Origin of the sequence: Rhizobium sp. BR 315 (genome assembly GCF_050577975.1) — a bacterium.
Taxonomy (GTDB): Bacteria; Pseudomonadota; Alphaproteobacteria; order Rhizobiales; family Rhizobiaceae; genus Rhizobium; species Rhizobium miluonense.
Genome location: NZ_JARWKZ010000029.1, coordinates 1 through 56933, shown reverse-complemented (window position 1 = coordinate 56933; position 56933 = coordinate 1). Strand labels below are relative to the sequence as shown.

The window sequence follows — 56933 nt, the reverse complement described above, 5'->3', positions numbered from 1 at the left end:
CCATCGCGCCAGCCGCAGACCGTTACGAAGACAACGACGACGTCCTGCATGGTGGCGGGCAGTGCATTTTCGAACAGATCCTTCAGCACATCGCGGCGGTTCTTGAGGTTCAGGTCGTTGAGCAGCGCCTTGATGATCGCCTGATGGCCGGGATAGCGGATCGTGCGATAGTTCATCGTGCGGACACGGCCGGAGAGTGTCTTGGCGAGCGTGCCGAGGCCACCGGAGGTGTTGAAAGCCTCATAAGTAACGCCGTCGAGGGAGAACTCCTCGCGCTCTTCCATAGCCGGCACGGTGACGAGTTTGCCTTCAACGATGGCTTCGCACGGCTCGATATATTCGTTGATCAGGCCGTCCGTGCTCCAGGTCAGATTGTAGTTGAGCGCATTGGACGGATACTGCGGCAGCGCGCCGACGCGCATGCGAACGCTGTCGAGGCTGTCGAAACGCTTGGCGAGATCATTGGCAACGATGGAAATGAAGCCCGGTGCCAGACCGCACTGCGGAATGAATGCAGTCTTCGCGTTCTGAGCCAGTTCTTCCACCTTCTTCGTCGTCGCGACGTCTTCGGTGAGATCGAGGTAGTGAACGCCTGCTTCGAGCGCCGCTTCGGCGACAAGGCCGGTGAGATGGAAGGGAGCTGCCGACAGAACGGCGAACTTTCCGCTCAAAACATCCACCAGTGCCGCGCGGTCGGTAATATCGACAGCTGCGGTCGAAATCGCGGCGTGGCGGTCGATCTTGGCAAGCTGCTCGGGGCTGCGATCGGTGACGACGACCTTGTAATCGCCGGTTTCGGCAAGCATCAAAGCAATCGCGCCGCCGATTTTGCCTGCGCCAATGACCACTATGTCTTTCATATTATTCCCCTGCGTTTCATGAATAAGATTTTTATAAGTGTAGGCAGCGGCTGAACGATTCATAGCGACAAAAAACGCATTTCGTTGTATAAAATTGCGCAATATGACGATCATGTTTTGCAAAATGCAGGAACTATCATGCAGGTAACAGGCAAGGACCGCGAGCTGCTGGCGTTGCTGGGCCAGAATGCCCGCATGCCGGTGGCGACGCTGGCCAAAAAGCTCTCGCTATCACGAACGACGGTCCAGGCCCGGCTCGAGCGACTGGAACGGGAAGGCGTGATTGCGGGCTATGGCGTGCGGCTCTCGGAAGCCTATCTTTCCGGCCTTATCCGTGCGCATGTTCTGATCACTATTGCGCCGAAGGCGCTGTCTGCCGTGACGGCTTCGCTGGACGCGATCCATGCCGTGACGACGCTTCACTCCGTCAGCGGCTCCTTCGACCTGATCGCCATCGTCGCAGCGCCATCAATTTCCGAACTGGATCAGCTGATCGATGAAATCGGCAAGATCGACGGGGTCGAACGAACGTTGTCGTCCATTATCCTCTCGACGCGAATCGCCCGCTGAAAGCAATTTCGTTCAGGGCGGAATTGACCCTCCCTCGATGTCGAAAACGAGCAGGTCGCTGACCGCGGATGATCGGAATTGTGCGTCGCCAGCGCTTAATTTGTCACCGACGCGGCTCCTCACCCTCGAGCTGAGGTTTCGACCCAAAAATGGGCCGACACTGCGCGCAATATATATGGCTCCCGCCTATCGAAAGTCTTAGAAGAATTACGTCACAGCTTTTTCATAAGGGCATAATTCCATGACGAGATTTCGCTTCGCCTTGGCGGGGTCGGCAGTGTTCTTTTGCCTTACGGGCGTAGCAAATGCCGAAGACCTGGTCTTCACGCTCAAGAATGGCACCAAGTCCGTTCTCACCAACTTCTACACCTCACCGGTCGGCGTCAACAATTGGGAAGACGATGTCTTCGGCAAGCAAGTACTAAGCCCCGGCGAGAGTGTTGAAATCATGATCGGCGACGGCCGGGCCGTCTGCAAATACGACATGAAGTTCGAGTTCGAGCAGGGATCCAATCTCGACACGACGACCGACACCCAGAACCTGTGCGAGCTGGGCAACTACACCATCCACGAATAGGGCGGGCCGGAAGATGCAGACACCGCGGCGTAAGACGTCGTGGCGTCTCCTCTTCCTTACAGCGTCTCCTTCATCAACAACCTGCTGTATGGATCAAAGAGTATCATGCGACGAGCCCTTGGACTGATACTCGCAGCTTCCCTTGCAACCGCAGCACATGCCGATCCGCTGGCAGATCTCGCTGCGGCGCAAAAGGCCACGGTCGAGGCCTGGAGCAAGGTTCCCTTTTCGCAACAGAACGTGGTGTTCGTCTCCCAGACATCCGATGGCTATGGCGTCTACAAGGAGCGCGACTCGAAGGTTTTCAAGCCCGGCGAACCGATCATCACTTATGGCGAACCGATCGGTTATGGCTGGAAGCAGCTGCCCGGCAATCTCTATGAAATGCACCTGATTGCCGATCTCGACATTGTCGATGCCGGCGGCGAGGTCCTTTGGGGCAAGCAGGGCTATATGGATACACGCCTGCAGAGCCACAAGCAGAATATGGAGTTCAAGTTCGACATGACCTTGACCGTGGATGGTCTATCCGCCGGAAAATACAAGCTTCATTACACGCTGCATGACATGACCTCGGGCAAGACCTCGTCCTTCGATGAGGATTTCGAGATCGCCTCGGGCAGCTGAAATCGGCGACACCCTTTCGGCCGCCATGACAGCGGCCGGCAACCACGTCAGGCCCTGCACCCAAGGGGATTGACTTGAAACCATAGCTCACGGACGAATTGAGGCCCCCATGAAAAAGATAGTACTTCTCGCCGCTGCACTCGTGGCATTCCCGATGCTTGCAAATGCCAAGACGCTCGCCTTCCCGAGCGACGCGCCGGTTGCCAGCGTCACCGTTCCCGATAGCTGGAAGCCGAAGGAAACCGAATCCGGTATCGACGCGAACTCACCGGACTCGGCCATCTATTTTGCACTCGATGTTGCAAGCGGTGACAACGTCGAGAAAGTCGTCGGCGATGCCATCAGCTTTCTCGACAAGAACGGTGTCAAGGTCGATGACAGCACCCGCAAGGACGACGACAGCAACGAAGTCAACGGGATGAAGCTCTCGATCCTGAACTGGCAGGGCACCGACGAAAACGGGGCAGTCAACATCAATCTTGGCGTGCTTTCTCCGGCGCCGAACAAGATCCTCGTGCTAACCTATTGGGGCTCCAAGGAGGACCAGGACAAGCATAAGCAGGAAGTGCTCGACATCATCGGCTCCATCAAGCCCGCGAAATAACGACCTTCAGCCGGAGGCTGCGGTGCAGCGGCCTCCAAGGCTACAATATTCTAGGCCCGCTCAATTGCGGGCTCTTTTTGTTTGGAGGTAGGCTGGAGGCGCAGGCGAGATACCTTCACCGCGCTTGTATCCCCGGTCGAAATCATGCGATGAGATAGGCTTGAGCGAACCAAGCACTATGGAGTGGGCCTATGAAGAAGATCGGTTTCCTTTCATTCGGCCACTGGACACCCTCACCCCAATCGCAAACGCGCTCTGCCTCCGACACACTTCTGCAGTCAATCGATCTCGCAGTCGCCGCCGAAGAACTCGGCGCGGATGGCGCCTATTTTCGTGTGCATCACTTCGCGCGCCAGCTTGCTTCGCCATTTCCGCTGCTGGCGGCGGTCGGCGCCAAGACCAGCCGCATCGAAATCGGCACCGCCGTCATCGACATGCGCTACGAGAACCCGCTCTACATGGCGGAAGATGCCGGCTCGGCCGATCTGATCGCCAGAGGCCGCTTGCAGCTCGGCATCAGCCGCGGCTCTCCCGAACAGGTGATCGACGGCTGGCGGCATTTTGGTTACGAGCCGACCGAAGGCGAGAGCGACGCCGACATGGGCCGGCGGCATGCGGAGGTGCTGCTCGACATCCTGCGCGGCGAAGGTTTTGCCCAACCCAACCCCCGGCCGATGTTTCCCAATCCGCCCGGTTTGCTGCGTCTAGAACCGCATTCCGAGGGTCTGCGCGACCGAATCTGGTGGGGCGCAAGCTCCAACGCAACAGCCGCATGGGCGGCGAGGCTCGGCATGAACCTGCAGAGCTCGACGCTCAAGGACGACGAGACCGGCCTGCCGTTCCATGTCCAGCAAGCCGATCAGATCAGGGTCTTTCGCGAGGCATGGAAAGAGGCCGGCCACAAGCGTGAACCGCGTGTCTCGGTGAGCCGCAGTATCTTCGCGCTGGTCAACGATCTCGACCGCGCTTATTTCGGCAGCAGCGGCAAGGATGCCGACAAAGTCGGCTTCATCGATGAAAAGACGCGGGCCATCTTTGGCCGTAGCTATGCCGCCGAGCCGGATGTGCTGATCGAGGAATTGGCGAAGGACGAGGCCATCGCGGCAGCCGACACGCTGCTTTTGACGGTCCCCAACCAGCTCGGTGTCGAATACAACGCGCATGTGATCGAGGCCATCCTCACCCACGTCGCTCCCGCGCTCGGATGGCGCTGAGCAATCGAAGCGAAACAAGCTTGTCAGGCGATCATTGTAACTGCCCGCAAAATTTACATTTGCGGGCAGCGTCTGACCACGCTCTCGGTTTGGATGGGATCGACAACACGCCGCAACGACAATGGGAGCTGTTGCGCTTTATCCATCTGCCGACTCTAAGCTTCCCATGCCAAACGCTCCACGGCGAAATAAGTGGTGATGTGAATCAGCCTTCGGCAGATCGAGTCAAGCCGGACAACGATGCACCGAGCCGCCTAAGCGCCGACGGGTGCGCGGAAATGCGCAGGGTCGAGACGCRAAAACAACCGCCGATCTAATAAATTTTTAACCATGACTGTGCCCTAACTGCTTGTAATTTCTTCATTGGAGCAGATCATGGTGCGTGCATCGAAAATGAACGAGTTGGACGACCGGCTCGACTTCGTGGGACTGGGGCAAGATGCCCGGCAGGCCCTTACGGAGTTGCAACCGATTATCGAACTTGCCGTCAAAGGTTCTCTCGACGTCTTCTACGAGAAGATCGTCAAGCATCCGGCAATGTCGAAGTTCTTTTCGTCGCAGCAGCATGTGGCACATGCGAAATCCAAGCAGCAAGAGCATTGGAAGACGATCGCATCAGGCAAATATGGCCCGGACTATGTCGAAGCGGTCTCGGCCGTCGGCCGCACTCATGCGCGCCTCGGGCTTGAGCCGCGTTGGTACATCGGCGGCTATGCCGTGATCCTTGAGGGCATGGTGCGCGCAATCGTCGCACAGCAGCTCAAGGGCATGCTGCAGCGCAAGCATGAACAGGCACTGTCGCGTCGCCTGTCGGCTATCATCAAGGCAGCCCTCGTCGACATGGATTACGGCATCTCCGTCTATCTTCAGGTGCTGGCCGACGAACGAGACCGGGCGGAAAGCGAGCGGGCGGCAGCACAACAGGAACAGGAGCGCGCGCTCAACGCGCTCGGCGTCGCGCTGAACGGCTTGGCAAACGGCGATCTGACGGCTGATATCACAGAAGCGCTCTCCGCTGAGTTCGAAATTCTCAAGAGCAATTACAACGCATCGCTCGGCTCTCTCGGGACAGCAATGCAGCGCATCGAGGATTCGGTGACCCGCGTCCGCGACGAAGCCGGATCGATCTCTTCGGCCGCCGACAACATGGCGCGGCGTACGGAACAGCAAGCGTCCGCGCTGGAGGAAAGCGCGGCGGCCATCGAACAGATCACCACGATCTCCGAACAGACGGCCGAGCGGACGCGCGAAGTGCAGGCGATCGTCAAGGAATCGGCGTCCGAGGCCGAGCGCTCCCGGCAGGTCGTCCAGGAGGCCGTCTCGGCCATGGACGATATCGAAACCTCTTCGCGCAAGATGACCGATATCATCTCCGTCATCGACGACATCGCCTTCCAGACCAATCTTCTGGCATTGAATGCCGGCGTCGAGGCTGCCAGAGCGGGCGAACAGGGCAAGGGCTTTGCCGTCGTCGCCCAGGAAGTGCGTGAACTGGCCCAGCGTTCGGCCAGCGCCGCAAAGCAGATCAAGGACCTGATCGACCGGTCGTCGAATGACGTCCGCCGCGGCGTCGAGCTGGTCAATCGCACCGGCGAGGCACTGGCGCTCATCGGCGACCAGGTTGCCTCCATCGACAGAAATGTCGGCGCCATCGCCCGCTCGGCACAGGAACAGGCCGTCGGCATCAGCGAGATCAACTCCGCCGTCCGCAACATGGATCAGATGACTCAACAGAATGTGGCGCTGATGGAAGAGACGAACGCCTCGACCCGCCACCTTGCCGATATCAGCAACGAACTTGCCGGTCTGGTCGGCCGTTTCAAGACGGTGCGCTCGGGCGCACGGACCGGCGCCGTGAGGCTCAAGCTCGCCAGCTGAGGCGGCTGCTACGCACCAACGCCGGTCGTTTGAAGGCTAACCACACTTCAAGGGCTTCGGATCGAACGGCTCCAGACGCAAGTCTGGGGTCGTTTTCGGCTGCGTGCCCTATCCCGGCATTTCCTCGATTTCCGCAAGCAGCCACTGGCGAAACGCCTTCATCGATGCTGTTTCCGCCCGCGATTTCAGCCGCGTCAACCAGTAGCTTCCGGTCATAGCTGTGATCCGGAACGGCTGCATGATCCTTCCGGCTTCGATGTCATGCGAAAACATGGCAACGGGGACGAGCGCGACGCCAACGCCGCGTGCCGCGGCCTCGACCAGCGTCAGCGACGAATCGAACATCCAACCCCGGAGATGAGGAGGCGGCAAGCCCGCGGCCCTGAACCACAGCGACCATTCATCGATCCGGTAGGATCGCAACAGTTCAACATCGGCAAGATCGGCAGGCGTGCGCAATCGCTCGCCAATAGCAGGCGTGCAAACAGGCGACAGCGGCGCATCCATCAAATGGATCGCCTCGGTCCCATGCCAAGCGCCGTCGCCGAAACGCAGGAAGAAATCCAGCCCGTCGAGCACCATGTCGGCGCGGTTGTTGTTGGTCTTCAAGCGCAGGTCGACATGCGGATGCTGCGCCTTGAAGCTGCCGAGGCGCGGCAAGAGCCAGCCAATGGCGAAAGTGCCGACGACACCGACCGTGAGGATCTCGGCAAAATTCCCCTCCTCCAGCTGGCTGAGCGTGGCGCTCATGCGGCGAAACGCATCGGTCAGCACCGGCAGCAGCGCATGTCCCTCGTCGGTCAAAGCAAGGCCGCGAGGCAGGCGTTTGAAGAGCGTCACCCCCAGCACGTCCTCCAGCGCCTTGGCCTGATGGCTGACTGCGGTCTGAGTTACCCGAAGCTCCAACCCCGCCCGTGTGAAACTGCAATGTCGCGCCGAGGCCTCGAAGACGCGCAGGGCGTTCAGCGGAAGCTGTGAGATGTCCATTGTGTCCTAAGCCCAAGTTTTTCTCATGCCTAAGCCCAAAATTGATCGTTTGTCTAGGGCACGAAGCAGCGGCATAGTCCGCCTCGCAAGCTGATTTGCAAGGTCCCAATGACATCCGCGGGACCTGATATGCAGGCTTCTGCTCAGCATGAATCGAAATGGAAACAAGATGACGATCTTATTGTCACGCCGGCAAAGCCTTGCCGGCAGTTTGCTTGCGCTCCCTGTTTTGGCGGGGATAAGCGGGATTGGGCGCGCCTCGGACGATAATTCGGGTGAAGCGCAGCTTGCGGCACTCGAAAGCAAGCATCCAGGACGCATTTGCGTCAGCATTCTCGACATGGGAAGCGGCAAGCGCATCGAGCACCGCGCCGGCGAGCGCATCCTGATGTGCAGCACTTTCAAGGCGCTGGTGGCAGCTCTGGTGCTTTCACGCGTCGACAAGGGCGAGGAAAAGCTCGATCGGCGCATTCACTACACGAAAAGCGACCTCCTCGGTAACTCGCCAGCGACCGAAGCGAATGTGGGCGAGACAGGAATGACCGTCGCGGAACTCTGTGCGGCGGCCGTGACGCTCAGCGACAATGCGGCAGCGAACCTGTTGCTTGCCAGCTTTGGCGGCCCGAAGGAATTGACCGCCTTCTGTCGGAGCCTCGGCGACGAGATCACGCATCTCGACCGTATAGAGCCCGAATTGAACTACCACGACACGCCGGACGACCAGCGCGATACGACGACAGCCGCCGCCATGCTGGAGAACCTGCGGCGGCTCTTGTTTACCGATGTGCTTTCGCCGGCATCGCGATCGCAGCTGGCTGCATGGCTGATCATGACCAAGACGGGAGATGCCCGCCTGCGCGCCGGCCTTCCGAAAAACTGGCTGGTGGGCGACAAGACCGGAACAAGCGACGACAAGGTCGGCAATGCCAACGACATCGCAGTGCTGTGGCCTTCAAACCGCGCCCCCATCATCGTTACGGCCTATTGCGAGATACCTGGAATTGCCGCGGACGAACGCAATGCCGTCATCGCCGAGATCGGCCGCATTGCCGCCTCGATCTGAAACTCACGCATTCGACGACCGCATTCTCCTTTGAACATTACCAACAGCGCCATGCCTGCCAGGCCATGTCATACGGCAAGGCCTGTTATCACAATGAGGATATCATCTTGAACACGCATTTCATTCCACTGCGAAAGCTCGGTATCGTCGCCGGCTGCCTCGCCTATGGCGCTACTGCCAATGCTGCTGATGGCGGTGACCAGGGCCGCTTGGAGCGGGCGGTCGACGCAGCTATCCGCCCGCTCATGACAGAAAATGACGTCCCGGGACTTGCGGTTGCGATTAGCATCAAGGGCAAGCGCTACGTCTTCAACTACGGTGTTGCTTCGAAAGAAACCGGCCAAAAGATCATGAACGACACGATCTTCGAGGTCGGCTCCGTCAGCAAGACCTTCACGGCCGCGCTCGCCTCCTATGCTCAGGTCAGTGGAAAGCTGTCCTTCTCCGACAAGGCGACGAAATATATGCCTGAACTCGCGGGGGGCAGCTTCGACAAGATCAGTCTCCTCGATCTCGGCACCTACACCGCCGGCGGCCTGCCCTTGCAATTCCCGAAAGACGTGACCGATCAGGACAAGATGGTCGCCTACTATCGCAGCTGGCACCCCTCCTATGCTCCCGGCACCTATCGGCTCTACTCCAACGCCAGCATCGGCCTGTTCGGCTATCTGGCGGCGCGGGCCATGGGCCAGCCGTTCGATACGCTGATGCAGGACAAGATCCTCGCCGGTCTCGGGCTCAAGCACACCTATATTCACGTCCCGGCAGGCGAGATGCGCAATTATGCCTATGGCTATTCGAAGCAGGGCAAGCCGCTGCGGGTAGGCCCCGGCGTTTTCGACGCGCAGGCCTACGGCATCAAGACGACGGCCTCTGATATGCTCAGCGTCCTCGAAGCCAATATGGATAGTTCGGGGCTGACAGACGGCACCTTGCAGCGCGCGATCGCTGCAACCCATGTCGGCTACTACACCGTTGGGAACACGACCCAGGCCCTGGGCTGGGAGACCTACGCCTATCCGACGACGCTTGCCCGGCTGCTTGCCGGTAATTCGTCCGATATGGCGCTTGACCCGCATAAGATCGAGCCGCTGAACCCGCCACAACAGTCGAAAAAGGACGTCTTGCTCAACAAGACCGGTTCGACCAACGGCTTCGGCGCCTATGCGGTCTTCATTCCCGGGCGGCAGATCGGTATCGTGCTGCTGGCGAACAAGAACTACCCGAACGCAGAACGCATCAAGACCGCATACAAGATCCTGACGGTGATCGAGAGCCTTCCAGGCTCTGGCGGCGCGCAATAGCAGGCCAAATTCCGGCTCTTGCTTGATCCGCTAAGCGGCCGACCTTCGAGAAAATTCGAGGGCCGGCCGTCATTCTACCTGTTGGATTTCTATCGGCTGTTGGGCGCCTGGCGCAGGGCAGCATCGGCTTGGGAGGCTTCTGTCCCGTTGAGGAACTCCTGCAGGAGCCGGCTAATCCGCTCAGGCGGAGTACCCTTGGCATATTCTTCCTGCATCCGGCGTCTGACTAACATTTCCAAGACTGACATGTCTTTCACCTCATCATTCCGGCGCAAGACAAATGTCGCTCTCATTGGAACGCGGGGCAAGTTACAGTTTTTTCATGGTCTTGGCTGCCATGCCTGAAAATATCGCGCTCGCTTGGAGGCCGCAGGAAGATCTTAGCATCTAACTCAAGCGTGATCATCTTCCCGCTTGCAAATGCGGACACATTGTAGAATTGAAAGCGGCCGGTCGGTCGGTTGTTTGCACTTCGTTAACCTCCGTGCTTTAGCGGGCCACACCCCGGCCTTTGGATAAGGTCGCATGCAAGGAATGAATAATGCCCGTAAAGAAAAATTCTGCCTCCGATGTTTTCCAGCGCAAGATTTCTGATTTCTGTGATCTGAGGCTCGCGCCGCTGCTGCAACCCCGCAGCTTTGAAAATCTCAAGGGCTTCATGATCGGGCTCATCGTCTTCCAGTCGCGTCCCCCGCTGAGGGCCGGACGCGTGGATTTTCAGGAAATCGCAACGCTCTGCGGAATGGATGCTGAAATGAGCCCTGAGGTCAAACGGGCGGCCCAACCCGGCTTTGACGCGATTCTTCGCTGGCTGGGAGTGACCAAAGGCAAAAAGGCAACCATCTCCCCCGCCGTTTCCAAAAGCCCGCTGCGCGTCGTCGGCAAGACAGGCATAGCCGTGCGGCCGGAGCGCCGGGCAGCCGCCTCGTAAGAACCTCCTGCCACCTCCTTCTGCTCCAGCATCGATACCGCTATCTCAACGACCAGCCAGGAAAATGCCTACCGAAGTGTTCATGGTGCATTCAATCGTGCCGTTCCCACGACCGTCGGAGCCTCCTTTTTCTTCGCTGCCAGCAGCGGCGGCGTGAAATGGGGCTGGCGTCAGCCGTCATGATCATCGGCGCTCTGCCGCCAGCGCTCCTCGGCCTCGTGATGTACCTGCAGCTTTCCGGCCCGATGACCGCAGGAGCGGTCAAAGGCTAGCGTCCGCGGATCTCGCAATCCGACACATGGTCCGAACCGGGATGCGCAGAAGGGCGCAAACAATATTCAGCTCTCCGTAACGCCGCCCTACGAGGCGGCGTTACTCTCATCCGCGACCGGTTTCGGTTGCAGCTCGACTGCCGATCGTCGCCGAGGCATGTCACCGAAAATGCCGCCCGGACGCACCAGCAGGATAATGCAGAGCATGACGCCGATTGCCACGATTTGCAGGGAAGCGGCGCGCGCTTGTTGTTCGGGCGAAAAGAGGACACTCGTCAGCGCGCCGGACCCGGCCCAAATCGCCCAGACCAGAACACTACCGGCGATGGCGCCCTTGTTGCTGCCCGAGCCACCGACAATCAGCATGACCCAGATCTGGAAGGTCAGGATCGGGACATAATTGTCCGGCGCGATGAAGCCGATGAAATGTGCCTGGATGGCACCTGCAAGCCCCATGATCGCACCGCCGACGGCGAAGGCCTGAACACGATAGAAGCGGGCGCTCTTGCCGAGCGAGACGGCGGCGCGCTCATCCTCGCGCAAAGCCTTCAAGACGCGGCCCCAGGGACTTCGCGCCAGATGCTCCAGCGCGAGGTAGACGATCAGCAACACGACGACCACGACGCCGAGATTAGCGAAGTTGAAAAGCAACGGCGTCTCGGCAAGACTTGCGAAAGGACGCGGAATGAAACCGATGCCGAAGGGACCGCCGGTCAGCTTTTGCGCGTTCAGAGCGACAAGCTGAACGACGACGGCCACACCGAAGGTAGTGATCGCCAAATAATCGGATTTCAATCGAAGCGTCGCCACGCCGATAATGGCGGCGGCAAGACCGGCCACGACCATGGCACCCAGCCAGCCGACAAGGATCGGCAGATCGAATCCACCAAAGCGCCCTGTCGTATCAGGCGTCGTCAGCAAAGCCGACGTATAGGCTCCGATGGCGACGAAGCCGGCAAGACCGACATTGAAGAGGCCCGTCAGCCCCCATTGCAGGTTCAGACCCAAAGTTATGAAGGAGAAGACCAATGCCGTAGTCAGGAAGAAAGCGCCGTAGCCAATAATATCCATCATCGCTCTCTCACTCCGAAAAGGCCGATCGGCCGGATGAACAGCACCGCCATCAGGATTATGAAGGAGATGGCGGCGCGCCATTCCGCACCGACAAGCTGAACCGCAACCGCTTCGGCAAGGCCGATGATCAGGCCGCCGAGAACCGCGCCCGGCACGCTGCCGATACCGCCGAGAATGGCGGCGGCAAACATCGGCAGCAGCATGTCGAAGCCCATCAGCGGGCGGATCTGCACGAGAATTCCGATCATGACGCCGGCGACGCAGGCCAGCCCTCCGCCGATCAGCCAGGTGACGCGCACGACCTTGGCGACATCGATGCCGACGACGCGGGCAAGCGCCGGATTTTGACTCAGCGCCTGCATGGAACGGCCCGTCTGCGTCCTCGTCATCAGCATATGCACGCCGAAGACAAGCAGCGCCGTGACGATCAGAAGCGCGATCTGATCGGGCGTGATGCGAATGCCGAAACCAACGGGCATGGCGATCTGGATGGCGCGGCTGAAATAGGCCGGGCGCGACGTGAAGAGGAATTCGAGCAGGCTGCGCAGAGCCATGGAAGCGCCGAAGCTCGCCATGACGACGATGATCGACTGGCCCTTGGCTCTCAGCCTGGAAAACAGGACTTTATCGAGCGCAAGAGCAAGAACGCCGGTAAAACCCATTGCGGCGATAACCGCGACAATCAGCGGCCAGCCGAACGAAAGCGGACCGATCGGCGCAACCTTGCCGAAGATCGCCCCGATGGCGCTGACGACGGCAAGCGTCGCATAGGTGCCCCAAGCCATGAAATCGCCATGAGCGAAGTTCGAAAAGCGCAGGATCGAATAGGTCAGCGTCACGCCGATGGCGCCAAGTCCGATCATAGACCCCGTCAGCAACCCGTCGACGATGAATTGCAGGTTCATGCCGTACCTCCTGTTCTAGGGGTCGCAGGTCGCTGGCCGAGATAGAGCTCGGCGACGACAGGGTCGTTCCAGAGCTCGGAGGCCACGCCTTCATGCCTGTCCTTGCCTTCAACGAGCACATAGGCGCGGTCGCCGATGGCAAGCGCCGCTTTGGCATTCTGTTCGACAAGCAGAATGGTGACGCCAGATTTGCGAATATCAGTCAGCATCTCGAAGACCATTGAGACGAATTTCGGGGAAAGACCCGCCGAGGGTTCATCGAGGACAAGAAGCTTCGGGTGAACGATGAGGGCACGCGCAACGGCGAGCATCTGCCGCTGTCCGCCGGAAAGATTGCCCGCCGCAATGCGGCGATGACGGGCGAGATCCGGAAAGGTCGCATACATTTCCTCAATGCGAGCGGGAACCTCCTTCGGCTTCAGAATGCCGCCTGCCACCTTCAGATTGTCCTCGACGGACATCAGCGGGAAGACATTCTCCGTCTGCGGCACGAAGGCGAGGCCGAGCCGCACCATGTTGTGCGCCGGCGCGCGGGTGATATCCTTGCCGGCCAGCTCCACCTTGCCGCTTTCGACCGGAACGAGACCGGCAATCGCCTTGATGAAGCTCGATTTGCCGGCGCCGTTGGGGCCGAGGACGACGACGATCTCCTTTTCTGCCACGTCGATCGAGGCACCGCGCACGATCGGGACGCCGGGCTCGTAACCGGCGACGAGATTGCGAACGCTCAAGACCGGTTCGCTCATGCCGCGCCTCCAAGATAGGCTTCGATGACACGCGGATCGCGGGCAACCTCTTCCGGCGTACCCTCGCAGAGAATCTGGCCACTCGCCATAACAAGCACGCGGTGACAAAGACGCGTCACCATATCGATATTGTGCTCGATGAGCAGAAAGGTGACGCCGCGCTGATTGATATCGCGGATACGGTCGATGATCGTCTCGAGAAGCGTGGCGTTGACGCCGGCCGCCGGTTCGTCGAGCAGGATGAGGGCCGGGTCGGCCATCATGACGCGGGCAAGCTCAAGAAGCTTGCGCTGGCCGCCTGACAATATTCTTGCAGGCTCATGCGTCAGGTGCGTCAGATGGACAAGCTCGAGCAGTTCCATCGCCTTTGCTTGAGCGACCCTTTCTTCAGCAGCCACTCTCCACGGACGCAGGAAATTCGACAATAGCCGCTCGCCGGCCTGGTTCTGCGCCGCAAGCATCACATTGTCGAGGAGCGACAAGTTAGGGAAAGGCCGCGGGATCTGAAACGTCCGGCCGAGACCACGACCGATACGGCGATGCGCCGCCTCGCCCGCCACCGGCATGCCATTCAACGTGATTTCGCCGCTGCTGGGCGCAACGCTACCAGCCAGCAGATCGAACATCGTCGTCTTGCCGGCGCCATTGGGGCCAATGAGCCCGAGAATCTCGCCTCGCCGTACGTCGAACGAAACGTCGCCGACGGCGGTGATGCCGCCGAAACGGCGCACCACGTTCTTTGCGGTCAGAACCGGCCGGGCTTCCTCCCCATGCCGTTCAGTGGTCGTACTCATGAGATCCCTCTGGCCGGAAAGCGATCGTTGCCGCTTTCCTGATTATTTGATTTGTGATCACACTTGCATTGATCACGCTAATCAGCTTTAATCCACTCTGCAAGCCGAAAAAAGGGATTTCGAATGCAAAAGGCCACCGCCGAGAAGAGCGATCCGATTGCCGCACAGCTTGCGCCCGTGGGCCGCGAAACGGTTCAGGACCGGGTCTATTCCGAGCTGCGCCGCGCGCTGATCGGCGGCCTGTTCGAGCCCAGCCAAGTGCTGACGATCCGCGGCCTGGCTGATGCGCTAATGACCAGCACCATGCCGGTCCGCGAAGCACTCGGCCGGCTCATCACAGAGAAGGCACTGGAAGCGCTTCCCAACCGATCCGTTCGCGTGCCCCCGATCACGCTCGAGCGCATGGATGATCTATTGCGCGCTCGTATCCTCATTGAGGGCGAGGCGATCGCCCTCGCCGCAACCCGTATGAATTCGCGCCAGATCTCCATCATCGAGAGCATGCTCGGCGACTGGGATGAGATGCGCGCACTGAAGCACAAGAAGGACGTCGACCGCGAAGTCACGCTCAACCAGGCCTTTCATTTCGAGATCTACCGGGCCTGCGGCTCGGCCGTGCTGATCCCGATGATCGAAAGCCTGTGGCTGCAGTCCGGCCCCTGTATCCGTGTCGCCATCTACGCCTTCTCGGACGCGGGTGAGGTCGACACGGCCCATTATCACCGCACGATCGTCAAGGCGATCGCGGCACAAGATGCAAAGGAAGCGCGGGATGCACTGGTCGCAGACATCAGCCGGCCGTTTACCTTCCTGCGCAGCAAACTGGAAGCCGAAGCCAAGAGGGGTATGTCCGCATGAGCCAACGCGCCATCAAAATCTCCGAACCACGTTCTGGCCTCAGCGTCTTTGCGCCGCTACTGGATGCCAAGGCGCCCGACAATGTTGCCTTTCTCTGGACCTATCTGAGTGAACAACGCGTGGTCGGCGGCATTCACGCCATGTGGACCGGGCCGGAAATCTCCTGCCCTATACCGCCGGCACATCTGAAGGGCGCCTCCTATGCCGCAGCCCTGCCAGCCGAGAATGCGACGCTGACGCCGCAGCCCGGTGATATCGTGCTGAGCTATGTGCCGCCGCGCATGTGGGGCGGCAATCCCGACGCGATTTTCGATATCGGACTGTTCTATGGATCGGGCGCGCGCCTGCTGTTCCCGATCGGCTGGCTTGCCGGCAGCGTCGTTGCGCAAGTACGCGCAGAAGAACGCGAGCAATTCGCTGCAGCCTGCGGCGTCATCCGGCGCAACGGTGCCTGCGACGTCACATTCGAGCGCGCGGAGATCTGAGATGACTGCTGAAGCCGATGACAGTTTCGAGCTTTTCGACCTCAGGGTCGAGGCCGTCATTCCAGAGGGCAAGCCGATCTACTGCGGCGCCAAAGCCGGCGACTATTTTGAACTCAAGGGCGAAATGCTGTCCCTGCCATCAGGCCAGGGCTTTTCGATTTACTCCATTTCAGCCGTCCTGCCGCTGCTTGCGGCCAAGCAACGCCCAACCCACAAGAACGACTGGATGACCTCAGACGCGGAAATCGCCTGCCCCGACCCGAACTGCGCAAGCAGACTGCGGATCGTCAGAACGGGGAAGCGGCGATTCAGCCATGCCGAAACGACGGCCGTGCCGTTGCCTGAAGGAGAATGAACCGCATGACCGCCAAGACTTTTGAGCTCAGCCCTGGATACAAGATTTCACGCGTCATCCGCGGTGGCTGGCAGCTTGCCGGAGGACACGGCACCATCGATAGCGCCCAGGCCGTGACCGACCTGATCGCCGCCTTCGACGTTGGCATTCGGACCTATGATTGCGCTGACATCTATACGGGCGTCGAGGAGTTGATCGGCGAAGCGCGCGAACGGCTTCGCAACAAGCGCGGCGCCGAAGCTGCAAGCGCGATGAAGGTGCATACGAAGCTCGTGCCTGATCTGGAGAAGCTCGCAACGATCAGCCGCGACTATATTCGCGGCATCGTCGACAAGTCGCTGCGCAAACTGAAGACCGAGCAACTCGATCTGGTCCAGTTTCACTGGTGGGATTATTCCCTGACGGGCTATCTCGAGGCCCTGAGCTGGCTCGATGAAATGCGCCGCGAAGGCAAGGTGCGCAATGTCGGCACGACGAATTTCGACACGCCGCATATTGCTGAGATCCTCACCGCTGGCATCCCTCTGGTCAGTCAGCAGCTGCAGTATTCGGTTCTAGACCAACGCCCAACGCATGGGCTCGCGCAACTGGCAGCCAAAAACGACGTCAAATTCCTCTGCTACGGCTCGGTGGCCGGCGGTTTCCTGAGCGACAAATGGCTGGGGCAGCCTGAACCGGACATGCCACTCGAAAACCGCTCTCTGGTCAAATACAAGCTGATCATCGATGACTTCGGCGGCTGGGACTTGTTCCAATCGCTGCTCGGCGTGTTGAAGGCCATCGGCGATCGCCATGGCGTCGATATCGCCACGATCGCCAGCGCCTGGGTGCTGGAACAGCCGCAGGTCGCCGCCGTCATCGTCGGCGCCCGCAATCAGGCGCATGCGCTCGCTAATGCCAAGATCATGGATATTGCATTCTCGGATGAAGACCGCCAGCAGATCGCCGGCATCATCAGTCAAGGTCCGGGTCTGCAGGGCGACGTCTATACGCTGGAGCGCGACCGCATCGGCAGACACGGTTCGATCATGCACTACAACCTCAATGCGGGGAAGGTATGAGCCAGGAATCGCCCCTCTTTCGGAAGGCCAGCGCCGAGGTCATTGATTTCCATCGCTTCTTCGAAGCCTGGTACGACGCGGCAACCGCCGACGACACCGATTTCAGCCGCTGCGAGCGCGCCTTCGGTCAAGCTTTTCACATGATCCCGCCGACCGGCCGCATCTTCGGCCGCGCTGAAACCATCGAGCTGATCCGGGCAAACCGGGCGAGCTTTCATGGCGATTTCACCATCGAGATTTCGGATATCCGCGTGAGCTTCGAAACCGAGGACGTTATTGTCCTGGCCTATGTCGAAGCCCAGTCCCGCGCCGGCACATATAGCCGTCGTCAGGCGAGCGCGCTTTTCACCGCAAGTTCATCGGCGCCCAACGGCGTCGAATGGCAGCACCTGCATGAAACCTGGCTGCAGATGCCGGAGACCCGACAGGTTCCTAAAAACCAGAAATGAAAATCGTTGACCGAACAAGGGGAACAAAGATGAAGAAGACGATATTTCAAATCACCGCGGCTCTGGCCCTTCTGGCCGCAGCCGGTGCTGCCAATGCCGCCGACTGCAAGGTAACGGTCGGCCTCGTGATGGAACTGACCGGCCCCGCCGGCGAATATGGCCAGGCAGGCGCGAAATCAGTCGAGATGGCCTTTCGCGACATCAACGCCGCCGGCGGCGTTCATGGCTGCGATCTGGCAACAGATACCCGTGACAGCCAGAGCCAGGGCAATGTCGCCGTCGACGCCGCCACTCAGCTCGTGCAGGTCAAGAAAGTGCCGGCCATCATCGGCGGCATCATTTCCTCGGTGACGATCCCGATCCTGACCTCGGTCACCGCACCGGCCAAGATCGTTCAGGTGTCGCCGGCCGCCTCCTCGCCGACGCTGACTTCTCTCGGCCGAGACGGGAAGACCAACGGCATCTTCTTCCGGACCATCACTTCGGATTCGCTGCAGGGCATCGCGGCGGCCAAATATGCGATCGACAAGGGCTTCAAGAAGCTGGCGATCATCCACGTCAACAACGATTTCGGCGTCAACATGGTCGCCGAATTCTCAAAGGCCTATAAGGCGCTCGGCGGCACGATCGTCTCGACGACGCCTTACAATGAGAAGCAGTCGAGCTACGCATCGGAAGTCACCGCCGGCATGGCTGGCAGCCCGGATGGCCTCTATCTCGTCAGCACGCCGGTCGACGGCGCGACCATCGCCCGCACCTGGATCTCGCAGGGCGGGCCGCAGAAGTTCCTGCTCAATGACGGCATGAACAGCCCGGACTTCATCGATTCCGTTGGAGCCGACTACCTCAAGGAAGCCTACGGCACTTCGTCCGGCACGACGCCGACGCCGTCGACCGACTACTTCAACAAGAACTACAAGACGTTCTCCGGCATCGAGCCTTCCAATCCAGCCGCAGACCGCGCCTATGATGCCGGCGCGATCGTCGGTCTTGCTCTGGCCATTACCGGCAACGACACCTCCAAGCTGAAGGAGGCGATCTTTAAGGTCGTCGACCCTAAGGGCACGCCGATCTATGCCGGCAAGGAAGAGTTCACCAAGGCTCTCGGCCTGATCAAGGAAGGCAAGCCGATCCGCTACGAAGGCGTCATCGGGCCGGTTTCCTTCGATCAATATGGCGATATCACCGGTCCCTTCCGCCTTTGGAAGATCGCCGACGGCAAGGTTACGACCGATGGCGAGCTGAAGATGGAAGACGTCTCGGCTCTCAAGGACAAGATCAAGTAAACAGTAATTCTACTCTGAAAAACTGCGAGGCGCACCGATCGGCGCGCCTCGCGTGAAAACATCCTGGCGCAACCCCATCAGCGGCTGACCTGTCGTGATAGCCATCTGGCATAGTTATTGAGAGATCGTCCGCTGATGCCCAGCAGTGCTGCCCGCCCCACCAACCCGACCTTGTGGACGTTGACGGCCGGCCCTGCCCCCGAACTTTCGCGTGACCCGCCTTCCCGTTGCGACGTCGTTGTGATCGGCGGCGGCTTCACCGGCCTGACCGCAGCCCTTCATCTTGCCCGCGCCGGCCGCTCGGTCACGGTCATCGAGGCCGGGCGATTGGGCGCAGGTGCGAGCGGCATGAACGCCGGCTTCGTGGTTCCGAATTTCGCCAAAGTCGACCCGGCTACTGTTCGCCGGAAGCTCGCGCGCGATAGGGCCGACGCCCTGCTGTCACTCGTCGGCGCGGGCGCCGACCAGGTCTTTGCGACCATTGCAGAGGAGAATATTTCCTGCGACGCCGCGCAGACCGGCTGGCTGCAGCCAGCCTATGGCGACGACATGGCAATGATCCTGCGCCAGCGGGCAAAGGATTGGGCGGAACTCGGCCGACCGGTCGAGTTTCTCAACGCCGGCGCTATCCGAGCCGAAACGGGCATGGACATCTACTCAGGAGGATTGCTCGACCATTCCGGCGGCACCATCCATCCATTGAATTATCTCTACGGTCTTGTGCGCGCGGCAACGCAGCGCGGCGGTGTAATCCGCGAGAACAGCACAGTCGGGCGCGTCGTACGAGATGGCGGCGGCTGGCGCGTCGGCTTCGCGGATCACGAAATCGAGACGAATGCTGTTATTCTCGCCACCAACGCCTTTACCGACGGCATAGCCTCGCGCATGGGCCGAACCGGCGTGCCGCTCAGGGTCTATCAGGTGGCAACGAAGCCTATCGATGCCGAGACCGTTGCGCGCATCGCACCGCATCGGCGTCCCGTCGGCGATACGCGCTCCAACCTTTTCACCTACCGGCTCGATCGCAACAACAGGCTGATCAGCGGCGGCATGGCGATCAATCCGATCGGCGCCTTCGAGCGTGTCGGCCGCGCCGTCGTCGACCGGCTCGTATTCGAGCTCCGATTGCCGCGCCATCCGGATATCGAGATCGTCTGGACCGGAACGGCAATCATGACGCCGGATTTCCTGCCGCGCCTCTATCGGTTCGGCGAAGGTTTCTTCGGAGGTATCGGCTGTAACGGCCGCGGTATAGCCATGACGGCGCAACTCGGCCGGACCCTTGCGAGACTGGCACTGGGCGAACCGATGGAGTCTCTGCCGATCCCGCTCCAATCGAGCCGACCGCTGCCGTTTCATGGGTTCACGCCCTTCGTCGCATCGCTTGCTCTGGCGCATGCCCGCTTTGAAGACTGGCGTACCGGACGCCGTTAGCGGGCAAGCGGAGCCAATCATCAATCATGTCGGCAGCAATTGCCCATTAAGTCTATAGATAAAGAAATTAAGAAGCGGCCGCATCCGCAAAAACGAAATGCCTTTTCTCGCGACTGGGCTTTGAATGCTGCATCGTGCGCGAAATGAAATCGGAGCCCGCCCATGAACGCGCAATTGCATCACATCAACACCAAGCAGCCTGAGGCGGCCTTGCTTGAGAGCGAGCAACATGCGCTCGCCGTCGCGCAGGAGTTTGCCGCACGCTTTGCCGCGACCGCCTCGGAGCGAGACAGCGAAAGGCTGCTTCCGTTTGACGAGATGGATGCGCTATCGCAATCCGGCCTGCTCGCGATTACCGTCCCGGAAGAATATGGCGGGCTGGACGTTTCGAATGCAACGCTGGCAGAGATCACCGCGATCCTGGCGCAGGCCGATGGTTCGATCGGGCAGATCCCGCAGAACCATTTCTATATTCTCGAGGCTCTGCGCATCGACGGTTCTGAAGATCAGAAGCGCTACTTCTTCAGTCGCGCTTTGGCGGGCGATCGTTTCGGCAATGCGCTGTCCGAGCGCGGCACGAAAACAGTCGGGCACTACAATACCCGCATCACTCGCGACGGTCCCGGCTATCGTATCAATGGCCGCAAGTTCTATTCGACAGGCGTTCTCTTTGCCGATTGGATCACCGTCTTCGCGCTGGATGAGGCCGATAAGCTGGTCATGGCTTTCGTTCCAAAGGGTACTGAAGGTGTCGAAATCGTCGATGACTGGGATGGTTTCGGGCAACGCACCACCGGTAGCGGCACCACGGTCCTCAACAATATCTATGTGAACGCCGACCATGTCGTCCTCCACCACAAGGGCTTCGAGCGGCCGTCGACGATCGGCTCGGTCGGTCAGATCATCCATGCCGGCATCGATCTCGGCATTGCCAGAGCCGCCTTTGCCGAGACGCTGGATTTCGTGAAGGCCAAGGCGCGTCCCTGGATGGATAGCGGCGTCGAGCGCGCTAGCGACGATCCGCTGACAATCGCCAAGATCGGCCAGATCGCCATCCGGCTGGAAGCGGCAACCGCGACCATCGAGCGTGCCGGACGCAAGGTCGATGCGGCGCAGGTCGAAACGACGGAGAAGAGAGTGGTCGAGGCAACGCTGGCCGTTGCGGCCGCCAAGGTGCTGACGACGGAAATCGCCATCGAGGCGACGAATACGCTGTTCGAACTGGCCGGAACGGCCTCGGTCAAGCTCGACCTCAATCTCGATCGCCACTGGCGCAATGCCCGTACACATACATTGCACGACCCCGTCCGCTGGAAATATCACGTCGTCGGCAACTATCACCTGAACGACGTCATCCCGCCGAAGAACGGCGCGCTCTGACGGAGACCTAAACGAGGCCTCGCCGACCGGCAGGAATGAATGGCCATCGGCATGAGAAAACGGCTTGAAAGCATCTGGGCGCTCTCAAGCCGCTATCTTTGGGTATTTGGCGTCAGTGGGCTTCCGCAGGGACGAGCGGAACTTCCGCACCCTTGGCGTCATAGAGCCTGCCATTCAGGAAATGGTCGCCATCATGGAGAACGGCGATGTCCTGATACCGGATCAGGCGCTCAGTTCCGGCGACAAACACCGACTGCTGATCCGAATTGCCAGCCGTCAAGTGGTTGAACAGCAGGTTTAGCGTTATTGCCATCAATGCTGCCGAGCTGATGCCGGAGTGGAAAATGGTGATGATCCATGCCGGAAAATGCTCATAGAAGGTCGGCGACGCGATCGGGATCATCCCGAAGCCAGTGGAAGTCGCCACGATGATGAGATTCATATTGTTCTCATAATCGACCTTGGCGAGGGTCCTGATCCCGCTGGCAGCCACCGTCCCGAACAGGACGAGGCCCGCTCCGCCGAGGACCGAGCTTGGAACCGCGGCCACGACACGGCCCACGACCGGCAGCAATCCCAGGGCAACGAGAAAGAGCCCGCCGGTTGCGACGACAAAGCGGCTCTTGATCCCGGTGACCGCGACGAGACCCACATTCTGCGCAAAGGCGCTTTGCGTGAAGGAGCCGAAGACGGGAGCCAGGATACTGGACAGCATGTCCGCGCGCAAACCATCGCCGAGCCGGCGTGCATCGACCTTGGTTCCGACGATCTCGCCGACAGCAAGGATATCCGCGGAGGTCTCGACCAAGATCACCATGATGACGATGAACATCGAGATGATCGCCGCTGCGTCAAATATCGGATAACCGAAGTGGAAAATCTGCGGCAAGGCGACGAAAGGCCCGTTCGCCACGCGCGAGAAATCGGTCATGCCAAGCGCATAGGCAATGGCTGTTCCGATGACGATGGCAAGCAGGATCGAGAGCCTCGATATGGCTGCGCTGCCCACTTTGCTGAGCAGCAGGACGATCGCGAGCGTCACGGCGGCTAACAGAATGTTGGCCTGGCTGCCGAATTCCGGTGCGCTCCTGTTGCCGCCCATGGCCCAGCCCGCTGCAACCGGCATGAGCGTGAGCCCGATGGTCGTGATAACGATGCCAGTGACGAGCGGCGGAAAGAAGCGGGTGATGCGCGAAAAGACCGGCGTGATGGCAAGCCCGATGAATGAGGCTGCGATGACGGCGCCAAGGACAACCTGGATACCACCATGTCCGGTGATGGCAATCATCGTCGCGACGCCGGAAAAGGACACACCCTGCACGAGAGGGAGGCGGCTGCCGAAGAAAGGGATTCCGATCGTCTGCAGGATCGTCGCCAGGCCTCCGGCAAACAGTGACGCCGTTACGAGCAGAGCGATGTCGGTCGGCGCAAGGCCCGATGCCTGGCCGATGATCAGGGGAACGGCTGCGATGCCGCCATACATTGTGAGAACATGCTGAAGGCCGTAGGCCAGATTTGCGCCAAGACTGAGCTTTTCATCTTCCGGGGATAAGTGGGCGGTCGTTTCCTCTGCGGTTACTGCCAAGGTAATCTCCTCCATACCTTTGCGTTTCTCATTTCCTCCAAATGAGAAACGCAGACTACGGCGTCCGACCTCGGATGACTTTATAGAAAAATGCGAAACACCTTATGAAAGACACCGTTCCGCATACCGATACCCGATTGGGATGTCAGCGGGTGTCAACAGCCCCGGCGGCCTAGCTGTAGAGGCTGACCTCCGGGATCTTGCCGTTGAGAACGAATTCTCCGACTTCCTTGGCCTTGTAAAAGACAGGGTCGTGCAAGGTATGGGTCCGGACATTGCGCCAGAAACGGTCGAATCGGTATTTTTCGGCCGTCGAGCGCGCGCCGGTGAGTTCGAAAACGCGCGATGTGATATCCAGCGAGACATGCGTGGCATTGACCTTGGCGGCATAGGCCTCGGCAGCAGCCTCGCCGCGTTCACGCGCGGTTGCCTTGTGTCCTTTCGCAAGAGCAGCCTGAACGGTCGCCGCAGCACTGTCGGCCAGAGCGGCGGATGCCTTCAGCGCAGCGGTGAATTCGCCAACCCGCTCAAGAATGTAGGGGTCGTCTGCTGCCTGTTCGACACCAGAAGTCACCCACGGCCGCGTCGTCGTCCGCACATAGTCTATAGCCTGCTGCAGTGCGCCTTCGGCCGTACCGAGATAGAAATTCACAAAGACCAGCTGAATGAGAGGGGTGTTGAAAGTCGCAAGAACAGGCGCCTCCCCGCCAATCGACGCCGCCTTATCCAGATCCTCCTCGTAGACAGGGAAATCATGGAATTCAACGCTACCGCTGTCGGAAAGACGCTGGCCGAAATTGTTCCAATCGTCATTCGCCTTGTAACCAGGCCGGTTGGTCGGAACGGCAAAGCCTACGATCTTGTCATCGAGCGCGGCGTTGGCGTTGATGTAATCGGAGACATGAGCAGCGGTGGAGAAGGACTTGCGGCCGTTCAGAACATAGCCGTTGCCGCGGCGCGTCAAGACAAGGCCCGGATCACGCGGATTGACGGCAGCACCCCAATAGAGGCTGTTGGCAACGGTCTTGCTGCCGAGCTCCTGCGCCCGCGCCTCGTCGAAGGCCCAATAGACATATTGGCTGTTGACATAGTGGTAGCCGAGAAGTTGCCCGATAGAGCTTTCGCCGCGCGCCAGAATGCGCACCAGCCGCAGGCCATCCACCCAATCGAGATCGCCGCCACCGACCTGCTGCGCGTGCAAGACATTCAACAAGCCCGCATTCTTCAGCTTGACGATTTCGCCGAGGGGCGGCTGACCTTCACGATCAAGCTCTGCGGCGTGCTTCGAAAGATCTGCGGCAATCTCTTCCGCTTTGGCAAAAAGATCTTCTCGCGTGGTGTTTCGACTGGTTGCGAAGACGACGTTGGACTGGCTCATGATGTGAACTCCGGTTCTTTAGTGTAATCCGGCGGACGCCTACGCGCCCGCCGATAGATCGAGATCGGCAGCCTAGAAAAGCTTCTGCGGTATCCAGCTCGCAGTCACCGCGTCGCTGGCATTGAAGGCCGGAACCTTCTGTGCAAGTTCCTCGATCGTTTTAACGCCGGCGGCGCGCAATCCCTCCTGGGTCAAGAGCGTCGGTTTGACGGTGATCTGATGTGGAACCTCCTGCCCTGCAACCTGCAAGGCTGCGGCTCGGATGGAGACGGCGCCGACAACGGCCGGATTGGTCGCGACCGTCGCAACCCAGGGGCTGCCAGGCTCGGTGATCTCCTGGATATCGGCAGTCGAGACATCAGCCGAATAGATCTTCAGCTTGTTCACGATGCCGAGATCCGTCGCGGCAAGCTTCACGCCGCGGGCGAATTCATCATAGGGGGCAAAGATGACGCCGATGTCGGGATTAGCCGTCAGCGCCGCCTTGGCCTGATCGGCCGTCGAGGTTGCCGTCGTATCGCTGACATTGCCGAAGCGCGCCTTTTCGACGACGCCGGCATTCTGCTTCTTGAACGTCTCCCAGACCTCGTTGCGCCGGTCGAGCGGCGCAAAGCCGGCAACATAGACATAGCCTGCCTTGAAGCTATCGCCATTGTCCTTGAGTGCCTGTTTCAAGGCGAGCTCGGCAAGCTCATGATCGCTCTGCTCGACTTGCGGGATCTTCGGGTTGTTGAGATTGACGTCGAAAGCGACGACCTTGATGCCCTTGTCTAGCGCCTGCTGAACGACATCGCCGAGCGATTCCGGCAGACCGTGGTCAATGACAATCGCGGAGACACCGAGATTGATCGCCTGCAATATCTGTTCACGCTGCGCGGCTGCGTCCTGACGACCGGGAAAGACACGCAGGTCGATATCAAGCGCCTTGGCCTGGGCTTCGGCCCCTGCCTGATAGGCCTGAAAGAAGTCACCGGCGGAAATGTAGCTGACCAGCGCAACCTTCACGCCACCCTTGTCAAAGGGTGCGGGAGCACCGTTCACTCCACCGGCCATTGCCGTGTGGGTCAATAGAAAGGGAATGGCGGCGGCTGACAGGGCAAGCCGTAGAAGGGACTTCATCGTAGCGAACCTCGCAATCAATCTGGAGCGCCGTCTGACGGAACATCCCGCGACGCATACAATTATTAGATATAAACTCTATGTTTTTAGTAGATTAAATAATCTGATTTTGGCGAGCTTCGGAGATTCTTTGTTCGTCGGGCGAAGCCTTGGCGGCAAGCGCTTACCTCGAAAACAAGCAGCGTACAGAGGCTGGTGTGCGCAGATGGCGGGCAACTACCTAGTCCGCTGCGGTAATTATCTGGAAACACCGATCTGTACGCATGACCAACGGCTCATGGAAATTCCCCACTCCGATGCGGTTTTGGAAAATTGTTTCTCTTTAAACATTAAAATCTATCTATTTTATAGCCTATTGGCTTTGTGGATTGCTGGAGAGGATGCTTCATGACCAACGGAAACACGACCGGCCTTGGACGTCGGGATATTTTAAAACTGACCGCCGCCGGCGCGGCATTGGCGACCGCCGGGCTTATCTCGAACAAGGCAGCGGCAGCTGACGATGCCCTGTCCCTAAAAGGCAAGCGTATCGCCATCAGCGCAACCGGAACCGATCACTATTTCGATCTGCAGGCTTATAACGCCCAGATCGAAGAGGTGAAGCGGTTGGGCGGCACGCCGATCGCAGTCGATGCCGGCCGTAACGACGGCAAGCTGGTATCGCAACTGCAGACGCTGATCGCGCAGAAGCCGGACGCGATCGTCCAGATTCTCGGCACGCTGAGCGTCATCGATCCCTGGCTGAAGAAGGCGCGCGATGCCGGCATCCCCGTGTTGACAGTCGATGTCGGCTCCACCAATTCGATCAACAACACCACGTCAGACAATTGGGGTATCGGCAAAGATCTGGCGTTGCAGCTCGTGTCGGATATCGGGGGCGAGGGCAACATTGTCGTCTTCAACGGCTTCTACGGCGTGACACCCTGCGCGATCCGCTACGATCAGCTCGTCAACGTCGTCAAATACTTCCCGAAGGTGAAAATCATTCAACCGGAACTTCGGGATGTCATTCCCAACACGGTTCAGGACGCCTTCACCCAGATCACCGCGATCCTCAACAAATATCCGGAAAAGGGTTCGATCAAGGCGATCTGGTCGGCCTGGGATATTCCCCAGCTCGGCGCCACCCAGGCGCTTGCCGCCGCCGGCCGCACGGAAATCCGCACCTATGGTGTCGACGGAAGCCCGGAAGTGCTGCAGCTGGTTGCCGATCCAAACTCGCCGGCAGGAGCAGACGCCGCCCAGCAGCCGGCGGAAATCGGCCGCACGGCCATCCGCAATGTCGCCAAGCTGCTGGCGGGACAGACGCTACCGCGTGAGACTTACGTGCCCGCACTCCTCGCCAACAAAAGCAATGTTGCCGACATCGTCAAAAAGCTCGGCATTGGCTGACATCTAAATCGGCGATGCGGCTTTAGCCACATCGCCCACTTAATGCGAGGGCCTTTTCCAATGACAGCAACCGAGCCAGCGTTTGCCGCTGACAACAAAGAACAGGTTGTCCGCTTTGACCGCGTCGTTAAGCGTTTTGGCGGCGCGCAGGCATTAGCCGGCGCCTCGCTGACCGTACGACGCGGCACCGTGCATGGGCTTGTCGGGCAGAATGGCGCCGGCAAATCGACGTTGATCAAGCTTCTCGCCGGCTTGCATAGGCCGGATGAAGGCCGCATCGAAATCGAGGGCCGGCAATATGATCGGCTGACGCCGCATCTGTGCGAAGAACTCGGCATTCATTTCATCCACCAGGACCGGTTACTGGTCCCCACCTTTACGGTGGGCGAGACGCTATTCCTCGGCAGGGAGCTGCGCCTCGCCGGCACTCCCTTCCTCGATCGCCGCGCGATGCAACGCCGAGCTGAAGAGATCCTCGCCAATTATTTCGGAGTGGATTTGCCGCGGAATGCCTTGATCAGCGAGCTTTCGACAGCTGAGCAGCAGATCGTTCAGATCACCCGGGCGCTGCTGCACCAGCCGAAGCTCCTCGTCTTCGACGAGCCGACGGCTGCTTTGGTGCGGCAGGAGGCAGATATGCTTTTCTGCCTAATCCGCCGCCTGCGCAGCGAAGGCGTGACCATCATCTATATCTCGCATTATCTCAACGAGATCGAGGCGCTGTGCGATGACGTGACGGTGCTACGCAACGGCGTCGATGTCGCCTCTCTGCCCATGAGCGAGACGTCTGCCAATGGGATAGCAACCCTGATGGTCGAGCGTGATATCGGGGAGATGTTCCCGAAGCGGCAGGTGGAATTCGGCGCCGAAATCCTAAAGGTTCGCAATCTCTCCGCAGCCAACCGCTTCCACGATGTCAGCTTCACGCTGCACCGCGGCGAAATCCTCGGCATCACCGGGCTGCTCGGCTCCGGGGCGAAGGATCTGGTGCGGACGCTCTTCGGACTGCAGGCAGCGACAAGCGGAGAGATCGATATCGAGACGCAGGCCTTGAAGCCCCGCAGTCCGGTGGAAGCCGTCAATCATCAACTAGCGCTGGTGCCGGAGGATCGTCGCGGCCACGGCGTCGGCCTCGATCTCAGCGTGCGCGAGAATATCACGCTGTCGAGCCTTTCCCGCTACACGCGCTTCGGCTTTCTCAACCGCAAACGCGAGACAAGCGATACCGACGATCTGATCAAGCGTCTGCAGATCAAGACAGCTGGGCGCGAAGCCCTGGTCCGCACGCTTTCAGGCGGCAATCAGCAGAAGGTGGCAATCGCCAAATGGCTGAGCCGCCAATCGGAAATCTATCTGCTCGACGAGCCGACCGTCGGCGTCGATATCGGTTCCAAGGTCGAGATCTATTCGCTTATCGGCGAGCTTGCCACCCGCGGCGCCGGCGTCATCGTGCTGTCGTCGGATCTACCCGAACTCGTCGGCATTACCGACAGGATCCTCGTCCTGTTCCGCGGCCGCCTGGCGCGCGAACTGATCTCCTCACAGACCACAACGGATGAAGTGCTGTCGGCATCGACCGGCGCCGTGGAAGGATTGCGCCATGTCGGCTGATGTCCAGTTTGCCTCCCTCCCCCAGGCTGCGCGCAAGCCCGCGCTGCCTTCAAGCGGCAAGCTCGCCGCCGCAACCCTGCGCTTCGGCTCGCTGCTCGCCTTCCTGTCGATCCTGGTGATTTTTGCGCTGACCGCACCCTACTTCCTGAGCGTCGGCAATATCGGCAATGTACTCGGCCAATCGGCCATCTCCGGCGTCCTTGCCATCGGCCTGACGATCGTGTTGATCGCCGGAGGCTCAAATGTGGTCACAGGCGGCATCGATCTATCGCTTGCCGCCAATATGGGCCTGTGCGCCGCGGTTTACGCAACGCTGATCCAGCTGGGCTTCAACGACCTTGCAGCAGGCGCGGGTGCGCTTGCCGCAGGATTGGCGATCGGCGTCGTCAACGCTCTGGCGATCGTGCTGGCGGGTATCGTGCCCTTGCTGGCGACGCTTGCCGTGATGAATGTTGTCGCCGGTCTGGAGCTGGTCCTGACCCAGAATACTGTCCTTCCCGCTGCGACAAATTTCCTGACCACGCTTTCCGCGTCGGACGGCTTCGGCATCCCTGTCCTCGCCTACATGCTGATCGGCTTCACGATCATTGCCGCTGCCATCGTGCAATATACCCCACTCGGTCTACGGCTCTACGCCGTCGGCGAATTTCCCGAAGCGGCGCGGGCTGCCGGGCTTCCATTGAAGAAACTGGTCGCGGGCGCTTTCGTCGCCAGCGGGCTTTGCGGCGGGATCGCCGGCATCCTGTCGGTATCCTATCTCAGCGGCAGCACGACCGGCTCCGGCGAAATGCTGCTTCCCGTGGTCGTAACCGCCCTGCTCGGCTCGGTCTTCTCGCGCCGTCTGGTGCCGACGATTGGCGGAACGCTGATCTCGACCCTGTTTATCGGCTTCCTCATCAACGGTTTCCAGCTTCTGAACCTGCCGAGCACGCTGGTAAGCGGCGTTCAGGGCCTGCTGATCCTGATCGTTGTCTCGGCGACCACCTTGCTGCGCAAACGGGAGATCTGATCGTGTCCACCGCCGTTGCTTCAGGGCGACCTCTCGCCGGCCTTGCCCGCTATGGCCTCATCATCGCGCTTGTCGCCGTCTTTTCGCTGTTCTCTACAGTCGCGCCGACGTTCCTCAGCGCCGGCAATCTGCAGAGCATTCTCGTCAACAACTTCACGCTGCTCGCCATCGTCTCGATCGCCATGACCTTTGCCGTTGCCGCCGGTGGCATCGATCTTTCGGTTGGCACTGCCGTCGATTTTGCAAGCTTTGCTTTCGTCTCGACCATTTTGGCCGGCGCGCCCGTGCCGCTGGCGGCTCTGGCCGGGCTCGGCGCAGGGGCGTTGGTCGGCTCGTTCAACGCGGTTTTGATTTCAGGCATCGGCGTATCGCCATTCCTGGCAACGCTCGGGACGCTGTTCATCGGCCGCAGCATCCAGCAGCTACTGACGGGTGGTGGCAATCCGGTCTATCTACCGCCCTCCGGCGTTCCCGAGGCATTTCGATTTATCGGGCACGGAACGATCGGCAACATTCCCGTACCGCACCTGATCGCAGCCGTCATCATCGCCGCGGCCGCGTTGCTCTTTGCGCGGATGCGCTTCGGGCGCGTGGTTCTGGCAATCGGCATCCAGCCGCGCACCGTGCGCTATTCGGGAATTGCGCTTCGGGCGCATGTTGCCGCCACCTTCATTCTCGCCGGTATCACAGCCGCCTTTGCCGGCCTGATCCTGACAGCGACGGTGACGGTCTATATCCCCTCCTCCGGCAACGGCTTCATGCTGAACGCGATTGGCGCCACCTTCATCGGCACGACCTTCTCGCCGCTTGGCCGACCGAACGTCGCTGGCACGGTACTCGGCGTTCTGCTTCTGAGCATCGTCGCCAATGGCCTGCTGCTGACAGGCCTGAACTTCTACTGGCAGCAGGTCGGCACCGGTCTGCTGATCTTCGCCGTGCTCGCCTTCAGCTTCGTCAACAAGAAAGCCGTCGGCGCCTGAGCGCCGGCTGATCGAAATCATGCAGGAACAGCAAAGATGACCCGTCAAATCAGGCTCAACGCCTTCGACATGAACTGCGTAGGACATCAGTCACCCGGGCTTTGGCGCCATCCGCGCGACAAATCCTGGACCTACAAGGACCTCGATTATTGGGTCCATCTGGCAAAGACACTGGAGCGCGGCAAGTTCGACGGGCTCTTTATCGCCGACGTGCTCGGGGTCTACGACGTGCTGAACGGCAATGTCGACGCGGCGCTGCGCCATTCCGCGCAAGTACCGGTCAACGACCCGCTGCAGCTCATTCCGACAATGGCCCATGAGACCGAGCATCTCGGCTTCGGCCTGACTGCGTCGCTCTCCTTCGAGCATCCCTACACCTTCGCACGGCGCATCTCGACGCTCGACCATCTGACCAAGGGGCGGGTCGGCTGGAACATCGTCACCTCCTATTTGAACAGCGGCGCGCTCAACATCGGCCAATCGGCGCAGACGCAGCACGATGACCGCTACGGCTTGGCGGAGGAATATCTCGAAGTCTGCTACAAGCTCTGGGAAGGCAGCTGGGAAGACGATGCCGTCATCCGCGACCGTGAGAAGGGCATTTTCACGCGGCCGGAGAAGGTTCACCCGATCCGCCATTCCGGGAAGCATTTCACCGTCCCCGGAATTCATTTGAGCGAGCCGTCGCCGCAGCGCACGCCGGTGCTCTATCAGGCGGGCTCGTCCAGCCGCGGCAAGGATTTCGCCGGTGCGCATGCGGAATGCATCTTCGTGGCGGCACCCTCCAAGGCGGTGCTGAAGCGCTATGTCGCCAATGTTCGCGAAGCCGCCGAGCGCGCCGGTCGCAATCCCCGCGAGATCCTCTCCTTCAACCTGCAGACCGTGATCCTCGGCGAGACCGACGCCGAAGCACAGCGCAAGTTCAACGAATACCGCCAGTACGTCTCCCTCGAAGGTGCGCAGGCGCTGATCTCGGGCTGGACTGGCATCGACTTGGGCCAGTTCTCTCCTGACGAAGTCCTTCGCCACCGCTATACCAACGCGGTTCAATCTGCCGTCGAGACTTTCACCACGATCGACCCGAGCAAGCAATGGACCGTGCGCGAGATGGCGGATTGGGTCGGCATCGGCGGCTTCGGCCCGGTCTTTGTTGGATCACCACAGACCGTTGCCGACCTCATGCAGGAATGGATCGAAGATACCGATGTCGACGGCTTCAACCTGGCCTATGCCGTGACGCCCGAAAGCTTCGAAGACGCGGTTGACCTTCTGGTGCCTGAATTGCAGAAGCGCGGCGCCTATAAGAGCGACTATAAAGCGGGAACGCTACGCGAAAAACTCGGCGGTAGCGGCCCACGGCTGGCCGCGCCGCACCCGGCAGCGGGCTATCGCAATCTTCGTGATGTCGTTGCACGGGCTTCTTAGGCTCGGCTCTATGACCGGCTTCGGCAGCTTTCAGAGCTCAGGCAAAAGGCTCTGAAAGCATCGCCTCGAGATCGGCCCTCGCCCGGGGCGATAGATAGGGGCGCAGCAGGCTCGCGACCTGGCTCAGCCCCCAATGAACATGCTGCGGGCCGAGATCGTGAACGCCTTCCTGCAGTCCCAGATAGACGGCCCAATAGGTCGAGACGATCCACATATTCGTCAGCAGCGTTTTGCGGTCCTCCGCAGCGACGCTGATCAGATCGGCATCTTCCATTCGCCGAAAAATGACGTCGACGGAAAGACGCATGCCACCACTGACCATCAGGATCGGCGCTCTCAAGCCCGGTGCGATTGCCAGCAGGCCCGGAATGTCGCGAAACAAGAAGCGATGGATCCAGACGAGCGAGAACCATTTGCGCAGAAAGCCGGCATAGGCTTTCGAATCCGCTCCCTGAACGGCCTCGGCTTCCTTGACCAGCGTTAACGCGTCGGCCTCGAAACGGGAAAACAGGGCCAGCACCAGAGATTCCTTGGTGCGGAAATGATAATAGAGATTGCCCTGATTGATGTGGACGGCTTTTGCAATCTCGGCCGTTGTCACCGCCTCCGGGCCTTTCTGATTGAAGAGCGACAGCGTCGAGGCAAGGATCCGTTCGCGCGTGCTGGGTTGCGCCACCGGGTCCGTTCTCTTGCCTTTGTTGTCCGACACGCTCATTACCCTCTTGAAGCTCTAAGGCATTCACCTTATTTCTCTAAGGCAAATACCTTAAAATCGATCTACAGGCATTTGCAGCGCTGGACAAGGAGACTGAAGGATGAATGCAAGCGTCAACACGGCTGATCTGGCGCCAAGCGAATTTCCGCTTACGCCGCGCTCGATGCCGCGTGTGCTCCTTTCGTTGATCCGCAACCCCCTTGATGCGCTACCGCCCCAGATCTTCGAAGAGCCGTTCGTTTTCACGCGGATGGCCGGAAAACTGCGGGTCTATCTCGCCGATCCCGAACTGATCTATCAGACGCTCGTCCGCAATTCCGATGCGCTCGGCAAGGGCGAAGATGTCCGTCGTCTGCTCGGCCCGGCGCTGGGCGATGGCATCCTGACCTCCGACGGTGCGCATTGGAAATGGCAGCGTCAATCCGTGGCCGGCGCCTTTCGCCACGAAAAGCTGGTGGAACTTCAACCAGCCATGATCGCGGCCGCCGAACGCAGACGCGATCTCTGGCTTACGCACAAAGGCAGCTCCCTCGACCTCTGTCAGGAAATGATGCGCACGACCTTCGACATTATCGTCGAAACGATGATGTCGGGCGGCGACGGCATCGACGTCGACAAAGTCGAGCGCAACATCACCAACTATCTCAAGCCGACCGGCTGGAAATTTGCTCTAGGACTGCTCGGCGCGCCCGATTGGATGCCTTACCCCGGCAAGGAGAAGGCAAAGGCGGCCGTAACCTTCCTGCGTGCGACGCTCGCCAAGGTAATTGCCGAACGGCGGCGCAGCGGCATCGAACGCAGCGACCTTGTTTCCATGCTGCTGAGTGCAGCCGATCCGGAGACGGATCGCATGATGAATGATGAGGAGATCATCAACAATTTGATGACCTTCATCACTGCAGGACACGAAACGACGGCGCTCGGCCTAGCCTGGACGCTGCATCTTCTCGCCCGTCATCCGGATTGCCAGGCCCGGCTCTTCGACGAGATCGTCAGGGTGACCGATGGCGGCCCGCTGCTTGCCGTGCATGTCGGCAAACTCACCTATGCCAGACAGGTCTTTTCCGAATCCATGCGGCTTTACCCGCCGGCACCGGTCATATCGCGCATGGCCGTGCGCGAATTCACCCTTGGCGCCTATACAATCCCAGTCGGCACGATCCTCTATGTCCCGATCTATGCCGTGCATCGCCACGCCGCCCTATGGGAGGACCCGCTCGTCTTCGACCCCGAGCGCTTTGAGCCCGAGGCGGCAAAAAACCGCCATCGCTTTGCCTTCATGCCCTTCGGCGCTGGGCCGCGCGTATGCATCGGCAACGGCTTTGCCATGATGGAAGCCGTCGCGATCCTCGCTGTCCTACTTCAGAAGTTCCGTGTGACCGGCGCGAGCGAGCCCTCGCCCAAGCCGGTCATGAAGGTCACATTGCGGCCGATGCATCCTTTGCCGATCAATCTGATCGCGCGATAGACGAACCGGCCTCTTACTCTGCCTCAGGCCGAAAACGCGGGAAACCGTCCCGTCTCAGCCGCCCCAGGTCTGTTCGAGCACGCGGACCCAGTTTTCATGAGCGATCTTTGCAAGCGCCTGATCGTTGAAACCATGCGCGCGCAGGGCGTCGATCAGCTTCCGCAGGCCGGCGGCATCGCCGAGCGCCTGCGGAATGGTTGTGCCGTCGAAATCGGAGCCGAGGGCGACATGTTCGATACCGATCCGATCGGCGATGTAAGCGACGTGACGCACGAGGACATCCAGCGGCGTATCCGCGTTCTTCACCCCATCATCGCGCAGGAACAGCACACCGAAATTGATGCCGACCAGACCATTCGTCTCACGGATCGCATCGAGCTGCTTGTCCGTCAGATTGCGGCTGTGCGGGCAGAGCGCATGCGCATTGGAATGCGAGGCGACGAGCGGCGCGTTCGATAGCCTAGCGATATCCCAGAAGCCCTTCTCGTTCATATGCGAGAGATCGATCATGATCCGCAGCTCGTTGCAGGCGCGGATCAGATCCTTGCCGGCGTCGGTCAGGCCGGCGCCGATATCCGGCGTCGAGTTGAAGCGGAAAGGCACGCCGTGGGCAAAGACATTCGACCGGCTCCATACGGGGCCGAGCGAACGCAGGCCGGAATGATGAAGAACATAGAGCGCGTCGAGATCTGCTCCGATCGCTTCCACGCCTTCGATGTGAAGAACAGCGGCAAATCGGCCCTCTGCGATCGAGCTGCGAATGTCGGCGGCCGAGCGGCAAACCTTCACCGCACCATCCGACTGAGCTTCGATCGCAAAAAGGAGCCGGGCCATCGCCAGGGTTTCGTTCAGCGCGTCGGGCTGCGAAGGCGTTGCAAAATCGACGTTTTCGGCACGAGGCTGATCCGGAGAAGGGACAAATATCGCGCAGAGCCCGCCGGCGAGGCCGCCACGGCGCGCGCGCGGCAGATCGATATGCCCGGCGGTCTCGCCCTGCAAAAAGGCGTTGACGGAATTCGAGCCGCCACGGCGCAACCGCAGCAACACATCATTATGGCCATCAAAGACGGGAACTAGCGAAGATTGGGTCATATCTCATTCCAAAATTGTTATTGATACCTGCCTAGGCAAGCTTGCCTGGCCGAGCAAATGCAAACCGCGCATAGGCTCTGCGAAAAACGGAATTAGTCGCTCGCAAGTGGCGCTGTTAAAGAACCGGGCGAAAATACGATAGCGGCCGAGCCGTGCCAAGCCTTGTCTGCTTGCCACTGAGCTTCTGCCGTAAGAGTGAAAGGGGATTTCGCATGGTTTCCAGACGCCAGTTTCTCATGGGCAGCGCAACGCTGCCGTTCCTGTCCTATCTCGATCTTGCAGAATCGGCATTTGCCGCGACGCCGAAAGATGTACTCGTCGTTGCCCAGCAGCTCGATAATATGACGAGCCTCGACCCGCATGAAAGCTTCGAAGCCGTCGGCGGCGAAGTGATCAGCAACATGTACCAGAAGCTGGTGCGCCCGAACACCGATGATCCCTCCAAGGTCGATCCGGTGCTGGCCGCATCGTGGGCTGCCGATGCGGATAGCAAGGTCTTTACCTTCAAGCTTGCCAAGGCAAGCTTTGCAAGCGGCTCTCCTGTCACGACCGAAGATGTCGCCTTCTCGCTGCACCGCGCGATCAAGATGAACAAGGGTGCGGCCTTCATCATCAATCAGTTCGGCTTCACCGCCGAGAACGTTGAAAGCCGCATCATCGCCAAGGATGCTGAAACGCTGACGCTGACGACCGAAAAGCCCACCGCGATCGCCTTCCTGCTCTATTGCCTGTCGGCCAATATCGCCGCCGTGGTCGAGAAGAAGGTCGTGCTGGCTAACGAGGCGAATGGCGACATGGGCAACGCCTGGCTGCAGAAGAACAGCGCCGGCTCCGGCAGCTTCCAGCTGCAGTCCTGGAAGGCAAGCGAAGCCATATCGCTGACCCTCAATCCGCATGGTCCCTACAAGGGCAATCTGAAGCGCGTCATCCTGCGCCACGTCGCCGACCCGGCTTCGCAGCTGCTGATGCTGAAGAAGGGCGATGTCGATATCGCCCGTGACCTCACCTCCGAGCAGCTGCGCACCATCCAGAACGACGCCGATTTCACGCTCGTCACCAAGAGCATCGCCGGGTTGGTCTTGATCTCGCTCAATCAGGGCGTGCCGAATTTGGCAAAGCCGCAGGTCTGGCAGGCCGTGAAGTGGGCGCTCGACTACAAGGGCATGCAGGAAAACATCGTGCCTTTGACCCACAAGATCCACCAGAGCTTCGAGCCGGAAGGCTTCCCCGCAGCGATCAGCGACACGCCGTTCCAGAAGGATGTGGCAAAGGCGAAGGCACTGATGGCCGAAGCCGGCCTCGCAGACGGTTTCGACGTGACGATGGATCACTACGCCGCCCAGCCTTATCCGGACCTCGCTCAAGCGATCCAGGCAAACCTTGCCGAAATCGGCATTCGCGTGAAATTGCAATCGGCCGAAAACCGTCAGGTGCTGACGAAGATGCGGGGCCGCCAGCACGAGATGGCGCTTTCTGCCTGGGGCACCGATTACTTCGATCCGAACTCCAACGGCGAAGTCTTCACCATCAACAAGGACAATTCCGACGACGCAAAGAGCAAGCCGTTCCTGTGGCGGTCGCGCTACAAAAACGACGATTTCGCCGCCAAGGCGGAAGCCGCGCGCGACGAGAAGGATCCGGCCAAGCGCATCGCTCTCTATGAAGAGCTGCAGCGCGAGCACATGCAAAACAGCCCCTTCGCATTCATGTTCCAGACGGTGAAGACCGCGGCGTGCCGCAAGGCCGTATCCGGCTTCCAGCTCGGTGCTCTTTCGGAAGCTAATTCCTATCAGGAGACCAGCAAGGCTTGACCCGTCGGATCAAATCCTTCTCCGCCATTCTGAGCAGCGTCGTCCTGACGCTGCTCGGACTGTCGATCGTCACCTTCCTCATCGGCCGCGTTATGCCGGTCGATCCGGTCATAGCCGCCGTCGGCGACAATGCGCCCGAGGCTGTGGTCACACGCGTGCGGGCGGAAATGGGCCTTGATCAGCCCCTTCCCGTGCAGTTCCTGCATTATCTGAACCAGCTTCTCCATGGTGACCTCGGCATGTCGGTTCTGACCAAGAACCCGGTGTCGCAGGATATTGCCCGCTTCTTCCCGGCAACCTTCGAGCTGGCGACCGCAGCCCTTATTCTTGCCGCGATCATCGGCATTCCGCTCGGCGTCTGGGCTGCCGTGCGGCAGGGAACCATCACCGATCAGGCGATCCGCGTCGTCTGCCTCGCCGGCCACTCCATCCCGGTCTTCATGCTCTCCCTCATCTCGCTGCTGGTCTTCTATTCGGCGCTCGGCATCGCGCCCGGGCCTGGGCGGCAGGACATCATCTATGACGGCATGATTACGCCGGTTACCGGGCTGCTTTCCGTCGATACGCTGCTTGCCGGCGATCTCGGTGCTTTCTGGGATGCGCTCGCCCATATGGCGCAACCGGTCTGCATCCTCGCCTATTTCAGCATGGCCTATATCGCCCGCATGACACGCGCCTTCATGATCGATGCCCTGAAGGGCGAATTCGTGATCACCGCGCGCGCCAAGGGCCTGTCGCTCAGCCGCGTCATCTGGGGGCATGCCTTCCCGACTGTCGCCGTGCAACTGGTGACGGTGCTGGCATTGACCTATGCCGGCTTGCTGGAAGGCGCCGTGGTAACCGAAACGGTCTTTTCCTGGCCCGGTATCGGTCAGTATCTGACCGCCTCGCTCATGAACGGTGACATGAATCCGGTTATCGGCACCACCCTGCTGATCGGCATCATCTATGTGGGGCTTAACCTCATCGCCGATCTTTTCTATCGCCTGCTCGACCCAAGGGTGCGCTGATGCTTGCAACCTTTCGCAATTGGGCACTCGACGAGTCCCCCACTTCCAGACGCCAGGCAGCCTGGGGCGATCGCTATCGCATCTGGCTCGGATTGAAGGGCAATGCCCTCGGCATGATCGGCCTTTCGATCATCGTGCTGTTCATCCTGCTTGCAATTTTCGCGCCGTGGCTTGCCACGCATGATCCCGCTGCCCAGGATCTGGCAAACCGGCTCGCGCGTCCGAGCGCTGCTCATTGGCTCGGCACGGACGAACTCGGTCGCGACATCTACTCCCGCCTGCTTTATGGCGGTCGAGTCACCCTCGGCATGGTCATTGCCGTCGTCGTGCTCGTCGCGCCGATCGGTCTCGCCATCGGCTGCATCGCCGGCTATTTCGGCGGCGTGGTCGATACGGCGCTGATGCGCCTGACCGACATCTTCCTCGCCTTTCCCCGCCTGGTGCTGGCACTTGCCTTCGTGGCGGCCCTAAAGCCCGGCGTGGAAAGCGCCGTGCTTGCGATCGCGCTCACCGCCTGGCCCCCCTATGCCCGACTGGCTCGTGCCGAAACGATGACCGTGCGTGGCGCCGATTTCATCGCCGCCTATCGCCTGACGGGCGCCTCCTCCTGGCGCATCATCATGCGGCATATCGCGCCGCTCTGCATGCCCAGCCTGATCGTTCGCGTTACGCTTGACATGAGCTCCATCATCATCACCGCAGCCAGCCTCGGCTTCCTCGGCATGGGCGCTCAGCCGCCTTCGCCGGAATGGGGCGCGATGATCGCAACGGCCAAGCGCTTCATCTTTGAACAATGGTGGGTCGCAACGATCCCCGGCATCGCCATCTTCCTCGTCTCGCTCGCCTTCAATTTCCTGGGCGACGCGCTGCGCGACGTGCTCGACCCGAAGGGGAACTGATCCATGCTGGTCGAGATCGAAAATCTGCGCATCGGCTTCAAGACGCGCACCGGTTTTGCTCCTGCGGTCAAAGGCGTTTCACTGCGCCTTGGCGCCGAGAAGCTCGGCATCGTCGGCGAAAGCGGCTCCGGCAAGAGCTTGACCGCACGCGCACTGATGAAGCTTTTGCCAAGGCAGACCCGCATCGAAGCCGACAAGCTCGCCTTCGACGGCATCGACATCCTGTCCGCCAGCGAAAAGCAGATGCGCACCATCCGTGGCAAGCGGGCAGGCTTCATCCTTCAGGATCCGAAATATTCGCTGAACCCCGTCAAGACCATCGGCAATCAGGTTGCCGAGTCATGGCGCACACACAAGGGCGGCAACCGCCGGGAAGCAGCAGAAGCCGCCGCCAATCTGCTCGAGCAGGTCAAGATCCGCAATCCGAAGACCGTCGCCGCCTCCTATCCGCATGAAGTCTCAGGCGGCATGGGTCAGCGCGTCATGATCGCCATGATGCTGGCGCCGGACCCCGAACTACTCATTGCCGACGAACCGACAAGCGCGCTGGATGCGACCGTGCAGGCCGAAATCCTGCGGCTGATCGAGGAGCTCGTCTCCGAGCGCTCCATGGGGCTGCTGCTCATCAGCCACGACCTGCCGCTCGTCTCGCACTTCTGCGACCGGGTCGCGGTCATGTATTCCGGGCGCGTCATGGAGGAACTCAAGGCTTCCGAGCTGCTTTCCGCCGCTCATCCCTATACGCGCGGCCTGCTGAACTGCATTCCTTCGCTTACCCATCCTAAGGAACGGCTTCCCATTCTCGAGCGTAACCCGGAGTGGTTGAAATGACGATAGAGATCGATAATCTGCGTATCCGCTTCGGCGAGCGCGAAGTCGTCAAGGGCGTTTCCTTCCAGGTGGAAGAGGGCGGTAGCTTCGGCATCGTCGGCGAAAGCGGCTCGGGCAAATCGACCGTATTGCGCGCGATGGCCGGCTTGAATACCAGCTGGCTGGGGCGCATCGCCTTCAACGGCGAAGCCGCGCCGCAGCATCGAACCCCGGATTTCTTCCGCAAGGTGCAGATGGTCTTCCAGGACCCTTATGGCTCGCTGCATCCGCGCCAGACCATCGACCGCATCCTGAGCGAGCTGCCGCTCGTTCACCGCATGGGCGACATCGATCGGCGCATCGCGTCAGCGCTTTCCGATGTCGCCCTGCCCCAAAGCGCCCGTTTCCGCTATCCGCACCAGCTCTCGGGCGGCCAGCGGCAACGCGTCGCCATCGCCCGCGCGCTGATCGCCGAACCGAAGATCCTGCTGCTCGACGAGCCGACCAGCGCGCTCGATGTTTCCGTCCAGGCCGAGATCCTCAACCTGCGTTCCGATCTGCGTGCAGAGCGGAAGCTTACCTATGTGATGGTCAGCCACAATCTCGGCGTGATCGCCCACCTCTGCACCCGGGTCGGTGTCATGATCGATGGTCAGATGGTCGAACAGGTTTCGGCCGAGAATCTGCGCCGTGGCAATGTCGCCCACCCTCACACCCAGGAACTGCGCCGTCTGAGCATCGAGTTCGAGGAAGCGGAACCAGTCTAATCTGCATTTGCGAGGCATGCATGTCTGAAACGGGAAACTGGAAGGCCGCGCAGGCATGCGCAGCGGGATTCACGCAGAACTGGAACGGCAACGAGCCAGGCGGCGCCGTCATCGGCTTCGATGCGCATGGCATCCGCTTTGCCGAAGCCGGCGGCGTGGAAAGCCTCTCGACGCTGGCGCCCTTTACCGCTGCAAGCGTCGTTCGCTATGCCTCGGTGACGAAACATGCCTTCTGCGCCATGGTGCTCGCGCATTCCGACAAGATCGGTCTTGACGATCCTTTGGGCCAGCATTTGCCCGAACTGCAGGCACCCCTTCGCGATGTCACTGTCGGCCGGGCGCTCGACATGAGCGGCGGCTTGCCCGACACGCGCGAATGCCTGTCGCTGCTTGGGCTTTCCGTCTACACCGAAACCAAGGCTGGCCTGCTGCTCGATTTCCTCGCACGCCAGACGCGATTGAACTACGAGGCCGGCACCGAGATTTCCTACTCCAATACGGGCTACCGTCTCGTGGAAGCCGCACTCGAACGACAAGGCGTGTTCTTCCGCGATTACGTCCGCGAGCTCGGCGCACAGGCCGGTGCGGTATTGGATGCGCCCGATGTCTGGAACGACCCCGTCATCGGCCTGGTTCCCGGCTATTGGCTCGATGGCCAGCGTTGGCAGCTTTCGGCCGCCGGCCTGCATATCTCCGCCTCCGGCAGCATGACTGGCAGCGGCGAGAGCCTTGCGAAGTGGCTGATCGGCCTCCTCGACGGCAAGGGGTCTTTCGACGGAATACTGGAACAATTGTCGGCTGCACGGCCACTTGCCGATGGCCGAATGAGCGGCTACGGACTGGGCCTGCGTCAGAGCCCGCTCGGCAGCCGTTCTTTCATCGGACACGGCGGCTCTCATCCCGGTTACAAAAGCTATTTTCTGCTCGATCCTACCCAGAAAACCGGCTTCGTTGTGGTGTCGAACCGCGAAGATACCAACGGCTATAAGATCGCCCTGGAATCCATGGCGGCATTGACCGGCGAAGCCTTGCCGCGTCCCTCCTCTGCTCTCCGCGACGGCACCTATGTCACCGAAAGCGGGCCATGGTGGATCAAGGTTGCCGGCAGTACGGTCACCTATCTCGATGCCGACGAAACGGTTTATGAGGATGAGGGATCCTGGGTTTCCTCGCGGTCGCCCTCCTCGCCGATGCACCTGACAATGCAGGGCGAAGACATCGTCGGAGAGGTCGGGCATGCCAAACGTCGGTTCCTGCCGGTTAAGGAACAGGACGTGCCGGGATCCCTGTCGGGCGTGTGGAACTCCTCCGAAGGTGCTCGCTTCGAGATTGAAAATGGCAGCGTCATCATGGGTATAGGTCCGGTGCGCCATAGTATGCCGCTGCGCGCATTGGGTAACGGACGCTTCCTGTTCACCCTCGTCGATGGCCCCTGGACCAAGCGGGTCTGCCTCAATCTCCTCGGCGCGGATCGACTGGAATTGGTGCTCGCCCGGGCAAGAATGATCGAATACCGTCGCGCCGGGTGATTGCATTCCCGGCTCATTCAGGCCAAGGAGAACCCGGCTTTGACAGCCGGTTTCTTTCGGGAGCTTCGAGTGGAAGTCAAATGGCTTGAAGATTTTCTGGCGCTGGCGCGGACACTGAACTTTTCAAAGGCCGCCGACGAGCGCCATGTGACGCAATCGGCCTTCAGCCGCCGCATCCGGCAGCTGGAGGGCTGGGTTGGGACGAGCCTGATCGACCGGGCAACCTACCCTTCACGTCTGACCGCGGCCGGCGAACGTTTTGTGCCGGTGGCCGAGCAGAGTTTGCAGGTGCTCTACCAGGCGCGCCGCAATCTCCAGCATGAAGATGGCACCGACGCACGCACGGTGACCCTGACGGCGCTGCACACCCTATCTTTCACCTTCTTTCCAGATTGGCTGAGCCGGCTCAACGCACGCATCGGCCCGATCGTTTCGCATTTGCGCGCCGATTCCGGCACTATGGAAGAAAACCTGAATTCCCTTATCGATGGGGAATGCGATTTCCTTCTCACCTACCAGCATCTGCATGTGCCGATGCTGCTGGATCCGCAATTCGAACATCACACGCTTGGCCGGGAAACCATCCTGCCTGTCAGCGCCCCAGGCACGGACGGCGCGGCGCTGCATCGCATCGAACCCGGCTTCAACCATGTCAGCTACCAGAAGACATCCTTCTTCGGGCAATTGGTGGCCGGCACCATCGGCAAGCGCCTGCCAGCCGAAAACCGGGTGCATGTCGGCAGCATGTCCGTCGGCCTGAAGGGAATGGTTGCGGCTGGATTCGGGCTGGCCTGGATCCCGGAAAGCCTTGTCAAAGCGGAACTTGCCGATGGCCGGCTGGTCTATGCCGCCGATCCCGAATGGAACATCGACGTTGAAATCCGCGTCTATCGCTCCCGCGAGAACCGCCGTCCGATCGTCGGGCGCATCTGGTCGATGCTAGACAAACCCTGACGATCGGGTAGTCGTTGCGGCAGCTCAGATCGCAGTACGGCGCGCATTCTCCATGTAGAGCGCGCGCAGACGCTTGAACATCGGGCCAGGTGTCCCGTCACCGACGGCAACGCCATCGATATCAGTAATGGAGACGATGAAGTTCGAGGCGCTTGTCAGCCAGGCTTCAGCCGCGGCCTTTGCCTCTTCGACGGAGAACGGCCGTTCTTCCAGCACCATACCAGCTTCCCGCGCCAGATCGAGGATTGCGAGCCGCGTGCATCCCGGCAGGGTCGCATGGCTGTTGGCGCGTGTCACGATGCGGCCGTCGCGCGTCACGATATAGCCTGTCGACGAGGCGCCCTCCGTCACCACGCCGTTTTCGACCAGCCAGGCTTCATCGAAGCCTTCTGCCTTGGCGGCGCGTTTCGCCATGACCTGCGGCAGAAGACAGACACTCTTGATGTCACGCCGCGCCCAACGCTGATCCGGCATGGATTTTACCTTGAGTCCCTTCTCGACAGCGGCAACATGCTCCAGCGTCTTCGCCTGCGTGAAAATCACCAGGGTCGGCTTCAGATCCTCCGAGTAGAAGAAATTACGGTCCTCCGCACCGCGCGTGTACTGGAGATAGACGACGCCCTCAGTGAGCTGGTTTTCCGCCACAAGGCGCTTCTCGATCGCCACGATCTCGTCAGTCGTAATGGGCAGGTGGCCGCCAATCTCGCCTACGCTGCGTTCCAGCCGGGCCATATGCAGGGCACTGTCGATCAGCTTGCCATCCAGGACGGCGGTGACTTCATAAATGCCGTCGCCGAACAGGAAACCACGATCGAAGATGGACAGATGTGCCTCGTTTTCGGGCAAGAAGGCGCCGTTCAGAAAGACGGTGCGGATCGTCGGGGCAGACATGGAAACTCCGTGAAATGCGAAATGGGGGAATGAAAATCAGCGATGAGCTGCGTGAGGGAGGCTGATGGCGCTGACTGTTGAGCCTTTGCCGGTTGCGGCATTAAAGCCCCGGGTCTCGGTTGCCATGGCAAGCGAATTGAGGATGGCCTCCTCGGTGGCTTCGATTGCGGCTTCGAAGAGCGGCGACACGGCGTCGTTGCCCAATGATGGAACCGCACTTACACCCTTGCGGCGCTCGGGGGTACGACGCACGGCCTCGGCCGTCGAAAACGCCAGCGCATAGTCGCCCGAGCCGTTGCTCAATGCCGCGCCGGTGCGCGCAAGGCCACCGAAACAGCGGCGCGCCAATCTTTCGAGATTGCGCGAACAGAGCGGAGCATCGGTCGCAAGCACAATGACGATGGAACCGTCCTTGTCATGTTCCGCCAACCTCGCATAGTCGCGACCGGCAACGATGAGATGACCGCCGTAATTCGATTGGACAAGCACGCCGAGTCGATAGGTTTCTCCGCCGACGGGCACGAGGCGGGAGCTTGTCCCGATACCGCCCTTCAGGCCGAATGCGACCGTTCCGGTTCCGGCGCCGACCCCGCCTTCCTCGACTAGCCCCGATGCCGCGCTGTCGATCGCCAGCGAAATTTCATCGACGCTCGGACGCGCAGCGCGAATATCGTTGAGGCGTGAATCGTTGGTTTCGCCGACCACCGCATTGATCGACACCACCTTGTCATTGCCCGGCTGGGCGAGCGTGTGGCGGATGATAGCCTCGATGCCTCGCCCGACGGCCAGCGTGTTGGTGAGGACGATCGGCGTCTCGATCTCGCCAAGTTCGACGATCTGGGTCGATCCGGCAAACTTTCCGAAGCCGTTGAGGACGGCAAAACCGGCCGGGACCTTGTCCTGAAACAGATTGCCGCCATGCGGCAAGATCGCCGTCGCGCCCGTGCGCGTGCGCTCTCCCTCATGGCATGTGACATGTCCGACGCGCACGCCGGCGACATCGGTGATCGCGTTCAGGAGACCGGGTTCGAAATGGCCCGGCGCAAAGCCAAGCTCGCGGATTCTATGGCGCTTCTGGTCCATTACTCATGCCTCATAAAATTGTCGCAACATTACTCTGCCGCGCAGCCGGAAGGCACAACAAAAACGGAATAGTTTCAGACCGGCTTTGCAAAGGAAGAGGATGCGCGTTGCGTCTCAAGACAACGGCTAACGCCGATACGAGCGCGGCGACCTCTATCTAGAGGAAGCGATTGTTGCGCAGCCATTGCTCCCACCAGGCGGGCCATTCAGCGCTTGGTGTGCCCGGCTTTCCCATGCCGAAGCCATGACCGCCGCTCGGCAATCGGTGCAGATCGACCGGGACGCCTGCCTTTCGACAGGCTTCGGCCATCATGACTGTATTTGCCGGATCGGAGATCGGATCATCCTTGGCCTGCACCAGGAAAACCGGCGGGCAGCCCGAGCGGACATGCGTTTCGACAGACCATTCCACACTGGCTTTCGCATCCGGCTGCGCGCCGATCAACGACCGGCGAGTGGAGGTATGGTCATAGGGCGGCTCCAGCGTGATGACCGGATAGATCAGCGCCGCCAGGTCGGGACGGGCGGATTGGCCATCGATCGCATCTGTTGCCTGGTAGGAGGCGAAGGCGGAGCGGGTTGCCATCAGGCCCATCAAATGACCGCCGGCGGAAAAGCCGAGGGCGCCAATGCGCGACGGATCCAGACCTCGATGCGTGGCGTCGGCCCGGATGAGGCGCAATGCACGTTGCGCATCCTGAAGCGGCGCCAAGGGACCGTTGCTCCATCCTTCCTGCGGCAAGCGATAGGTCAGCACGTAAGCCGTGACGCCCCGTGCAGCCAGCCAACGAGCCGCAGGATAGGCTTCTTTCTCCAACTCGATACGCTTGTACCCGCCTCCGGCGGCAATCAATACACTGGCACCGTTCGCGCGTCCGGGCGCAAAGACCTGCAGACTCGGCGCGGCGATATTGCTGACCGCGCCCTTGCCGCTCTTCTGCAGCGTGCCGGACGGTCCGCCGCCGCCCGGAGGGTGTCCTGGCCATAGCGGCACGCTGGCGTTCGATGCCGCCGCCCGCGCTCTTGTGGAAAGCATGGCAAACGTCGTGGCGATCAAAAAGGAACGTCGATCCATCGTCATGATTCAAAAGGCCTCGCATACGGAGGATATGAAGCAACGATCCCGATATGGCTGCAATGTGTTTTTCGACGCGCGATACAGCTGCCGGAACAGACCCGCCTTCGGGATACTCCAAACCCCGCGGACGCGCCTGTCTTGTTGTCATCTTTTGGGACAAGCGCCGCCGTAACGACAGGTTGAGCAGCCGCCAGACTTGCCTTTTCAAAAAGGCGCTGCAAATGAACGCCTTAGCATGTTAGAAATACGAAAATAGGCATGAGTCACGAGCTTCCCTCCTCCCATAGAAGAGAGGCTTTTCGCCCTTTCCTATTGAAGCAGGGGCGTTGTCTTCTGCCAGAATGATGGACGAAGATATGACGGCGATGCTCTTGCTCTGTCCTGACGGTATCTGAGGAGACCAGATTGCCTGACTTTCGACGCGAAGAACCATCCACGTCTGTGGAGATCATAGCGAAAGATGACGTGGGTAGCGAGGACAGCAAGCCCGCGCAGACCGAACGGCGGCGTTTTCCGCGTTCGACAAAGACAACCGCCGAAGACCCCCGCCCGCAAGCGCCGGCTTTGAAGCCGTTGCTGTTTTCCACGCGGCATCTCGAACCTCAGGCGCAATTTGCAGCCTGGCAAACCTATGTCGCTCCCCTCATCGACATACGACTGCCGGACCAAGTCTCTCCGGAAGCGGGATTTGCTGCCGACCATATCGCCTGGAATCTCGGCGGGATGCTGATCGTCCAACACACTACCCCACCTCACAGCTACATGCGCTCGCAGGCGAAGGTGAAAGCGAATTTTGTCGACCATTGGCACATTTCCGCGCTGCGCAGCGGCAGGACGTGGACCGAGGTCGATGGGCTGGTCTCGGAAGGCGAGCCGGGCAAAATGGAATTGCGCTCTCTAGAGCGCCCCTTTCGAGGCCGTTCCACGGAAGCGAAAACCCTGTCGCTTATTTTACCGCGCACATTGCTGTCCGACGCTCCTGCTTCGATCGAGATCAGAAACAATATCGCCCTCTCGGGAATGCTGACCAAACTCCTGATCGAATATCTGGATATTATCGAAGTCAATCTCCCGAGCTTCATCGCGGCGGATCTGCCGCATGTCGTCCAGACATTGCGCGACATGATCCTGGCGTGCGTTTCGTCCTCGGCCGAGCAATCGGCGGGCACGGAACATCACAGCATGATTACCGTAACGGAACGCGTGCGGCGGTTCGTGGAGAACAATCTCGCCTCGAGCGATCTGACGGTAGAACAGATATGCCGCCAAGTCGGCACATCCCGCACCAGGCTCTATCAGATCTTCGAACAGGAGGGCGGCGTTCACCACTATATGCAGCGGCGGCGTCTTCTTTCCGCGCATGCCGCGCTCAGCGACCCTTCGAATCGGCAGCAGATCATCGACATCGCCTTTGCGGTCGGCTTTTCGTCGGCGGCGCACTTCAGCCGGGCGTTCAGTAAGGAATTTGGCTACAGTCCCCGCGAGGCGAGAAACCTCACCACCCCGCACTATCGCGGGCAAGCTGCATCACCGGTATCGGCCGATGGACCCCAATCCTTCGAGGAATGGCTGAGGACGCTCAGCCACAACCGCTGAGAAACACCGACAGCCCCACCATAGCTCTAAGGCGCAGCGGGCGATCGTTCGCGCAAGCCATGAGGTGTGCCCTGCGCCTTCCATGCAATGGCTCCTACTCAAAGTTCAACAACTGCGAAAATGGACGCTGCTGCAAGTTTCCGGATGCGTGGCTAACGACACTCAACTCGTAACTTATTAAAAATGAAATGAATAATCGCGCCAGTGTCCAAGCCTTGATGTGGCGAAACTCTCTGTCCACCAAGGCATTTTTGAGGGAGCAAATCGATGGTATCGACCCGGCAGACAATAGAGATCACCAAGCCACAGCATTCCGCCAACGATGCGTACCGCGCAGTCGAGCGCGAGGAAATCCTGGAGGTGGCGTTTCGGGATTTCGTGCGAGCGGTCGTCGCTGCCGGCTGGAGCGAGTCCGAGGTCGCCCTGACCTTGGCCGATATCGCAGATGACTACGTCATGGCCCTCGCTGGAAGAGTTGCCGGGAAATAGTGTTGCGTACCGACGGTGCTCCGCAGGGGTGAGCACGAGAGGTTATCGGCAATTCCTGGCGATGTCGCCGGTGCCACCGCTCGCAAGAAGGCGGTTCACCGGCGACATCGGTTTTACCGGACAGATGGGCACGGTCTTTGAGCCCCGCGCTGTCCGGATAAGGTCATGACGACCAGCAAAACGATGCAAATCGGGCAACATCTCCCGTTTCGGCAGGATATGGAATCCGCAATCGAATTCTCTACGAACTGATCCTTGGCTCGGCGACCGGTCGGGTTTCGAACATCCTGATCAGCGATCCGAGCGATCCGGCCGGCAGCGTTAAGTTTGCGGTCTTCCCGCGCGCAACTCCGTCCACGAATACATCATAGAGTCGCGGACTAAGGATATCTGTCCCCGCGATACCAGCTCACAATGCTCGATTGGCCCGACTTCGATAGGAACATCATTGCGGCTAGCGCGTAGAGCAGCAGGATGATGGCCGCTTCGACGATCAGCGGCAAAAACGCAAAACGCGTTCCCGGGGGCTCCTCTTCGTCAGGAAACAGTTCGGGCAGACCAAGGATCATAGCGATCAGAGGCGAAATCGACACAATGAAGACGGCGATCGCGTGAAATGCCAAGTGCCAGCGAGGGAATTTTCCGGCAGCCCAAAAGGCGGCGAACAGCGCGATAACGTTGCTTATCAAGCCAAGTACCGCAGCAACCGCCGCCGGCAGGATCGAATCGCCGTACATGTGTCCTCGTTCTCTTTTCTACCCAGATTAGTATTATGACAAGAGAATGACAACCGTTCCACATGGCATCCGCCATCTGCCCATGGCGGAAATCCTCGGTGGCAGGATTGATGGCGACGGGCGCTCGCACCTTCGAAGCACACCGCGAAGGTCAACATCCGGCGGTAACGCAAGTTACGCCCGGAGTTTTATTTGACCGTGAAGCCGACCGATTCCATCGGCTTGCCGTTGACCGAGAATTCGATCTTGTAAGTCCCGACCGGCCAGCCATTGTTCGGCTTAGTCATCGCCGAATTGACGTGATTGATCATGGAGGTGATGTCCAGATTGACCTCATCAATTTTGTAGTTTGGAGGTGCAGCCCCTCCGGTGTCGACAGCAATCCAGGAGATATTCACCTTGCTTCCCGACGGCACCTCTTCGGTAAGCTCGGCCGAAACAAAGATCTTCGGCGTATCCTTGGCAAAGCTATCTTGCGTCGTGTCGGCATCCGTCTCCGCCGAAACAATAATGTTTTCAAAGCCGGCAGCCCATACACCTGATGAAACGGCTGTCAGGGCGGTTACGGCGAGAGTGAAAAGCAATTGGGGGCAACGCATTCTCAAATATCCTCCACGAGAGAAAATGACGTAGAGCCGGTGTCGCCATCAATCTAGCGAAGACTCACACAACACCCGCATTCAAAGGTATTGATAGCATGCAACGCACTGACGGCCATCGGGTTGCTGCAGATTATGGCAACCGACCACGACCAACGTTGGCCTCGATCGTCGCGTGACAAGACTGCGCCAGGTACCAAGTGATATGGACCAGTTAGCCGAAGGAACCCCTCCGGTCGATCGGCTGCATCATTCTATCCGTCGATTCCGGTAATCACCGGCTCAAACGCCACCGTCTTTTGCCCGGAAACCTGATCAGCTGCCACCGCCTGCCGGACCAGCCGGGCTGCAGCCTCCCCCATGGCGCGCCTTGGCGAACGGGATGTCGCGATCGGTGCCGGCAGGGAATTGACGAGATCCAGCCCGTTGAACCCGGCGATCAGAATCTTTTGAGGGACAGAAACCCCGAGCTCCATGCAGGCAAACAATCCGCCGCTGGCCATATCGTCATTGGAGTAATAGATGCAGTCGAGATCCGGAATGGCCGCGAGCATAGCAGTTGTCAACTGCTTGCCCAAGGCTATCGAGGAAAAGGCATCATCGAGCCGCTGATCCACGAAGTGCAGGCCGTGAGTGCGCAAGACGCTTTCGAAGGCGGCTTTGCGCTTGCCGGCTCGCAAATCCCTGTCAAGCGCGCTACCGACATAACCGAACCGCCTGCGGCCGGCCGCGACAAGCTTACTTGCCATGGCCGCGCCCGCCTCACCATGCGATAACCCGACATTGAAATCGATCGGCGTGCCATCGAGATCCATAAGCTGGATGACCGGGATGTTTGCCTGCCGGAGCAATTGCACCGTTTCCTCCGGCTGATCAAGCCCGGTGACGATGATGGCGCAAGGCTGCCAGGAGAGCATGTCGCGGATGATCTCGCGCTCCTTTGCCGTGTCATAGTCGGATATGCCGAACACAGCCTGCATGCCGGAACCGTCCAGGCCCGCGGAAATACCGGCAAGCACTTCGGGAAAGACGATGTTCGACATGCTGGGGACGACGACGGCGACCAGATTGGTGCGCTGCGAGGAGAGCGACAGCGCCAGCCTGTTGCCCACATAGTTCATTCGCGTTGCCGCCTCGATGACCCTATCGCGCGTCTCGCTGGAGACGTCGGCAACACCGCGCAAGGCACGCGATGCCGTCATCTTGCTGACACCAGCTTCGATCGCGACTTCTTCCAGAGTGGGTTTGCGCATCCCCAAGCAACCCTCGATGAACCATGACGGCCGACACATTGCCGCCCTTCTTCATAGAATGTTTCCCCGAAAAGGCAAACGCCAGTCTATTGACAATTACCGGCAAATTGAGGCTTGTTATCGATACCGGTATCGGTAACATAGCAAAAATCGTAGAGGTAATGCCGTGCAACATACGAGGAAGGCCGCCGTCATCGGCCTGGGATCCATGGGGTGGGGCGCGGCCCTATCTCTACTTAGGGCGGGTTTTGCCGTCCGCGGCTGCGATGTTCGCAGCGAGGTCCTTATGCGCTTTGCCGAAAATGGCGGCACACCCTGCACGACGCCGGCGTCTGCGGCGAAAGATGCCGACATGATCCTCGTCTATGTCGTCAACAGCAGGCAGGTCGAAGATGTCCTTTTCGGGCAGAACGGTGCGTTGGAAACTGCGCGGCCTTCGACCGTATTTTTGCTCTGCACCACCATGGCGCCGAGTGCCACGACCGCCATCGCCGAAAGGCTGGAAGCAGCCGGCATGCGCGTCATCGATGCCCCGGTTTCCGGCGGCCATGTTCGCGCGCTATCAGGCGAGATCACCGTCATGGCGTCGGGCATGCCTGCGGCTTTCGATCAGGCATCCGAGGTGCTGGACGCCATCTCGGCCAAGGTGTTCCGGCTCGGCGATCGCCCCGGCGCCGGCTCGCAAGTCAAGATGATCAACCAGTTGCTTGCCGGCGTGCACATCGCCGCGACAGCCGAAGCCATGACGCTTGCCGCCAAGGCCGGCATCGATCTGAAGACGCTCTATGACGTGATCCGCGTTTCCGCCGGCTCATCCTGGATGTTCGAAAACCGCGGCGAACACATCGTATCTGGCGATTATACGCCACGGTCGGCGGTCAATATCTTCGTCAAGGACCTCGGCATCGTGACTTCGGAGGCAGGCAAAGCCGGAGCCGTCACCCCGCTCGCCGCTGCAGCGCTCGACCTCTTCATGGAAGCATCGCAAGCAGGTCTGGGTCTGGAGGATGACGCCGCAGTTGCAAAGATTCTGGCCGCCAAGAGCGGCGTCCAACTGCCCGGCCTAAAGGACTAGGCCATGACGCTCCTGCTTGGCTGCATTGCGGACGATTTTACCGGGGCGACCGATCTTGCCGCGCTGCTTGCTCGCAGCGGATTGCCCGTTTCGTTGCGGATCGGCATACCGCGGGAGAAGCGCCATCGGAACGAGACGGCCGCCTTCGAGGTCATCGCCTTGAAATGCCGGACGTCACCGGTCAACATTGCGGTCGAACAGGCACGTCAGGCGCTGGCATGGCTGAGGGAAGCCGGTGCGAGCCGTTTCTTCTGGAAATATTGCTCGACATTCGACAGCACGGCCAAAGGCAATATCGGGCCGGTCGCGGAAATGCTGATGGCGGAAATAGGCGCGAGGCAGACGATCTATTGCCCAGCCTTTCCGGAGAATGGCCGCAGCGTCTTCATGGGCCATCTCTTCGTCGGAGAGCAGCTTTTGTCGGAAAGCCCGATGAAGGACCATCCGCTGACGCCGATGCGCGATTCGAGCCTCCTGCGGCTTCTGACGCCACAAGTGGCCAGCGTAGTCGGCCTCGCCAACCGCAATATCGTCTCGAAAGGTCCGACAGCACTGAGAGCAAAGTTGGCGCAACTCAGTGACGACGGTATGCAGCATGTGATCGTCGATGCCGTTTGCGACGATGATCTCGGCACGATCGCCGCCGCGTCGTTCGACATGCCGCTGCTGACGGGCGGCAGTGCGATCGCCGGCCAACTGCCGCGGCTTTACCTGGAACAAGGGCTGGTAACGCTTCCGCGGCGGCGACAGATATTGCCAAAGGTTGGCGGCGGCCCGATCGTCCTATCGGGCAGTTGCTCCGCGATGACACGCAGGCAGGTCGCCAATTATGCGGGACAGGTCGTAAGCTTGCGGCTGGACCCGATCGCGCTCGCCGAGAAAGGTGCGGGGCCCAGTTTGGAATGGCTGCGTCAGCAATCTCCCGACGCGCCGAAGCTCATCTATGCCACAGCCGAGCCCCATGAAGTGCGGCGAGCACAGGAGCGGTTGGGCAGAGACAAGGCAGGCCAGGTGGTCGAAGAGGCACTCTCAGAGATTGCCCGTGACGCCTTCGATCACGGCACGCGCCGCTTCGTCGTCGCTGGTGGCGAGACGTCGGGCGCCATCACGCAGGCGCTCGGCGTGACGCATTTGACGATCGGGCCGGAAATCGCGCCCGGCGTTCCCTGGACCTTCGCAACCATCGACGGAGAGACGATTGCTCTCACCCTGAAATCGGGCAACTTCGGCGATGAATCCTTCTTCACCGATGCTTTCGACCGATTGGAGGTCGCATGAGCGAGGAAGCCGAACTGCGCGAACATATATGCATGATGGCCAAATCGCTTTACGATCGAGGCCTGACCGCCGGCTCATCCGGCAATATTTCCGCGCGCCTCGGCGATGGGCGTCTGCTGGTCACGCCAACGGGCAGCTCCTTCGGGCGCCTCGATCCCGCACGCCTCTCGCTGTTCGACAGCGAAGGACGCCTGATCGGTGGCGATAAGCCAACGAAGGAAATGCCGCTACATGCGGCCTTCTATGAGACGCGACCGAAAAAGACTGGCGCCGTCGTCCATCTTCATTCCAGCCATTCGGTTGCGTTCTCGATTTTGCCCGGCGTCGATGCCGACAACATGTTGCCGCCGTTGACCGCTTATTCGATCATGAAGCTCGGCAAGGTGAAGCTTCTGCCCTATTTCATGCCGGGCGATCCGGCAATGGGCGATGCCATCCGCGGCCTTGCCGGCAAGCGCAGCGCCGTGATGCTGGCAGCGCACGGACCCGTCGTCTCGGCCAAGGATCTGGAAGCGGCGGTTTACGCGATAGAGGAATTGGAGGAGACGGCAAAGCTTGCCATGCTGACGCGCGGGGCCAATCCTTCCCTGCTGACGGATGCGCAGATCGCCGATCTCGTTCGCACTTATGATGTGGAGTGGGACTGAATATGCTCACCTTTTCCGCCAATCTCGGGTTTCTCTGGCAGGAGCTTTCCCTTCCCGACGCGATCCGCGCCGCGAAGGCTGCCGGCTTCGATGCGGTCGAATGCCACTATCCCTATGACATCCCGCCCGAAGCCGTGCGTCAGGCGCTGGTCGAAACCGGTCTTCCCATGCTCGGCCTCAACACCGCCCGCGGCAATGTCGCGGCAGGTGACAATGGTCTCGCCGCCATTCCGGGACGGCATGACGAAGCACGCCACGCCATCGATCAGACGATCGATTATGCGGCCGCCATTGGCGCGCAAAACGTGCATGTCATGGCCGGCAAGGCTGCCGGTGATGAGGCTCAAGCCGCCTTCATCGCCAATCTGCGCTATGCCTGCAAACGCGCCGGCAAGCTCGGCGTAACCGTGTTGATCGAGCCGCTCAACCATCGCGACGCGCCGGGCTATTTCCTGCAGACGACGGATCAGGCGCTCGACATCATTGCCGCAGTGGGCGCGGAGAACCTCAAGCTGATGTTCGACTGCTATCATATCCAGATCATGCAGGGCGACCTAACGCACAGGCTGAAGGCGCATATGGCCGCAATCGGCCATATCCAGATTGCCTCCATTCCGGATCGCCGCGAACCGGATCACGGAGAGATCGACTACCGTCACATTCTGCAGTTTCTGGAAACGCTTGGCTATAACAAGCCGATCGGCGCGGAGTATCGGCCGGCGACCACGACAGACGCCGGACTGACGTGGCTGCGGGCATATAGATGAAAGAGCGGCCGGCATCCCGGATGCCCGACGGCCGCCGAAAACATTCGCTCGGGAATTCTCCCGAAGACTGACACCCGCCTATTGGGAGGAAAATCCGATATGCATGTATTGATCCTGGGCGCTGCAGGTATGATCGGCCGCAAGCTCGTCAACCGCATCGCCGCCGAGCCGGCTGTTCTCGGACGAACCATCGATCGCCTGACACTGGCCGATGCCTTTCAGCCGCCGGTACCGGAGGCGCTGAAATCCCTATCGAAGGCCCTGACTGTGGACCTTGCGACATCAGGCATTGCCGCCAAGCTCATCGAAGATCGCCCGGATATGATCTTCCATCTTGCCGCCGTCGTCTCCGGCGAGGCCGAGGCCGACTTCGACAAAGGCTATACCGTCAATCTCGACGGCACGCGGGCGCTTTTCGATGCTATCAGACAGCAGGGCCTGAAATCCGCCTATGCCCCGCGTGTCATCTTTGCCTCCTCCATTGCCGTGTTCGGAACACCCTTCCCTGACGTCATCGGCGACGAATTCCTGACCGCGCCGCTGACGAGCTATGGCACCCAGAAGGCAATCGCAGAACTCCTGCTCGCCGATTATTCGCGACGCGGCATTTTCGACGGCATCGGCATCAGACTGCCGACCATCTGCGTTCGGCCCGGCGCCCCAAACAAGGCAGCCTCCGGCTTCTTCTCCAACATCCTGCGCGAACCGCTTGTTGGTAAGGAGGCCATTCTGCCAGTCAGCGATACGGTGCGGCATTGGTTCGCAAGCCCCCGTTCCGCCGTCGGCTTCTTCGTGCATGCCGCGACCCTCGACACCGCGAAAGTGGGGCCGCGGCGCAATCTCACCATGCCCGGACTTTCAGCGCTCGTTTCCGACGAGATCGATTCGCTGCGCCGTGTCGGCGGTGACAGGGCCGTTGCCCTCATCCGCCGCGAACCGGACCCGATGATCGAGCGGATCGTCGCCGGCTGGCCGACCCGGTTCGACGCAGAGCGCGCCTGCGATCTTGGCTTCAAAGCCGAACGGAGCTTTGATGAGATCGTGCAAGCGCACATCGAGGACGAACTGGACGGGAGAGTCGCATGACGGAGATTTCATCGAACACAAAGAACGCGATCGCGCTCGTGACCGGCGGCGGCACGGGTATCGGCCGCGCCATCGCAAAAGCCCTTGGCTCGGCTGGCTTCAAGGTCGTCATCTCGGGGCGTCGGTCCGACGTTCTCGAAAAGGCCGCCCGCGAGCTTTCCGAGGAAACCGGAGCAGATTTCCTTCCGGTAGTAGCCGATGTCAGCGAACCCACATCGGTCCGCAGCCTTTTCGATGCTATTGCCGACCGCTATGGCCGCCTCGACCTTCTGGTCAACAATGCCGGCGTTGGCTTGCCGGCCGTGCCGATGGAGGAACTGAGCTTCGAGCAATGGAATGCTATTGTCGGCGCGAACCTGACCGGCGCATTCCTTTGCACGCAGCAGGCCTTCCGCCTGATGAAAGCCCAGGTGCCGCAAGGGGGCCGCATCATCAACAACGGCTCGATCTCGGCGACGACGCCGCGTCCGCATTCCGCACCTTATACGGCCACGAAGCACGCAATCACCGGACTGACGAAATCGACGGCCCTCGATGGCCGTCCCTTCGACATCGCCTGCGGCCAGATCGATATCGGCAATGCTGCCACCGACATGACGGCGAGGATGAGCGCCGGCGTATTACAGGCGAATGGCGAGACCGCAGCCGAACCGACAATCTCGGCAGACCATGTCGCACGCGCCGTCGTTTACATGGCTACGCTACCGCTTGATGCCAACGTTCTCTCCATGACCGTCATGGCAACGAAAATGCCGCTCGTCGGCAGAGGGTAACAAGCAATCGGCAGCGTCGGGGTACGGCGCTGCCGACAATTTGATGTGGCACAACGACTTAGGCGATGTTGACAAAGTATGGCAACCAGATCTTAGCGGCGGCGATAGCGAGGAAAGCAGCGTATGATGTTTTGGTTTTGTCGTAGCGCGTGGCAATGCGACGGAACTGCTTCATTCGGTTGAACATGCGTTCGATGCGATTGCGATCCTTGTAAGCGCGGTAGTCGCAAGGTGGCGGGTTCTTCCGGGTTGATCGCGGCGGAATGATCGGACGAGTGCCATGCAGCAGAAGGCAGAAGTTCCTCGCGGATGG

56 protein-coding genes and 1 pseudogene (1 of these 57 running past the window's edge) are annotated in these 56933 nt (G+C 60.2%); 39 read left to right on the top strand and 18 right to left on the bottom strand.

Annotated features, from left to right (window positions below; translation table 11 throughout):
- A protein-coding gene (locus tag QD409_RS23410; protein ID WP_092844349.1) for a saccharopine dehydrogenase family protein crosses the window boundary here: on the bottom strand, nt 1–860 show its 5' portion. Its footprint begins 244 nt before the window's first position; the window shows 860 of its 1104 coding nt (coding positions 1–860); its start codon is at nt 858–860; the stop codon falls past the left edge of the window.
- 138 nt (nt 861–998) lie between these two features.
- Here QD409_RS23410 and QD409_RS23405 point away from each other — a divergent pair, with 138 nt between their 5' ends.
- The 6 genes from QD409_RS23405 to QD409_RS23380 all read left to right on the top strand — a co-directional run bounded on the left by QD409_RS23405 (nt 999) and on the right by QD409_RS23380 (nt 6330).
- On the top strand, nt 999–1430 hold the full coding sequence (locus QD409_RS23405; RefSeq protein WP_092844351.1) for an Lrp/AsnC family transcriptional regulator: 432 nt from the start codon (nt 999–1001) through the stop codon (nt 1428–1430).
- A gap of 241 nt (nt 1431–1671) precedes the next feature.
- Nucleotides 1672–2007, top strand: coding sequence for a hypothetical protein (locus QD409_RS23400; RefSeq protein ID WP_430763790.1), 336 nt, complete (start codon nt 1672–1674; stop codon nt 2005–2007).
- A 105-nt stretch (nt 2008–2112) separates the two neighbouring features.
- Nucleotides 2113–2634 carry a hypothetical protein gene (locus QD409_RS23395; protein ID WP_208858606.1) on the top strand — a complete coding sequence of 174 codons (522 nt, stop codon included), beginning with the start codon at nt 2113–2115 and terminating at the stop codon, nt 2632–2634.
- A 109-nt stretch (nt 2635–2743) separates the two neighbouring features.
- On the top strand, nt 2744–3238 hold the full coding sequence (locus QD409_RS23390; protein WP_092844353.1) for a histidine kinase: 495 nt from the start codon (nt 2744–2746) through the stop codon (nt 3236–3238).
- Between the two features lie 191 nt (nt 3239–3429).
- Complete coding sequence (locus tag QD409_RS23385) at nt 3430–4452, top strand: LLM class flavin-dependent oxidoreductase (protein ID WP_092844354.1); 1023 nt, start codon at nt 3430–3432, stop codon at nt 4450–4452.
- A 375-nt stretch (nt 4453–4827) separates the two neighbouring features.
- On the top strand, nt 4828–6330 hold the full coding sequence (locus QD409_RS23380) for a globin-coupled sensor protein (RefSeq protein ID WP_092844356.1): 1503 nt from the start codon (nt 4828–4830) through the stop codon (nt 6328–6330).
- A gap of 108 nt (nt 6331–6438) precedes the next feature.
- Here QD409_RS23380 and QD409_RS23375 read toward each other — a convergent pair whose 3' ends face one another.
- Entirely contained in the window at nt 6439–7317 is an 879-nt protein-coding gene (locus QD409_RS23375; RefSeq protein ID WP_092844358.1) for a LysR family transcriptional regulator, read from the bottom strand.
- A 169-nt stretch (nt 7318–7486) separates the two neighbouring features.
- Between QD409_RS23375 and bla the strand changes: the two genes are divergently transcribed.
- The 4 genes and pseudogenes from bla to QD409_RS23355 form a co-directional block, all read left to right on the top strand.
- Nucleotides 7487–8380 carry a class A beta-lactamase gene (gene bla, locus QD409_RS23370; RefSeq protein ID WP_092844360.1) on the top strand — a complete coding sequence of 298 codons (894 nt, stop codon included), beginning with the start codon at nt 7487–7489 and terminating at the stop codon, nt 8378–8380.
- A gap of 122 nt (nt 8381–8502) precedes the next feature.
- Nucleotides 8503–9684 (top strand): class C beta-lactamase, encoded by a 1182-nt coding sequence (gene ampC / locus QD409_RS23365; RefSeq protein WP_430763798.1) that lies wholly within the window; start codon nt 8503–8505, stop codon nt 9682–9684.
- 541 nt (nt 9685–10225) lie between these two features.
- The gene (locus tag QD409_RS23360) at nt 10226–10615 is read left to right on the top strand and encodes a hypothetical protein (RefSeq protein ID WP_092844364.1); all 390 of its coding nucleotides are present in this window, start codon (nt 10226–10228) and stop codon (nt 10613–10615) included.
- 93 nt (nt 10616–10708) lie between these two features.
- Nucleotides 10709–10887, top strand: a pseudogene (locus QD409_RS23355) (carbohydrate ABC transporter permease); the annotation flags it as partial.
- 87 nt (nt 10888–10974) lie between these two features.
- Here QD409_RS23355 and QD409_RS23350 read toward each other — a convergent pair.
- From QD409_RS23350 to QD409_RS23335, 4 genes are read right to left on the bottom strand one after another with little or no spacing between them, the layout of a single operon-like run.
- Nucleotides 10975–11961 (bottom strand): branched-chain amino acid ABC transporter permease, encoded by a 987-nt coding sequence (locus QD409_RS23350; RefSeq protein ID WP_167667896.1) that lies wholly within the window; start codon nt 11959–11961, stop codon nt 10975–10977.
- A complete protein-coding gene (locus tag QD409_RS23345) occupies nt 11958–12866 on the bottom strand; it encodes a branched-chain amino acid ABC transporter permease (RefSeq protein ID WP_092844366.1) in 909 nt (302 codons plus the stop codon). Before QD409_RS23345 ends, QD409_RS23350 begins: the two co-directional genes overlap by 4 nt.
- On the bottom strand, nt 12863–13612 hold the full coding sequence (locus QD409_RS23340) for an ABC transporter ATP-binding protein (protein ID WP_092844368.1): 750 nt from the start codon (nt 13610–13612) through the stop codon (nt 12863–12865). Before QD409_RS23340 ends, QD409_RS23345 begins: the two co-directional genes overlap by 4 nt.
- On the bottom strand, nt 13609–14406 hold the full coding sequence (locus QD409_RS23335) for an ABC transporter ATP-binding protein (protein ID WP_092844370.1): 798 nt from the start codon (nt 14404–14406) through the stop codon (nt 13609–13611). Before QD409_RS23335 ends, QD409_RS23340 begins: the two co-directional genes overlap by 4 nt.
- A 123-nt stretch (nt 14407–14529) precedes the next feature.
- Between QD409_RS23335 and QD409_RS23330 the strand changes: the two genes are divergently transcribed.
- The 8 genes from QD409_RS23330 to QD409_RS23295 all read left to right on the top strand — a co-directional run bounded on the left by QD409_RS23330 (nt 14530) and on the right by QD409_RS23295 (nt 21714).
- On the top strand, nt 14530–15264 hold the full coding sequence (locus tag QD409_RS23330) for a GntR family transcriptional regulator (protein WP_092844372.1): 735 nt from the start codon (nt 14530–14532) through the stop codon (nt 15262–15264).
- Nucleotides 15261–15749, top strand: coding sequence for a DUF3830 family protein (locus QD409_RS23325; RefSeq protein WP_092844374.1), 489 nt, complete (start codon nt 15261–15263; stop codon nt 15747–15749). Before QD409_RS23330 ends, QD409_RS23325 begins: the two co-directional genes overlap by 4 nt.
- A 1-nt stretch (nt 15750) precedes the next feature.
- The gene (locus tag QD409_RS23320) at nt 15751–16104 is read left to right on the top strand and encodes a TIGR04076 family protein (RefSeq protein WP_092844376.1); all 354 of its coding nucleotides are present in this window, start codon (nt 15751–15753) and stop codon (nt 16102–16104) included.
- A gap of 5 nt (nt 16105–16109) precedes the next feature.
- Nucleotides 16110–17165, top strand: a complete 1056-nt coding sequence (locus QD409_RS23315; RefSeq protein WP_430763789.1) for an aldo/keto reductase — start codon at nt 16110–16112, stop codon at nt 17163–17165.
- On the top strand, nt 17162–17614 hold the full coding sequence (locus tag QD409_RS23310) for a DUF4440 domain-containing protein (RefSeq protein ID WP_092844378.1): 453 nt from the start codon (nt 17162–17164) through the stop codon (nt 17612–17614). The genes QD409_RS23315 and QD409_RS23310 overlap by 4 nt, the downstream gene beginning before the upstream one ends.
- Before the next feature lie 29 nt (nt 17615–17643).
- The gene (locus tag QD409_RS23305; protein WP_092844380.1) at nt 17644–18900 is read left to right on the top strand and encodes an ABC transporter substrate-binding protein; all 1257 of its coding nucleotides are present in this window, start codon (nt 17644–17646) and stop codon (nt 18898–18900) included.
- A 135-nt stretch (nt 18901–19035) separates the two neighbouring features.
- Entirely contained in the window at nt 19036–20334 is a 1299-nt protein-coding gene (locus QD409_RS23300; RefSeq protein WP_430763788.1) for an NAD(P)/FAD-dependent oxidoreductase, read from the top strand.
- A gap of 162 nt (nt 20335–20496) precedes the next feature.
- Nucleotides 20497–21714: an SfnB family sulfur acquisition oxidoreductase gene (locus QD409_RS23295; RefSeq protein ID WP_092844384.1), complete on the top strand. Its 1218-nt coding sequence runs from the start codon at nt 20497–20499 to the stop codon at nt 21712–21714.
- A gap of 112 nt (nt 21715–21826) precedes the next feature.
- Here QD409_RS23295 and QD409_RS23290 read toward each other — a convergent pair whose 3' ends face one another.
- The 3 genes from QD409_RS23290 to QD409_RS23280 form a co-directional block, all read right to left on the bottom strand.
- Nucleotides 21827–23299: a nucleobase:cation symporter-2 family protein gene (locus tag QD409_RS23290; RefSeq protein WP_430763787.1), complete on the bottom strand. Its 1473-nt coding sequence runs from the start codon at nt 23297–23299 to the stop codon at nt 21827–21829.
- Nucleotides 23300–23471: 172 nt separating this feature from the next.
- Entirely contained in the window at nt 23472–24677 is a 1206-nt protein-coding gene (locus QD409_RS23285) for an acyl-CoA dehydrogenase family protein (RefSeq protein ID WP_430763786.1), read from the bottom strand.
- 72 nt (nt 24678–24749) lie between these two features.
- Complete coding sequence (locus QD409_RS23280) at nt 24750–25796, bottom strand: substrate-binding domain-containing protein (RefSeq protein ID WP_092844388.1); 1047 nt, start codon at nt 25794–25796, stop codon at nt 24750–24752.
- 387 nt (nt 25797–26183) lie between these two features.
- Between QD409_RS23280 and QD409_RS23275 the strand changes: the two genes are divergently transcribed.
- From QD409_RS23275 to QD409_RS23255, 5 genes are read left to right on the top strand one after another with little or no spacing between them, the layout of a single operon-like run.
- Nucleotides 26184–27188: a sugar ABC transporter substrate-binding protein gene (locus QD409_RS23275; RefSeq protein WP_092844390.1), complete on the top strand. Its 1005-nt coding sequence runs from the start codon at nt 26184–26186 to the stop codon at nt 27186–27188.
- 60 nt (nt 27189–27248) lie between these two features.
- Nucleotides 27249–28799 carry a sugar ABC transporter ATP-binding protein gene (locus tag QD409_RS23270; RefSeq protein ID WP_092844392.1) on the top strand — a complete coding sequence of 517 codons (1551 nt, stop codon included), beginning with the start codon at nt 27249–27251 and terminating at the stop codon, nt 28797–28799.
- Complete coding sequence (locus QD409_RS23265; protein ID WP_092844394.1) at nt 28789–29808, top strand: ABC transporter permease; 1020 nt, start codon at nt 28789–28791, stop codon at nt 29806–29808. Before QD409_RS23270 ends, QD409_RS23265 begins: the two co-directional genes overlap by 11 nt.
- A gap of 2 nt (nt 29809–29810) precedes the next feature.
- On the top strand, nt 29811–30788 hold the full coding sequence (locus QD409_RS23260; RefSeq protein ID WP_430763785.1) for an ABC transporter permease: 978 nt from the start codon (nt 29811–29813) through the stop codon (nt 30786–30788).
- Nucleotides 30789–30824: 36 nt separating this feature from the next.
- Nucleotides 30825–32213, top strand: a complete 1389-nt coding sequence (locus QD409_RS23255; protein ID WP_092844398.1) for an LLM class flavin-dependent oxidoreductase — start codon at nt 30825–30827, stop codon at nt 32211–32213.
- A 37-nt stretch (nt 32214–32250) separates the two neighbouring features.
- Here QD409_RS23255 and QD409_RS23250 read toward each other — a convergent pair whose 3' ends face one another.
- Nucleotides 32251–32922: a TetR/AcrR family transcriptional regulator gene (locus tag QD409_RS23250; protein WP_092844771.1), complete on the bottom strand. Its 672-nt coding sequence runs from the start codon at nt 32920–32922 to the stop codon at nt 32251–32253.
- 106 nt (nt 32923–33028) lie between these two features.
- Here QD409_RS23250 and QD409_RS23245 point away from each other — a divergent pair, with 106 nt between their 5' ends.
- Nucleotides 33029–34396 carry a cytochrome P450 gene (locus QD409_RS23245; RefSeq protein ID WP_430763784.1) on the top strand — a complete coding sequence of 456 codons (1368 nt, stop codon included), beginning with the start codon at nt 33029–33031 and terminating at the stop codon, nt 34394–34396.
- 54 nt (nt 34397–34450) lie between these two features.
- Here QD409_RS23245 and QD409_RS23240 read toward each other — a convergent pair whose 3' ends face one another.
- Nucleotides 34451–35488 (bottom strand): dipeptidase, encoded by a 1038-nt coding sequence (locus tag QD409_RS23240; RefSeq protein ID WP_092844402.1) that lies wholly within the window; start codon nt 35486–35488, stop codon nt 34451–34453.
- Between the two features lie 212 nt (nt 35489–35700).
- Between QD409_RS23240 and QD409_RS23235 the strand changes: the two genes are divergently transcribed.
- From QD409_RS23235 to QD409_RS23205, 7 genes are all read left to right on the top strand, one after another.
- Nucleotides 35701–37299: an ABC transporter substrate-binding protein gene (locus QD409_RS23235; RefSeq protein ID WP_092844404.1), complete on the top strand. Its 1599-nt coding sequence runs from the start codon at nt 35701–35703 to the stop codon at nt 37297–37299.
- A complete protein-coding gene (locus QD409_RS23230; RefSeq protein WP_092844406.1) occupies nt 37296–38309 on the top strand; it encodes an ABC transporter permease in 1014 nt (337 codons plus the stop codon). The genes QD409_RS23235 and QD409_RS23230 overlap by 4 nt, the downstream gene beginning before the upstream one ends.
- Nucleotides 38306–39208, top strand: coding sequence for a nickel transporter permease (gene nikC / locus QD409_RS23225; RefSeq protein WP_092844408.1), 903 nt, complete (start codon nt 38306–38308; stop codon nt 39206–39208). Before QD409_RS23230 ends, nikC begins: the two co-directional genes overlap by 4 nt.
- A 3-nt stretch (nt 39209–39211) precedes the next feature.
- Nucleotides 39212–40039 (top strand): ABC transporter ATP-binding protein, encoded by an 828-nt coding sequence (locus QD409_RS23220; protein WP_092844410.1) that lies wholly within the window; start codon nt 39212–39214, stop codon nt 40037–40039.
- On the top strand, nt 40036–40785 hold the full coding sequence (locus QD409_RS23215; RefSeq protein WP_430763783.1) for an ABC transporter ATP-binding protein: 750 nt from the start codon (nt 40036–40038) through the stop codon (nt 40783–40785). The genes QD409_RS23220 and QD409_RS23215 overlap by 4 nt, the downstream gene beginning before the upstream one ends.
- Nucleotides 40786–40805: 20 nt before the next feature.
- Nucleotides 40806–42314, top strand: coding sequence for a serine hydrolase domain-containing protein (locus QD409_RS23210; RefSeq protein ID WP_430763782.1), 1509 nt, complete (start codon nt 40806–40808; stop codon nt 42312–42314).
- Nucleotides 42315–42383: 69 nt separating this feature from the next.
- Nucleotides 42384–43268: a LysR substrate-binding domain-containing protein gene (locus QD409_RS23205; RefSeq protein ID WP_167667910.1), complete on the top strand. Its 885-nt coding sequence runs from the start codon at nt 42384–42386 to the stop codon at nt 43266–43268.
- Nucleotides 43269–43292: 24 nt separating this feature from the next.
- On the opposite strand, the gene QD409_RS23200 is transcribed toward QD409_RS23205, so the two are convergent.
- The 3 genes from QD409_RS23200 to QD409_RS23190 all read right to left on the bottom strand — a co-directional run bounded on the left by QD409_RS23200 (nt 43293) and on the right by QD409_RS23190 (nt 46317).
- Nucleotides 43293–44159 (bottom strand): D-amino-acid transaminase, encoded by an 867-nt coding sequence (locus tag QD409_RS23200; protein ID WP_092844416.1) that lies wholly within the window; start codon nt 44157–44159, stop codon nt 43293–43295.
- A 36-nt stretch (nt 44160–44195) separates the two neighbouring features.
- Nucleotides 44196–45242: a P1 family peptidase gene (locus tag QD409_RS23195; protein WP_092844418.1), complete on the bottom strand. Its 1047-nt coding sequence runs from the start codon at nt 45240–45242 to the stop codon at nt 44196–44198.
- A 157-nt stretch (nt 45243–45399) separates the two neighbouring features.
- A complete protein-coding gene (locus tag QD409_RS23190; RefSeq protein WP_167667901.1) occupies nt 45400–46317 on the bottom strand; it encodes an alpha/beta hydrolase in 918 nt (305 codons plus the stop codon).
- A gap of 408 nt (nt 46318–46725) precedes the next feature.
- Between QD409_RS23190 and QD409_RS23185 the strand changes: the two genes are divergently transcribed.
- Both QD409_RS23185 and QD409_RS23180 read left to right on the top strand, forming a co-directional pair.
- Nucleotides 46726–47916: an AraC family transcriptional regulator gene (locus tag QD409_RS23185; protein WP_425348511.1), complete on the top strand. Its 1191-nt coding sequence runs from the start codon at nt 46726–46728 to the stop codon at nt 47914–47916.
- Nucleotides 47917–48183: 267 nt separating this feature from the next.
- Complete coding sequence (locus QD409_RS23180; protein ID WP_092844422.1) at nt 48184–48405, top strand: hypothetical protein; 222 nt, start codon at nt 48184–48186, stop codon at nt 48403–48405.
- 380 nt (nt 48406–48785) lie between these two features.
- Here the strand turns inward: QD409_RS23180 and QD409_RS23175 are convergent, their stop codons facing one another.
- The 3 genes from QD409_RS23175 to QD409_RS23165 all read right to left on the bottom strand — a co-directional run bounded on the left by QD409_RS23175 (nt 48786) and on the right by QD409_RS23165 (nt 50994).
- Nucleotides 48786–49142 (bottom strand): hypothetical protein, encoded by a 357-nt coding sequence (locus QD409_RS23175; RefSeq protein WP_092844424.1) that lies wholly within the window; start codon nt 49140–49142, stop codon nt 48786–48788.
- Between the two features lie 188 nt (nt 49143–49330).
- The gene (locus QD409_RS23170; RefSeq protein ID WP_092844426.1) at nt 49331–49741 is read right to left on the bottom strand and encodes a hypothetical protein; all 411 of its coding nucleotides are present in this window, start codon (nt 49739–49741) and stop codon (nt 49331–49333) included.
- A 254-nt stretch (nt 49742–49995) separates the two neighbouring features.
- Nucleotides 49996–50994: a LacI family DNA-binding transcriptional regulator gene (locus QD409_RS23165; protein WP_092844428.1), complete on the bottom strand. Its 999-nt coding sequence runs from the start codon at nt 50992–50994 to the stop codon at nt 49996–49998.
- Between the two features lie 166 nt (nt 50995–51160).
- Here QD409_RS23165 and ltnD point away from each other — a divergent pair, with 166 nt between their 5' ends.
- From ltnD to QD409_RS23135, 6 genes are all read left to right on the top strand, one after another.
- Nucleotides 51161–52069, top strand: coding sequence for an L-threonate dehydrogenase (ltnD, locus tag QD409_RS23160; RefSeq protein WP_092844430.1), 909 nt, complete (start codon nt 51161–51163; stop codon nt 52067–52069).
- Between the two features lie 3 nt (nt 52070–52072).
- Entirely contained in the window at nt 52073–53347 is a 1275-nt protein-coding gene (gene otnK, locus QD409_RS23155) for a 3-oxo-tetronate kinase (protein ID WP_092844431.1), read from the top strand.
- The gene (otnC, locus tag QD409_RS23150) at nt 53344–53994 is read left to right on the top strand and encodes a 3-oxo-tetronate 4-phosphate decarboxylase (protein ID WP_092844433.1); all 651 of its coding nucleotides are present in this window, start codon (nt 53344–53346) and stop codon (nt 53992–53994) included. Before otnK ends, otnC begins: the two co-directional genes overlap by 4 nt.
- 2 nt (nt 53995–53996) lie before the next feature.
- Nucleotides 53997–54761, top strand: coding sequence for a hydroxypyruvate isomerase family protein (locus QD409_RS23145; protein ID WP_092844435.1), 765 nt, complete (start codon nt 53997–53999; stop codon nt 54759–54761).
- 99 nt (nt 54762–54860) lie between these two features.
- On the top strand, nt 54861–55847 hold the full coding sequence (denD, locus tag QD409_RS23140; RefSeq protein ID WP_092844437.1) for a D-erythronate dehydrogenase: 987 nt from the start codon (nt 54861–54863) through the stop codon (nt 55845–55847).
- The gene (locus QD409_RS23135; RefSeq protein ID WP_430763781.1) at nt 55844–56620 is read left to right on the top strand and encodes an SDR family oxidoreductase; all 777 of its coding nucleotides are present in this window, start codon (nt 55844–55846) and stop codon (nt 56618–56620) included. Before denD ends, QD409_RS23135 begins: the two co-directional genes overlap by 4 nt.
- A 58-nt stretch (nt 56621–56678) precedes the next feature.
- On the opposite strand, the gene QD409_RS23130 is transcribed toward QD409_RS23135, so the two are convergent.
- A partial coding sequence (locus QD409_RS23130; RefSeq protein WP_430763780.1) for a transposase occupies nt 56679–56933 on the bottom strand: 255 nt, incomplete at its 5' end.

Coding starts and splice junctions, on each gene's coding strand:
- otnC (WP_092844433.1), top strand. CDS start 53,344: ATGAGCGAGGAAGCCGAACTGCGCGAACATATATGCATGATGGCCAAA.
- QD409_RS23395 (WP_208858606.1), top strand. CDS start 2,113: ATGCGACGAGCCCTTGGACTGATACTCGCAGCTTCCCTTGCAACCGCA.
- QD409_RS23335 (WP_092844370.1), bottom strand. CDS start 14,406: ATGAGTACGACCACTGAACGGCATGGGGAGGAAGCCCGGCCGGTTCTG.
- QD409_RS23215 (WP_430763783.1), top strand. CDS start 40,036: ATGACGATAGAGATCGATAATCTGCGTATCCGCTTCGGCGAGCGCGAA.
- QD409_RS23195 (WP_092844418.1), bottom strand. CDS start 45,242: ATGGACCAGAAGCGCCATAGAATCCGCGAGCTTGGCTTTGCGCCGGGC.
- QD409_RS23145 (WP_092844435.1), top strand. CDS start 53,997: ATGCTCACCTTTTCCGCCAATCTCGGGTTTCTCTGGCAGGAGCTTTCC.
- QD409_RS23180 (WP_092844422.1), top strand. CDS start 48,184: ATGGTATCGACCCGGCAGACAATAGAGATCACCAAGCCACAGCATTCC.
- QD409_RS23220 (WP_092844410.1), top strand. CDS start 39,212: ATGCTGGTCGAGATCGAAAATCTGCGCATCGGCTTCAAGACGCGCACC.
- QD409_RS23280 (WP_092844388.1), bottom strand. CDS start 25,796: ATGAAGTCCCTTCTACGGCTTGCCCTGTCAGCCGCCGCCATTCCCTTT.
- QD409_RS23170 (WP_092844426.1), bottom strand. CDS start 49,741: ATGCGTTGCCCCCAATTGCTTTTCACTCTCGCCGTAACCGCCCTGACA.
- QD409_RS23285 (WP_430763786.1), bottom strand. CDS start 24,677: ATGAGCCAGTCCAACGTCGTCTTCGCAACCAGTCGAAACACCACGCGA.
- QD409_RS23175 (WP_092844424.1), bottom strand. CDS start 49,142: ATGTACGGCGATTCGATCCTGCCGGCGGCGGTTGCTGCGGTACTTGGC.
- QD409_RS23270 (WP_092844392.1), top strand. CDS start 27,249: ATGACAGCAACCGAGCCAGCGTTTGCCGCTGACAACAAAGAACAGGTT.
- QD409_RS23345 (WP_092844366.1), bottom strand. CDS start 12,866: ATGAACCTGCAATTCATCGTCGACGGGTTGCTGACGGGGTCTATGATC.
- QD409_RS23255 (WP_092844398.1), top strand. CDS start 30,825: ATGACCCGTCAAATCAGGCTCAACGCCTTCGACATGAACTGCGTAGGA.
- QD409_RS23310 (WP_092844378.1), top strand. CDS start 17,162: ATGAGCCAGGAATCGCCCCTCTTTCGGAAGGCCAGCGCCGAGGTCATT.
- QD409_RS23300 (WP_430763788.1), top strand. CDS start 19,036: ATGCCCAGCAGTGCTGCCCGCCCCACCAACCCGACCTTGTGGACGTTG.
- bla (WP_092844360.1), top strand. CDS start 7,487: ATGACGATCTTATTGTCACGCCGGCAAAGCCTTGCCGGCAGTTTGCTT.
- QD409_RS23385 (WP_092844354.1), top strand. CDS start 3,430: ATGAAGAAGATCGGTTTCCTTTCATTCGGCCACTGGACACCCTCACCC.
- QD409_RS23315 (WP_430763789.1), top strand. CDS start 16,110: ATGACCGCCAAGACTTTTGAGCTCAGCCCTGGATACAAGATTTCACGC.
- QD409_RS23200 (WP_092844416.1), bottom strand. CDS start 44,159: ATGTCTGCCCCGACGATCCGCACCGTCTTTCTGAACGGCGCCTTCTTG.
- QD409_RS23275 (WP_092844390.1), top strand. CDS start 26,184: ATGACCAACGGAAACACGACCGGCCTTGGACGTCGGGATATTTTAAAA.
- QD409_RS23210 (WP_430763782.1), top strand. CDS start 40,806: ATGTCTGAAACGGGAAACTGGAAGGCCGCGCAGGCATGCGCAGCGGGA.
- QD409_RS23390 (WP_092844353.1), top strand. CDS start 2,744: ATGAAAAAGATAGTACTTCTCGCCGCTGCACTCGTGGCATTCCCGATG.
- denD (WP_092844437.1), top strand. CDS start 54,861: ATGCATGTATTGATCCTGGGCGCTGCAGGTATGATCGGCCGCAAGCTC.
- QD409_RS23320 (WP_092844376.1), top strand. CDS start 15,751: ATGACTGCTGAAGCCGATGACAGTTTCGAGCTTTTCGACCTCAGGGTC.
- QD409_RS23305 (WP_092844380.1), top strand. CDS start 17,644: ATGAAGAAGACGATATTTCAAATCACCGCGGCTCTGGCCCTTCTGGCC.
- QD409_RS23400 (WP_430763790.1), top strand. CDS start 1,672: ATGACGAGATTTCGCTTCGCCTTGGCGGGGTCGGCAGTGTTCTTTTGC.
- QD409_RS23325 (WP_092844374.1), top strand. CDS start 15,261: ATGAGCCAACGCGCCATCAAAATCTCCGAACCACGTTCTGGCCTCAGC.
- QD409_RS23240 (WP_092844402.1), bottom strand. CDS start 35,488: ATGACCCAATCTTCGCTAGTTCCCGTCTTTGATGGCCATAATGATGTG.
- QD409_RS23375 (WP_092844358.1), bottom strand. CDS start 7,317: ATGGACATCTCACAGCTTCCGCTGAACGCCCTGCGCGTCTTCGAGGCC.
- QD409_RS23295 (WP_092844384.1), top strand. CDS start 20,497: ATGAACGCGCAATTGCATCACATCAACACCAAGCAGCCTGAGGCGGCC.
- QD409_RS23340 (WP_092844368.1), bottom strand. CDS start 13,612: ATGAGCGAACCGGTCTTGAGCGTTCGCAATCTCGTCGCCGGTTACGAG.
- QD409_RS23135 (WP_430763781.1), top strand. CDS start 55,844: ATGACGGAGATTTCATCGAACACAAAGAACGCGATCGCGCTCGTGACC.
- QD409_RS23265 (WP_092844394.1), top strand. CDS start 28,789: ATGTCGGCTGATGTCCAGTTTGCCTCCCTCCCCCAGGCTGCGCGCAAG.
- QD409_RS23405 (WP_092844351.1), top strand. CDS start 999: ATGCAGGTAACAGGCAAGGACCGCGAGCTGCTGGCGTTGCTGGGCCAG.
- QD409_RS23190 (WP_167667901.1), bottom strand. CDS start 46,317: ATGGATCGACGTTCCTTTTTGATCGCCACGACGTTTGCCATGCTTTCC.
- QD409_RS23380 (WP_092844356.1), top strand. CDS start 4,828: ATGGTGCGTGCATCGAAAATGAACGAGTTGGACGACCGGCTCGACTTC.
- QD409_RS23350 (WP_167667896.1), bottom strand. CDS start 11,961: ATGATGGATATTATTGGCTACGGCGCTTTCTTCCTGACTACGGCATTG.
- QD409_RS23245 (WP_430763784.1), top strand. CDS start 33,029: ATGAATGCAAGCGTCAACACGGCTGATCTGGCGCCAAGCGAATTTCCG.
- QD409_RS23360 (WP_092844364.1), top strand. CDS start 10,226: ATGCCCGTAAAGAAAAATTCTGCCTCCGATGTTTTCCAGCGCAAGATT.
- QD409_RS23165 (WP_092844428.1), bottom strand. CDS start 50,994: ATGCGCAAACCCACTCTGGAAGAAGTCGCGATCGAAGCTGGTGTCAGC.
- QD409_RS23330 (WP_092844372.1), top strand. CDS start 14,530: ATGCAAAAGGCCACCGCCGAGAAGAGCGATCCGATTGCCGCACAGCTT.
- otnK (WP_092844431.1), top strand. CDS start 52,073: ATGACGCTCCTGCTTGGCTGCATTGCGGACGATTTTACCGGGGCGACC.
- QD409_RS23235 (WP_092844404.1), top strand. CDS start 35,701: ATGGTTTCCAGACGCCAGTTTCTCATGGGCAGCGCAACGCTGCCGTTC.